The 45,820-nt window shown below is 46.6% G+C and carries 37 protein-coding genes and 2 tRNA genes (1 of these 39 only partly in view); 22 read left to right on the top strand and 17 right to left on the bottom strand.

The window, feature by feature from the left end:
- The 3 genes from GC130_RS16855 to GC130_RS16865 form a co-directional block, all read left to right on the top strand.
- A protein-coding gene (locus GC130_RS16855; RefSeq protein ID WP_151999511.1) for an ankyrin repeat domain-containing protein crosses the window boundary here: on the top strand, positions 1–51 show its 3' end. It extends 537 nt beyond the left edge of the window; the window shows 51 of its 588 coding nt (coding positions 538–588); its start codon lies off the left edge, out of view; it ends in the stop codon at positions 49–51.
- A 25-nt stretch (positions 52–76) separates the two neighbouring features.
- A complete protein-coding gene (locus GC130_RS16860; RefSeq protein ID WP_151999512.1) occupies positions 77–1,132 on the top strand; it encodes an acyltransferase family protein in 1,056 nt (351 codons plus the stop codon).
- 188 nt (positions 1,133–1,320) lie between these two features.
- The gene (locus tag GC130_RS16865) at positions 1,321–2,916 is read left to right on the top strand and encodes an ABC-F family ATP-binding cassette domain-containing protein (RefSeq protein ID WP_151999513.1); all 1,596 of its coding nucleotides are present in this window, start codon (positions 1,321–1,323) and stop codon (positions 2,914–2,916) included.
- 29 nt (positions 2,917–2,945) lie between these two features.
- Here GC130_RS16865 and GC130_RS16870 read toward each other — a convergent pair whose 3' ends face one another.
- The 4 genes from GC130_RS16870 to GC130_RS16885 all read right to left on the bottom strand — a co-directional run bounded on the left by GC130_RS16870 (position 2,946) and on the right by GC130_RS16885 (position 7,082).
- Positions 2,946–5,078 carry a ComEC/Rec2 family competence protein gene (locus tag GC130_RS16870; protein ID WP_151999514.1) on the bottom strand — a complete coding sequence of 711 codons (2,133 nt, stop codon included), beginning with the start codon at positions 5,076–5,078 and terminating at the stop codon, positions 2,946–2,948.
- 82 nt (positions 5,079–5,160) lie between these two features.
- Complete coding sequence (locus GC130_RS16875; protein WP_151999515.1) at positions 5,161–5,628, bottom strand: hypothetical protein; 468 nt, start codon at positions 5,626–5,628, stop codon at positions 5,161–5,163.
- An 18-nt stretch (positions 5,629–5,646) separates the two neighbouring features.
- Positions 5,647–6,126: a GNAT family N-acetyltransferase gene (locus GC130_RS16880; protein ID WP_151999516.1), complete on the bottom strand. Its 480-nt coding sequence runs from the start codon at positions 6,124–6,126 to the stop codon at positions 5,647–5,649.
- Positions 6,123–7,082, bottom strand: a complete 960-nt coding sequence (locus GC130_RS16885) for a PhoH family protein (protein ID WP_151999517.1) — start codon at positions 7,080–7,082, stop codon at positions 6,123–6,125. Before GC130_RS16885 ends, GC130_RS16880 begins: the two co-directional genes overlap by 4 nt.
- 97 nt (positions 7,083–7,179) lie before the next feature.
- On the opposite strand from GC130_RS16885, the gene GC130_RS16890 reads away from it, so the two are divergent.
- From GC130_RS16890 to GC130_RS16910, 5 genes are all read left to right on the top strand, one after another.
- Positions 7,180–7,965, top strand: a complete 786-nt coding sequence (locus GC130_RS16890) for an S-adenosyl-l-methionine hydroxide adenosyltransferase family protein (protein WP_151999518.1) — start codon at positions 7,180–7,182, stop codon at positions 7,963–7,965.
- Between the two features lie 2 nt (positions 7,966–7,967).
- Positions 7,968–8,264, top strand: coding sequence for a putative quinol monooxygenase (locus GC130_RS16895; RefSeq protein WP_151999519.1), 297 nt, complete (start codon positions 7,968–7,970; stop codon positions 8,262–8,264).
- Positions 8,265–8,344: 80 nt separating this feature from the next.
- Positions 8,345–8,428 (top strand) — tRNA-Leu (locus GC130_RS16900).
- Between the two features lie 89 nt (positions 8,429–8,517).
- Positions 8,518–8,775 carry a GIY-YIG nuclease family protein gene (locus GC130_RS16905; protein WP_151999520.1) on the top strand — a complete coding sequence of 86 codons (258 nt, stop codon included), beginning with the start codon at positions 8,518–8,520 and terminating at the stop codon, positions 8,773–8,775.
- Positions 8,776–8,836: 61 nt separating this feature from the next.
- Positions 8,837–8,963, top strand: a tRNA-Leu gene (locus tag GC130_RS16910).
- Positions 8,964–9,071: 108 nt separating this feature from the next.
- Here the strand turns inward: GC130_RS16910 and GC130_RS16915 are convergent.
- On the bottom strand, positions 9,072–9,347 hold the full coding sequence (locus GC130_RS16915; protein WP_151999521.1) for a hypothetical protein: 276 nt from the start codon (positions 9,345–9,347) through the stop codon (positions 9,072–9,074).
- 24 nt (positions 9,348–9,371) lie between these two features.
- Between GC130_RS16915 and GC130_RS16920 the strand changes: the two genes are divergently transcribed.
- The 3 genes from GC130_RS16920 to GC130_RS16930 all read left to right on the top strand — a co-directional run bounded on the left by GC130_RS16920 (position 9,372) and on the right by GC130_RS16930 (position 12,406).
- Positions 9,372–9,728 (top strand): hypothetical protein, encoded by a 357-nt coding sequence (locus GC130_RS16920; RefSeq protein ID WP_151999522.1) that lies wholly within the window; start codon positions 9,372–9,374, stop codon positions 9,726–9,728.
- A gap of 360 nt (positions 9,729–10,088) precedes the next feature.
- Positions 10,089–11,147 (top strand): opacity family porin, encoded by a 1,059-nt coding sequence (locus GC130_RS16925; RefSeq protein ID WP_151999523.1) that lies wholly within the window; start codon positions 10,089–10,091, stop codon positions 11,145–11,147.
- Between the two features lie 167 nt (positions 11,148–11,314).
- Complete coding sequence (locus GC130_RS16930) at positions 11,315–12,406, top strand: hypothetical protein (protein WP_151999524.1); 1,092 nt, start codon at positions 11,315–11,317, stop codon at positions 12,404–12,406.
- A gap of 30 nt (positions 12,407–12,436) precedes the next feature.
- On the opposite strand, the gene GC130_RS16935 is transcribed toward GC130_RS16930, so the two are convergent.
- The 3 genes from GC130_RS16935 to GC130_RS16945 all read right to left on the bottom strand — a co-directional run bounded on the left by GC130_RS16935 (position 12,437) and on the right by GC130_RS16945 (position 14,900).
- Entirely contained in the window at positions 12,437–12,856 is a 420-nt protein-coding gene (locus GC130_RS16935; protein WP_151999525.1) for a PIN domain-containing protein, read from the bottom strand.
- Positions 12,853–13,098 carry a DUF6364 family protein gene (locus tag GC130_RS16940; RefSeq protein ID WP_151999526.1) on the bottom strand — a complete coding sequence of 82 codons (246 nt, stop codon included), beginning with the start codon at positions 13,096–13,098 and terminating at the stop codon, positions 12,853–12,855. The genes GC130_RS16935 and GC130_RS16940 overlap by 4 nt, the downstream gene beginning before the upstream one ends.
- A 128-nt stretch (positions 13,099–13,226) precedes the next feature.
- A complete protein-coding gene (locus tag GC130_RS16945; RefSeq protein ID WP_151999527.1) occupies positions 13,227–14,900 on the bottom strand; it encodes a hypothetical protein in 1,674 nt (557 codons plus the stop codon).
- 570 nt (positions 14,901–15,470) lie between these two features.
- Here GC130_RS16945 and GC130_RS16950 point away from each other — a divergent pair.
- The 5 genes from GC130_RS16950 (at position 15,471) to GC130_RS16970 (ending at position 22,392) form a co-directional block, all read left to right on the top strand.
- On the top strand, positions 15,471–16,691 hold the full coding sequence (locus tag GC130_RS16950) for an aspartate aminotransferase family protein (RefSeq protein ID WP_151999528.1): 1,221 nt from the start codon (positions 15,471–15,473) through the stop codon (positions 16,689–16,691).
- Entirely contained in the window at positions 16,684–17,718 is a 1,035-nt protein-coding gene (argC, locus tag GC130_RS16955; RefSeq protein WP_151999529.1) for an N-acetyl-gamma-glutamyl-phosphate reductase, read from the top strand. The genes GC130_RS16950 and argC overlap by 8 nt, the downstream gene beginning before the upstream one ends.
- A gap of 2 nt (positions 17,719–17,720) precedes the next feature.
- On the top strand, positions 17,721–18,932 hold the full coding sequence (gene argJ, locus GC130_RS16960) for a bifunctional glutamate N-acetyltransferase/amino-acid acetyltransferase ArgJ (protein ID WP_151999530.1): 1,212 nt from the start codon (positions 17,721–17,723) through the stop codon (positions 18,930–18,932).
- A gap of 193 nt (positions 18,933–19,125) precedes the next feature.
- The gene (locus GC130_RS16965) at positions 19,126–19,776 is read left to right on the top strand and encodes an SGNH/GDSL hydrolase family protein (protein WP_151999531.1); all 651 of its coding nucleotides are present in this window, start codon (positions 19,126–19,128) and stop codon (positions 19,774–19,776) included.
- Between the two features lie 183 nt (positions 19,777–19,959).
- Positions 19,960–22,392 carry an ABC transporter permease gene (locus tag GC130_RS16970; RefSeq protein WP_151999532.1) on the top strand — a complete coding sequence of 811 codons (2,433 nt, stop codon included), beginning with the start codon at positions 19,960–19,962 and terminating at the stop codon, positions 22,390–22,392.
- Positions 22,393–22,482: 90 nt separating this feature from the next.
- Here the strand turns inward: GC130_RS16970 and GC130_RS16975 are convergent, their stop codons facing one another.
- From GC130_RS16975 to GC130_RS16985, 3 genes are all read right to left on the bottom strand, one after another.
- Complete coding sequence (locus tag GC130_RS16975; protein ID WP_151999533.1) at positions 22,483–23,538, bottom strand: sugar phosphate isomerase/epimerase; 1,056 nt, start codon at positions 23,536–23,538, stop codon at positions 22,483–22,485.
- Between the two features lie 277 nt (positions 23,539–23,815).
- Positions 23,816–25,672 carry a sialidase family protein gene (locus tag GC130_RS16980; protein ID WP_151999534.1) on the bottom strand — a complete coding sequence of 619 codons (1,857 nt, stop codon included), beginning with the start codon at positions 25,670–25,672 and terminating at the stop codon, positions 23,816–23,818.
- 177 nt (positions 25,673–25,849) lie between these two features.
- On the bottom strand, positions 25,850–28,297 hold the full coding sequence (locus GC130_RS16985; protein ID WP_151999535.1) for an FtsX-like permease family protein: 2,448 nt from the start codon (positions 28,295–28,297) through the stop codon (positions 25,850–25,852).
- A gap of 346 nt (positions 28,298–28,643) precedes the next feature.
- On the opposite strand from GC130_RS16985, the gene GC130_RS16990 reads away from it, so the two are divergent.
- Positions 28,644–33,116 carry a PAS domain S-box protein gene (locus GC130_RS16990; RefSeq protein WP_151999536.1) on the top strand — a complete coding sequence of 1,491 codons (4,473 nt, stop codon included), beginning with the start codon at positions 28,644–28,646 and terminating at the stop codon, positions 33,114–33,116.
- The gene (locus GC130_RS16995; RefSeq protein ID WP_193217888.1) at positions 33,106–33,474 is read left to right on the top strand and encodes a two-component system response regulator; all 369 of its coding nucleotides are present in this window, start codon (positions 33,106–33,108) and stop codon (positions 33,472–33,474) included. Before GC130_RS16990 ends, GC130_RS16995 begins: the two co-directional genes overlap by 11 nt.
- Positions 33,475–33,496: 22 nt before the next feature.
- Here the strand turns inward: GC130_RS16995 and GC130_RS17000 are convergent, their stop codons facing one another.
- The 3 genes from GC130_RS17000 to galK form a co-directional block, all read right to left on the bottom strand.
- Positions 33,497–36,166 carry an ABC transporter permease gene (locus tag GC130_RS17000; RefSeq protein WP_151999538.1) on the bottom strand — a complete coding sequence of 890 codons (2,670 nt, stop codon included), beginning with the start codon at positions 36,164–36,166 and terminating at the stop codon, positions 33,497–33,499.
- Positions 36,163–36,489, bottom strand: coding sequence for a PadR family transcriptional regulator (locus GC130_RS17005; RefSeq protein WP_151999539.1), 327 nt, complete (start codon positions 36,487–36,489; stop codon positions 36,163–36,165). The genes GC130_RS17000 and GC130_RS17005 overlap by 4 nt, the downstream gene beginning before the upstream one ends.
- Before the next feature lie 111 nt (positions 36,490–36,600).
- The gene (gene galK, locus GC130_RS17010; protein WP_151999540.1) at positions 36,601–37,776 is read right to left on the bottom strand and encodes a galactokinase; all 1,176 of its coding nucleotides are present in this window, start codon (positions 37,774–37,776) and stop codon (positions 36,601–36,603) included.
- A 362-nt stretch (positions 37,777–38,138) separates the two neighbouring features.
- On the opposite strand from galK, the gene GC130_RS17015 reads away from it, so the two are divergent.
- The gene (locus tag GC130_RS17015) at positions 38,139–39,458 is read left to right on the top strand and encodes a DEAD/DEAH box helicase (RefSeq protein ID WP_151999541.1); all 1,320 of its coding nucleotides are present in this window, start codon (positions 38,139–38,141) and stop codon (positions 39,456–39,458) included.
- Positions 39,459–39,653: 195 nt separating this feature from the next.
- Here GC130_RS17015 and GC130_RS17020 read toward each other — a convergent pair whose 3' ends face one another.
- The 3 genes from GC130_RS17020 to GC130_RS17030 all read right to left on the bottom strand — a co-directional run bounded on the left by GC130_RS17020 (position 39,654) and on the right by GC130_RS17030 (position 42,420).
- Positions 39,654–40,256, bottom strand: coding sequence for a hypothetical protein (locus GC130_RS17020; protein WP_151999542.1), 603 nt, complete (start codon positions 40,254–40,256; stop codon positions 39,654–39,656).
- Between the two features lie 398 nt (positions 40,257–40,654).
- Positions 40,655–41,530 (bottom strand): RluA family pseudouridine synthase, encoded by an 876-nt coding sequence (locus GC130_RS17025; protein WP_151999543.1) that lies wholly within the window; start codon positions 41,528–41,530, stop codon positions 40,655–40,657.
- A gap of 2 nt (positions 41,531–41,532) precedes the next feature.
- Positions 41,533–42,420 (bottom strand): class I SAM-dependent methyltransferase, encoded by an 888-nt coding sequence (locus GC130_RS17030; RefSeq protein WP_151999544.1) that lies wholly within the window; start codon positions 42,418–42,420, stop codon positions 41,533–41,535.
- Positions 42,421–42,531: 111 nt separating this feature from the next.
- On the opposite strand from GC130_RS17030, the gene GC130_RS17035 reads away from it, so the two are divergent.
- The 3 genes from GC130_RS17035 to GC130_RS17045 all read left to right on the top strand — a co-directional run bounded on the left by GC130_RS17035 (position 42,532) and on the right by GC130_RS17045 (position 45,623).
- Positions 42,532–43,362: an RNA methyltransferase gene (locus GC130_RS17035; protein ID WP_226940529.1), complete on the top strand. Its 831-nt coding sequence runs from the start codon at positions 42,532–42,534 to the stop codon at positions 43,360–43,362.
- A 182-nt stretch (positions 43,363–43,544) separates the two neighbouring features.
- Entirely contained in the window at positions 43,545–44,177 is a 633-nt protein-coding gene (locus GC130_RS17040; RefSeq protein ID WP_151999545.1) for a hypothetical protein, read from the top strand.
- 27 nt (positions 44,178–44,204) lie between these two features.
- Positions 44,205–45,623 (top strand): pyridoxal-dependent decarboxylase, encoded by a 1,419-nt coding sequence (locus GC130_RS17045; RefSeq protein ID WP_151999546.1) that lies wholly within the window; start codon positions 44,205–44,207, stop codon positions 45,621–45,623.
- Positions 45,624–45,820 lie beyond the last annotated feature (197 nt).

A 45,820-nucleotide genomic window follows, 5' to 3' on the forward strand; every position in this document is an offset into this window, starting at 1 on the left:
TATGCTTACATAGAAAAGACAAGACCTGAGGTGGCTGCAATGCTGAACTAATTCCCAATATCAAAGACTAATCAAAATGGCAACAACTATTAGAAGATACGATATTGACTGGCTGAGGGTGATAGCCATCGGCTTGCTGCTGATTTACCACGTGGCCATCGGCTTCCAAACCTGGGGAGTGATGGTCGGGTTCATCACCTCTGAAAAGACATGGGAATCACTTTGGATTCCCATGTCGATGCTGAACGTGTGGAGAATTCCCCTGCTGTTTTTTGTCTCTGGTATGGGTGTCTACTTTGCGCTGAGGCGCAGGAACTGGAAAGAGCTGATGCTGGAGCGCTCAGGCCGTATCCTGGTTCCTTTTCTTTTCGGCATGTTCGCCATCGTGCCTATCCACATCTACCTTTGGAAGTCGCATTACAAGATGACAGCCGGCTATGAATACAACCCGGGCCACCTTTGGTTCCTGGGCAACATCTTCATCTACGTGCTTGCGCTCTCCCCCATCTTCTTCTATCTGAAGCATCATGAAGAAGGGGAAGTAGCCAAAGGGATCAAATGGCTGTTTGGTAACCCGCTTGGACTCCTGGCCACTTTGCTCGCCTTCGCCGCAGAAGCCTGGCTGGTGAGCCCTGGTATTTATTCGCTATATGCTACCACATGGCACGGTTTCGTCCTTGGGTTGCTGGCGTTTTTCTTTGGGTTCTGTTTTGTACTTAGTGGACAGCCCTTTCTGGAAATGATCCTGAAGTGGAAGTGGATATTCGTTGCTATGGCCAGTGCGCTGTTTGTTGTTCGCATGGTCGTATTTAATCAGGCCGCCCCTAATTACCTGCAATCTATCGAGTCGAATTTTTGGATCTTTGCAGTTTTTGCTTTTGGATACAAATACCTCAACCAGGGTGGCAAAGCACTTACTTATCTGAGTCAGGCTGCCTATCCGGTGTATATCCTGCACATGGTGTTTCTTTATCTGGGGTCGAAATTCATTTTCCAGCTCAATGTCGCCGCACCTGTCCAGTTCCTGATGGTGTTGATGTTCACGACTCTTGGTTGCTTCGCTACTTATGAAGTGATCAGAAGAGTGAAATTCCTGAGGCCGTTGTTCGGTTTAAAATGGAAATCATCCTAATTTTGTCCTATGATTGGTTGCAATGGTTCGTTGAAATCCGAGCCATTGCAACAAAATCTCCCTTACTTCCGTAACACAAAAAGTCTAAGCAGTAACACTCCATGTGAAATCCGATTTCTTTCAAATAAAGTAGGCAGCCTCCCTTCACTCCGCTGCATTTTGTTCACTTCTACAGAAAGAAATTCGTCATGCTTATTCTTCAAGACATTACCTATACCCATCCCAATAAGGATGTGCTGTTCAGCCATCTCAACCTCACCATCAACCGACACGACAAGGTAGCCCTCATCGGCAACAATGGCGAAGGCAAAAGTGTGCTCATGAAAATCATGGCGGGCGAACTTGAACCGACCTCCGGAGCAGTGCAGTCCGGCTCAAAGCCTTATTACGTTCCGCAATTGTTTGGGCAATTCAACCACCTGACTATTGCACAGGCCTTAAAAGTTGACAGTAAAATCCAGGCCTTGCACGAAATTCTGGAAGGCAACGTTACGGAGGACAATATGGCCCTACTTGACGACGACTGGACGATAGACGAAAGGTGCAGCGAAGCTTTGTCAAATTGGGGCCTTAGCAACCTGCCGCTGACCAGCAATATGAGCACGCTGAGTGGCGGGCAAAAAACACGGGCGTTTCTTGCTGGCATTGCTATTCACCAGCCCGACCTTGTGCTGTTCGACGAGCCCAGCAATCACCTCGACACAGCCGGCCGGGAGCTGCTGTACCAGCTGGTGCGGTCAAATACCCTGACATCAGTTGTCGTCAGTCACGACAGGCAACTTTTGAACTTGCTCGACAATGTTTATGAGCTCAGCCGCGGCAAAGTAACCACGTACGGAGGCAACTATGAGTTTTACGTAGAGCAGAAGGAAATAGAAAGCCAGGCGCTGCAACACGATGTAAGAAGCAAAGAGAAGGCGTTGCGAAAGGCAAAAGAAGTGGAACGGGAGGCTGCCGAAAGAAAGCAAAAGCAGGATGCCCGGGGAAAGAAAAAGCAGCAGAAAGCCGGCATGCCGACCATCATGATGAACCTCATGAAGGACAAGGCCGAAAAAAGCACATCACGGCTCAAAGGCGTTCACGCAGAAAAGATAGGCGAGATCTCCCAGGAGCTCAGCTCACTCAGAAAAGAGCTGCCGGACCAGGATAAAATGAAGTTTGGCTTTGATAATTCCAATCTCCACCGGGGCAAATTGCTGGTGGAGGGAAAAAATGTGAACTACAACTACAACCAAACCCCGCTGTGGTGGCAGCCGCTCAGCTTTAGTATTAACAGTGGCGACAGATTGGCCATCAAAGGGGACAATGGGGCCGGCAAAACGACCTTACTCCGGCTGATCCTCGGCGATGCGACGCCGCAGGCGGGCACTGTCTACCGGGCGGGCAGTTCTTCCGTTTACATCGACCAGGACTACTCCCTGATCGACAGCAAGCTCACTGTGTATGAACAAGCCCAGCTATTCAACACCTCCAAGCCACCATTGCTGGAACACGAGGTCAAAATAAGGCTGGCCAGGTTTCTGTTTTCCAAAGAAGAATGGGGCAAGCCATGCAGTGCGCTAAGCGGAGGTGAAAAAATGCGGCTGATGCTCTGCTGCCTCACCATCAGCCACCAGTCACCCGACATCATCGTGTTGGACGAGCCTACCAACAACCTCGACATCCAGAACATAGAGATTTTGACCGGGGCTATCAACGAATATGAGGGCACGCTGCTGGTGGTGTCACACGATGGCTATTTTCTGGATCAGGTAAATGTGGATAGGGAAATTCTTTTGCGGTAAAAAAATGCAAGTCAGCGAGAGCCACGCTACTACTCTCGCTGTCTCAAATCTCTTACATAGGCACCTTCCCATGGAATGATGTAGACTTTTACCCCCGTTCCCTGCAACGCCTTCGAAGCTCCGCTCAGGTAGTTGAACCTGCTAGTTCCGTCAAAAACGATCTCCTGCGGAGCAAAGTACTTTCCAAGGTCAGTCGACCAAAAGCTCTGGTTGGAGACAATCAAAAGATCAGCCGCCAGGGGCTCGGAAAAAGCCTTACGCTTCGGCAGCGGGTTCTGCAGATGAAGTACTTTCAAGCTGCCGACCTTTATTGCAACGAGGGTGTCTTCTATCAACACTGTTTGAGGGAGCCAGTTGTCGGCATGGGAAACAAAAGGGATCATTGTGCCCTGCTGGATCAGGTGAGGTCTCACATTGAGATTGAATAGTCGCTCCTCCTGCTTAAAGGCTTCATCAAAATAGTGAAACACCTTCCCTCCTTCCTGATAATCCATGGCAGTGTAGCCGGTCATTTCGTAGATCACCAGCTCCCTTTTCTGATGTTTGTCTGCTACAAAAAGTCCTTTCGACAGAACAAACAGCAGCAGGCAGGCAGCCATATACTGAAACCACCGATAGTTACGGCTTTGCCACCAGAACAGCATTAACAGAAGGGCACCGTACAACAGCCAGGTTTGTGCGGACGAAAAGGAAATAGGGAAGATTTGGCTGGCCGGTAGTTGCTCAATAAACTCCACAAACCAGTTGAGGCCAAACACCATCCATTTCAGCATAAAGGCGATCACTCCGGCCAAAAATGATGACACATAATGAACAGCAAATAAAGCCACTCCGGTGCTTAGGATCAGAAATGCCGCCGGGATGACGAGCAAATTGGATAACAAAAACCAACTGGGAAACTGATTGAAATAGTAGATACTCAATGGCCCTGTGGCTAGCTGAGCAGCCAGGGAAACGCAGGTGATGGCCCAGATTTTATCGAGCAGCCAATGAGGCGCCGCCCATTGGCGGTACAGAAAGGGTTGAAGATAAACAATACCCAGCACCGCCAGAAACGAAAGCTGGTAGCCCACGTGAAAGAGAAAGTTGGGGTCGTAAAGGAGAAGCACAAATGCAGCCAGCGCCAGTGAATTGTAGATATTAGTCTTTCGACCCAGGCCCTCCGCTACCATCACAATAGAAAACATGGTGACAGCCCTCAGCACCGAAGCCGACATGCCGGTGATCAGCGCAAAGCCCCAAAGGCTGGCAAATAAAATGATAAATCGCACCAGCTTGCCGTATTTACGCTTCTCCAATGGCGTTAGCAAGAATGCCAGAATCATGTAGATGATACCCACATGCAGGCCCGACACAGCCAGAATATGCATGGCACCAGCTGCCGCATAGGCTCGGCGTTGTTCGATGTCGATTTCATCTTTCTGGCCGAGTATCAGCGCCTCCGCTATGCCCCGCTCCCGCACATCGGGCAGGTATTCCCTCAGCACGTGTAGCAGCTCTCTCCTCCAGCCCATGGAAAGGCTCACTAACCTGTTAGGAGGGTCTGAGCCTGCCAGGAGAACATCGTCAAAGGTAACATAGTCCTGAAAATGAATGCCTTTCCTGGCCATGTACAGCTTAAAGTCAAATCCGCCAGGGTTACGCAGCGGTCTGATTTCTTCCGGGCTTCCGTGGATCCAAAGTACCGTGCCGTACTTCAGGGCACTAAGGTTGGCCGTGGTAGCGGAGTCCTTTTTCAGGTAAACCTGCACCAATCCGGTCTTTCGCAGCAATGAATCACCCGACCTAATGGCTGCCACCTGGATATCAAACGCCCACGTATTTGTCTTTTCTATTGGGTCATCTACCAGAATTCCTTTATAAAAATCTATCGACGACTTGCTTGTATATAAATGATTTTCCTGAAATATGGCCTCAGTTGACTGCCTTCTGAGGATGCCCACAAGGCCTATGGAAAGCATAAACACGATACCGAAAAGGTAGCGCAGACTTCGGGCAGCGTTTTTTCTGGAATAAAACCACAGGAGCAATACCACAAGCCAAACAAGCCCTATGTACGAAGGGGAAAACCAGCTTTCTCTCAGAAACAACTCATGGCAGGCGATGCCAGCAGCACAGGCTATGAAAATTCTAACAAAAGGTATGGCACTCCAGCGGATCAATTGGCTACTATTTTTCTAAAAATAGTGATTCTGTCGCTCTAATTGGAAAAGTTCTTGGTAAAGATAATAATGAAAAACCTTCTTATAGATGCTTCAACAGCAACCCTGCCTTCTGGATGTCCTTGGGTCGGCCGAAAAAACGATAAATCCGATGCTGCTCCTTGATAGTGGGTATTTTCACTTGCATGCCCGCCACGGTCACGTTCATAAATTGCCTGACAAGCAATGGCACCCATTGTTGTCCCGCATTCACTTCAAGGTTTCCCATCACCTCTGCGTCAACTCCTTTGAAGCGAAACCTGCCCGAGTTAGACCTGAAAATTCTGTCATAGGCATAGACATGGTCCTTTACCTGCCTGTCTTTCCATTGTTCCTTGAGGAAGTTAGCGTCTGCACTGGAGGTCAGCAGGTTGATGTCTCCTATCTTGTACATTTCGCACCCTGCCAGCACCATGGCGGCGCTACCAATAACAAAATAATCGTGCTTAAGAAGGTGAAGATCCCCGCCTGCCAACTCAAAAAAATGAGTTATTCTTTCCAATGCTGTCAATTCTCTATCGTTTAAGCTTTAACTGGTCTCAATTTCCAAGCTGATTTTCTCAAAGTCAGCTATTGTATCGTACTCCATTTCAATATGAAGAATGTTACACTCTTCGAACTCCTCTCCCACGGTCACGAACCCATGCGATTGATACAAAGGCACCACGTCCACTTGTGCATGAAGAAAGACTCTGGTTCCCAACGGAACGGTCGCAAGTACATCTCCCATTACCTTTTTCAACAGCTCTTTACCAACTCCCTTTCCCCTAAAACTAACAAGTACGGCAAACCGTTCGAGCTTTACGTTATTTTCTACATATCTCCACCTGGCGGTGCCAGCAGGCTGACTTCCATAAAAAGCCAGAAAATGGGTTGAAGATTCATCCAAACCGTCATATTCGTCCGCCTCACTCACCTTTTGCTCCTCCATAAACACCCTGCGGCGGATGTAAAAGGCATGCTCCAGGTCTTCGTTCGAGGCGATTTTCCTAACGGCTATATCACTCATTTGCGGTCTTCTTCTCCTTCGTCAAACTGATCATAAGCCTTGATAATTTCTCTTACCAGCTTATGTCTTACCACATCCTTGCCATCCAGTTCCACAAAGCCAATCCCTTTCACGTCCTTCAGCACGTTCAATGCTTCAATAAGACCTGACTTTTGCTTTTTGGGCAGATCAACCTGCGACTTGTCGCCCGTAATGATCACTTTCGAGGTGGGGCCCATCCTGGTCAGAAACATCTTGATTTGCATGGCCGAGGTATTCTGCGCTTCGTCCAGCAAAATAAAGGCGTGGTTGAGTGTACGGCCCCGCATGTAGGCAAGCGGCGCTATTTCTATCACCCTATTCTCCTGATAGAACTTCAGTTTTTCAGGTGGTACCATGTCGTCCAGTGCATCGTAGATCGGACGAAGATACGGGTCGATTTTTTCTTTCAGGTCACCAGGCAAAAACCCAAGGTTTTCTCCAGCTTCTACCGCCGGACGGGTGATGATAATTTTTTTCACCTCTCTGTTCTTGAGTGCCTTTACTGCCAGTGCCACGGAAATATAGGTCTTGCCGGTACCTGCCGGCCCGATGGCAAAAACCAGGTCGTTCTTCCGGGACGCTGTTACAAGTGCTTTTTGATTGGGCGTTTTCGGGACGATCTTAAACCCCTTGGTGCCATAAATAAGCACATCATCTTTGTCCTCATCCAGCACAGTCTCGTCTTCCTGGGTCAGGTAGTTGGTAACGTTCTCTTCGGTTACCATACCGAACTTATTGTAGTGCTGAATCAGCGAATTAAGGATATCGTTGATCCTGATGATTTCGGGTGTGCTGCCTTGTATCCTTATCTCATTTCCTCTGGAGATGATCTTGCTTTGAGGAAACGCCTGGGCAATTTGCTTAATATTTTGGTTCTCAATCCCAAGAAAATCGAGAAGGGAGATATTCTCCAGTGTGATGACCTTTTCTATCAAATGATGATCTATTTTAGATTCTGTTAGTAATCAGCTAAGTGCTTTATTTTTATTTACTTTGCCCCTGTAAAACTAACTATTATTTGCGTCTTCCTACATGGCTCTCATCACTTTTCTGTCAGATTTCGGTACGTCAGACCATTACGTGGCAGCAGTGAAGGCAGCAATAATGAGCGTCAACCCTGGATTACAAATAGTTGACATTACCCATGGAGTGGCATCGTGCAACCTTGCAGAGGCTTCCTACCTTCTGGAATCGGTCTTTCGTGATTTTCCTAAGGGTACGGTGCATATGGTGGCCGTGAACTCGACCGGAAAAAGAGAGGACAAGCCAGTGGCAGTGAAGCTGGAGGATCACTTCTTCGTAGGGCCCGACAATGGCATCTTCAGCCTGATTTCCACGCAAAAGCCAACAGCCATTGTAACCCTCGACCTGATCAATAAAAAGAAAACTACTTTTCCAGCCAGAAACATGTATGCGCAAGCCGCTTCTTACCTGGCCAGTGGCAAGTCTATTCATGACCTGGGACAAATGGTGCCTGAGCTCAATACACTCATCAAGAAAAAGGGCAAAACGACCAAAAAGCAAATCACCGGCCATGTGATTCATATCGACCATTACGGCAATTTGATCACCAACATTGCGAAAGATGACTTTGATACCATCATGGAGCTTAACCAGCAAAAAGGCTTCGAAATATCTTTTGGAAGGGAGCGCTCTACCGAAATTCACGAGTCCTATTTCTCCGTAGAAGGTGGCGAATGCTTTTTCATCTTCAACCAATCGGGCTTGCTGGAAATTGGCATCAACAACGGCCATGGGTCTGACCTGCTGGGACTCCACTACGACTCCCCCGTTTTTATCAACTTCGTAACTGAATAGCTATGATTATCAGGATTGTGCGCATGACCTTTCATCCCGATAAAGTCAGCGAGTTCCTGACGATCTTCAACAATTCCAAAAGCAAAATCCGGCATTTCGAGGGTTGCCAGCATTTGGAGCTATGGCAAAGCACGGAGATGCCAAACGCCTTCACCACCTACAGCCACTGGCAAACTGCGACCGATCTGGAAAACTATCGGCATTCAGAGCTATTCAAAACCACCTGGGCGAAGACAAGGGTGCTTTTTGCGGAAAAGCCGATTGCCTTTTCCAATGAAGTTCTAATGGATGTAAATTAGCTTTGGATTTAATACATTCTTTAAATATGTTTGCATCCCGTTTCGGAATTGAGACCACAAACGGAGTTCCTTCACATCATGCCTGGGTGGCGAAATTGGTAGACGCAAAGGTCTCAAACACCTTCGGGGGCAACCCCATGCCGGTTCGAGTCCGGCCCCAGGTACTAGCTTAAATGCTATCGGTTAACTCCATCGGCCAGGCTGTGCACATAATAAATGGGCATTTACCAACAGTTCAAACCTGCTGCTTTTCATGTTTCACGTTTACGCCATAAGCAGTTTGTCAAGAAACTATATTCACGTTGGATTGACCGACAATTGGGATCGACGATTCCGGCAGCATAATTCAGGGCAGAACAAGACAACCAAACCATACGCTCCCTTTATCCTTGTTTATAAGGAAATTCACCCAACAAGAGTAGAAGCGAGAGTGAGGGAAAAATATTTCAAGTCGGGCATTGGCAAAGAATTCTTAAAAGCCTTAAGGGATGCTCTTCCTGATACGGATTGATTACACAATTTATTGAAATCAGATCGATCCCCCAGCACCAAACGGAGTTCCTTCACATGATGCCTGGGTAGCGAAACCTGCCTGCGGTCAGGCAGGTTGGTAGACGCAAAGGTCTCAAACACCTTCGGGGGCAACCCCATGCCGGCCTGCCTGCCGTCAGGCAGGTTCGAGTCCGGCCCCAGGTACCAAAACTGCTAGGTCTGCAATTCTATTTGCTGGCTTCCACGTCTCTGCGAAGGTGTATTTTTTGTCAATAGACGATCCCGCCTTCATGATCCTTTGCGCTTATTGTGCCGTCAGTGAGCTTCTTCCTTTTTGAATTCTTCAACTACTTCAAGTGCTGCCCAATGGATTTGTGTGTCATAAAGTTCGCCTTTAAAAAATCGGATGACCCTTCGCTCCGTACAGTCGGCAAGTGTAGCGACTTTGCTGGTGTAACCCTTTGGCAACTGAGCCTTTAATTCTTTGAGATTGAAGTATGGCATTTTTCTAACTTTTTCTTTCAAAGTAAAAATACAGTAATTATGCTGTAAATTCAGTATAAATACAATTATTATGTCTTTTTTTTTCATAAATGATCAGCGGACATTTGCATTATGCAGCACAGAGGCGAAATTCTCAAGAAGGTCGTTTACGATTACAAGGAAAAAACAGGTGTGACTATTCAGGCCATTGCCACTAAGGCTGGTTATGACCAGTCAACCCCCTACAGGCATTTTGAGGTTGAGGAATTATCTTATCATATCATTCGAAAGTATGGTACAGCAATCGGTCACGACTTTCGGGAGGACTTTCCAGATATGGGTGATGAATTTATGATAGTGAGTGAGCCAAAGCAAAGCTACGGCATGAGCCTTGACCAATGCATGGAGCAAAAGGAACTATGGCAAAGGAAGTACATAGAACTTCTGGAGAAACATAATGCTTTGCTATCTGAGCGATTGAATGGCTAATGCCTATAGGTTTTTGCATATCAAGATTGCATAAAGGAGAGTGTTGAGGCCAGGGTCCCAGGTTTCAGGGACGTTTTTCCCTCTTTCATGACTAGTTCAAACTAAGAAACCTGGTGTGAAACATCACACAAAAAACGTCCGCTTCGCTTTTCTGTTTTATTGCCCTGGCTGACCACGTCGTTTATATCAGCAAATTACAACTAGATTTCAGCCATTTCCCATTTACGAACCTATTCAATAGGTTCGTTTTTTAACGTATGCTACCTTGTAAACCAAAATATTACTGACACATAATCATTTCCAATACCCATAATTCATATATTCCGTCTCCAAAAGGGCTTCAAATGTCACTCAGTTAATATGAAAAACCAGCGATTACTCTGCCTCTTGTTTATTGCTTTGTCGTCAGGCTCATCGTTTGCTCAAAAAACCTACGTCGTAAAGCTGAAGCCTGACAATATCAACATCCCCAACAGAAGCTTCTACATTGACAAAGTGACGGACAACCGAAACACCGATAAAGAGTGGATTGGAATTGTTCAAACCGGAAAATTCAATGACCCTCACGAAGCAAAATTTGAGTATGGACTGGAAAATGCACTGATAACCTATCTCAGAATTTCGCTATCAAAAACCGACACCCGGCAGGTACCTGTCACAATGGTGATTAACCGACTTGAAATCACCGAAAAGATGACAAGAGCCAACGAGATGGGCTACGCTGACATTTCCGTGGACTTCTTCAAGGATGGCATAAAAATGTTTGGTACCGAACAGTATACCGGAGTGAGTGGCCTTGACGTAACTGAGCTGCACGAAGCAAATATCAGAAAGGCAATTAACCTAAGTCTTGTTGCATTTGAAGAATTTAATAGTGCAGCTGCCATAGGTAGCCAAAGTGAAAATTCCCGACTCTCTGAAAACTCGGTTCCGGGCTCAGATATAGATTTGTATTCACTCACGCAATCTGTGGAGCGTACCGAGGACGATGCAAGTATCACTAATGAATACAAGAAGGGTGTGAAAGAAAACAGAAACATTACCGCTCTGGGTTATCAGATTGGCGGTAACACACTGGTTGGCTTTGACTATGAAATCAGGGTGAGCAACTATTTCGGTGTTCATTTGGGAGCAGGAATAAAAGGCTTCACGGCCGGAATGAAAGTTCATACCAGCCCAAAGAAGAACAGCCCTTTTTTCAACTTGAGCTATAAAGATGCTGGGTTAGGTTTGATGAGCTCCCTGGGCTTTGAGCTTGGAGGGCGATTAATCCTCAGCAAATCCAGTGACTTTGGTCTTTTGGGTCAGATTGGAATTCAGAAAATCCTTTCCATCGACGAAGAATTTGAAAACAGATTATTTAAAAGAAGAGATACCCCATCAGCTGTGTTGGCGGTCGGCATCGGCCTGAGCTGGTAGATTAAAATTACTCCAGCGCATACCCTTTCACAGACGTATTAAATTTGACACGATTACACCGGCTTCTCAACAGAGAAAATATTAATTTTCGGATATTGAATATTATATTGAATATTATATTCAATATTTCCCAGCAAAGACTGGGGAAAAAATACCAACCTATCACCATGAAAAACCAGCTATTACTCTGCCTCTTGTTTACTGCTTTGTCATCAGGCACCTCGTTCGCACAAAAAACCTATGTCGTAAAGCTGAACCCCGACTACATCAACATTCCCAACAGAAGTTTTTATATAGATGAGATAATTGACAACCGAACCGACAAAAGCCGGATCGGTATTGTTCAAAACGGTTCCCTGCGCCTTGCTCAGCTTGAGTATGGGCTGGAGAATTCCCTGGAAAGCTATCTAAAATCTGCTTTTCCAAAGACCGATCAGGAAATTCCTATTATTATGGTGGTCAACCGGCTGGAGATTTCCGAAAAACCGGCAAGTGTCGGTGAGGTTGGGTACGCTGACATTTCCGTTGATTTCTTCACAGGCGAAATCAAGCTTTTCAGCACCGATCAGCATGTGGAGGTCACCGCTACCGACGTGACCAAGCTGCACGAGGCCAACATACGGGAGGCCGTGGCAAAAAGCCTTTTTGCGTTTGACGACTCCAACTGGGTGTCGGTAATGCATGGAAAAACGGAAAAGCCCCAACCCTCCAGAAATACTGTACCTGGTTCGGATACTGCATTGTTCTCGGCCACGCAGCCTGTAAGCGGAGACAACCCTAACTACAAAGCCTCAGAGAGCAAGAATAATTCGACGGCACAAGCTCCTGCGGAATCACCGGAGGAAGCAACAACTGACACCTATACGGAGAATAGAAATATCACGGCGGTGGGTTATCAGATTGGCGGTCTAACACTGATAGGTGTCGACTATGAAATCAGAGCCAGCGACTATTTTGGTGTACACATGGGAGGTGGTTTGGCTGGATTCACAATAGGATTGAAAATTCATACCAACCCGGAAAAGAACAGCTCGTTCTTCAACCTAAGCTTTAAAGACGGTGGCTTCGGAAAAATCACAACCCTGGGATTGGAATTTGGAGGTCGATTAGTATTCAGTAAATCCAGCGACCTTGGACTTGTGACACAAATAGGTATTCAAAAAATTCTGTCTATCGACGAAGAATTTGAGAAACAAGTATTCAAAGGAAACGGTGCACCTCGGGTTATGATGGCCTTTGGAATTGGGCTTAGTTGGTAGACTGGTTTATCGCCTAAGTAGGGAAGACAATTATGTACTGGTTGAACTCAGGTATTCCGAAGCTGTCATTACTGGGATTTCTGAGGTTTTAAAATCCTTAAGGTCTCTGGTGATAATTGTATCGAGGTTGTTTTCTACAGCAGTATAATATTGTAGTCCGTCTTCAAAATCTTTGAATGCTATGTCATTCAAAGCAAGGCTAATCGTCCTTTCCGACAGGGATAATACTTTCGTCAGCATCAGAAACCGTCTAATGATCTCTCGGGCTTCATCTGCTCCTTTGAACTTGGCGAGCACATAATTTGTATTGGCAATAGTAAGAGCGCTAACAAAAAGTTTCAGCTTTCCTTTGTCGCCAAGCGAAATAATATGAGCTGCACTTTCATAAAATGGCTCTCTTCGGGCTAGTAAATCAAGGACTATGTTAGTGTCTAGCAGTAGCTTTTTCACTTATACTTCTCAAGCAAGTAGTCAGTATACCCCTCTTTATAGTCAAAATCACTATCAATTTTAATGACTCCACTTAAGCTTTTTACAAGAGGTGTTATCTCAGCACCCTTTGAGCTTTTACTGGTCAAAGAAGATAAATAGCTTTCTATTAACTTAGACAGACTGACCTTGTGGGCCTTAGCATATGCCTTGGCCTGCTCTATGATTTCCTTATCAACGTTCAAAGTTAATTTAGTATCCATGGGCTTTATGTTACGTGCAAATTTAGCAAATTGTTACGTAACATTCAAGAGATTCGATGGGCCTTTCATCGAAATGCTGACCTGTCCAGTACCCTCTCCAGTCGGCCAAGGCATAGAAAATTACCAGCTTACTCCCTGATCACCTTCAAATGATCATCATTACCCGTCATTTGCCAGTGCCCCAACGATATTGGGATGCATCCTATGGCATTGAGTTGGTCAAAGAAGTCCTTTACCTTGAAAGGTTCATTGTTAGCCTCCTTCATTCTGGCAAACTCCGCCATGGCATTTTCCAGTAGATACTTGCCAGTGATGTAGCTGCTGCCATAACCCGGCTGGCGCAGGTATAAATGCTGTTCGAAGAGAAGCAGTTCCTTTTCAGTTTTCATCCAGCCTCTTGGCGTGTATTCAGAGTGAATGCTTCCGGCCTCCACGCTGTTCATTTCGTTAGCCTGGGCGTAAAGTGACCCCAGTCCCCTGGCGGCCCTTTGCGCAATCATGATATAGACAATTTCCCTTACTCTTGGGTCGTCATCATAAAAGCCTGCCTGCATAAACATCTCCTCCACGGCTGTAGCAGTGCCTTCATTGCGGGAATCGAAGATATTGTACAACAAAGGGCCTTTGCGAATTTCACTTTCATGTGGTTCGTTGTCCATGCGGGCGAGTTCAAACCAGTGATAGAAATGTGAATACAGCGGCCGTGGGTCATAGTGCATGCCTATCAAAAAGAAGTTGCGCCTTTCCTTCGGCACATAGCTTCCCAAGTGCTCCCTCAGCGCTGGCTCGAAGTAGGGCTTCACCGTTACAATTTCGTCTTGCTCCAGAAACGTCATCATACTAACCGCTGCCTTTTCTGCCATTTCCTTAAACGCCTCCGGAGAGTCAGCAGCGGTGAGCTCAGGCAGGTTGCGGTTGCGGTGTTCTTCCAGTTTCAGAGAAGCCCAGGCACGGGACAGCTCCCGTTTCAGCAGCATCACCTCATCGTCCCACGTGAGGGGTACCAGATGAACATTTTGCAGGTACCAGGTGTAGTTTTCTTTCCCAACACCTGATGGCCCGGTTTTAGTCTCCGCCTTTTCTTCCAACCATTCAACCAATTCCTCAGTAGACGTAATGCCATCATTGATGACTTGCACCAGACCAGCGTCTTCCTTTACACCAGGCAGCATCAGCAGTCCCTTCAAGTCTTCGCTTTGCGTGCGAATATCCCTGATGCCCGCTACCCACAGGTCTTTGGCATTGCCAGTTAAGTTGATTTTTGCCTGTTCGTTAAAAGCTGGAATGACTGACAGCTCTTCCAGGAACTGTATTTTGTCTTCTGTGTTAAGTGGAAAGCTGTACTTCCAAACATCTAAAGCGGCATGGTTTGTCGGTCCTTCATGTGCAGGCACGTCGCTGCGATCCATCCACAGCACTTTGTAGAAAGCCGGATCTCTTTCCCATGGTTTCAATATGTGATGATTAAAGTCGTAGCCGTTCATTTCAGCCCAAACAACCATCCAGTCAACCTTTTCTTCGACTGGCCATTCTGTAGTGTCCACGGCCATCAGTCGGCCCTGTAGTTGCTCAAATTCCGTCCAGCGCTTCTCGAAAGTACTTGCAGTGTAGTTAGGTGCTCCATCCTTCAAAGGCGGGGTTTCGAAGCTCCTCCACTCTTTGAACAGGGCCACCAGGTCATCGTATCGCTTGGTAGTGGGCGCAGCGGCAGTGACGATCTCTTGCTGAGGCTGTTCTGGCTGGCAACCGGTAATGAGAATTAACAAAGCAGCAAGCTGAAAAAGGGAGGAACATCTCTTCATTGAAACGATTGGTTATGATAAGGGTCGAATATAGGGAATTTCCAAAACCCATCAGCGAGGGATTATTGGGACGGTGCAGAAAGTGTTACGTAACAACGGAGATACATCGGACTTTCATCATTGAAAGTGGCTGTTGTAATTCAAATCCTATTTTCACCACTCCTACCCAATTTTTCTCCTTCCATCATTTGAATTCTTCCTGAAAAAGAAATAAGCGGCCGTATGAATAGGTTAGCGGCGGTATAAATGCATGGTCGGTTAATAAATGAGCTCCTTCCTCCTCAAACAACAGCAAAAACCTCTTTTAAATGATTTAAATGGAACATTTCCGGCCTGAAGTGTGTACCTTTACGTGAGTAGAATAAAAGTATTCGAAGGAATCTCCCTCAAATACCCAAAAAACAATGAATTATCAGAATACCCCAAGTGCCGCTTTTTTTCCGTGCCCCTCGCCTTTGTTTTATTACCCGAGGCCAAAGAGGTGATTCCTTGTTTTTATAAGCATTAACCAACTCACTTTATTAACATTATCTGACATGCCGGAGGGCATGTCGCAGCTATTTATTACCCATGAGTATATACAACAATCAGCAGCTTCACGACATTGACAAACAACACTACCTCCCCACCTTCGGCAGGTTTCCCATTACTTTCGAGCGGGGAAAAGGCGCCAAGCTCTGGGATACCGATGGCAAAGAGTATGTGGATATGCTGGCTGGTATCGCTGTTTGCAATGTAGGCCATTGTCACCCCACGGTGGTAAAAGCGCTACGGGAGCAGGCAGGCAAGCTGATGCACATCTCTAATTTTTTCCTCAGCGAGCCCCAGGCGCTGCTTGCTAAGAAGCTCAGCGAAATCTCTGGTATGGATAGGGTGTTTTTCAGCAACAGTGGAGCTGAGTCGGCCGAAGGTGCCATAAAAATTGCCCGAAAGTATGGCCATAGCAAAGGAAAAGGTGGTACCGTCATCTCTATGAAAAATTGCTTTCATGGCAGAACGCTGGCCACGATAGCCACTGGTAAAAAAACGATGCAAGATGGCTTCGAACCCATCCCACAGGGCTTTATGCAGGTGCCCTTCAACGACATAGACGCACTGAAGAAAGCTTTGCAGGACAATAATCCGAAAGGCGGCACCCACCAAATATCCGCCATCATCGTAGAGCCGATTCAGGGGGAAGGCGGTATCAATGTAGCTGACCTTGAATTCCTCAAGGCGCTCCGTCAATTGTGCGACGAAGAAGAAATTGTGTTGATTTTTGACGAAATTCAATCTGGAATCGGCCGCACGGGCAAGTGGTTCGCCAAGGATCATTTCGGTGTGCAGCCCGACATCATGACCCTCGCCAAAGGCCTGGGCGGGGGCATCCCCATCGGTGCCATCCTGTGCAGCGAGAAAATGGCCTCGGTGATGAAGCCCGGCGACCATGGCACTACTTTCGGAGGCAATCCGCTTGTTTGCGCTACGTCGCTGGCTGTGCTGGAAGTGATTGAAGAAGAGAACTTACTGACTGCGGCCAAAGAAAAAGGTGTCTGGCTCAAAAAGGCCCTGATGGACATGAACGAACCTTCCCTCAAGGAAGTCAGGGGAAAGGGGCTTATGCTGGGCGCCGAGTTTGATTTTGAAACTAAACCTCTTGTGGTGGAAATGCTCAAAAATGGTGTGGTTGCAAACGCTACGGCAGGCAACGTGCTTCGTTTTGTGCCAGCGCTTACCATCGGTTATGACGAGATGGAGCAGGCCATTGCTGTATTAAAGGAATCACTAATAAACATAAAGGCCCATGCCTAAGAAAAAGATAGGCGTTGTTGGCGCCACTGGTTATACAGGCTCTGAGCTTGTGCGCATCCTGGTCAGCCACCCGGAAGTAGAAATTTCCGTCATTACGTCCGAAAGTCGGGCGGGTGAGAAATTTTCAGACGTCCACCCGTTTTTCAAAGGGATCGTTGACCAACCCTTGCACAAAGCCGACAAGGTAAGCGAGCTCGACCTTGACCTGGTTTTCCTCGCACTGCCGCACGGCGTCTCCATGGAGTACGTGAAGCAGTTTGCAGGCAAAGGCTTCAAAATCGTTGACTTTTCAGGTGACTTCCGTCTCGACTCTCCGAAGACTTACGAGGAATGGTACAAAAAGCCACACACTTTCGTCAAAGGCTTCGACACAGCGGTGTATGGTCTGCCAGAGCTTTTCTACGACAAAATCAAAGGTGCTGAGTTGGTAGCTAATCCTGGCTGCTACCCCACCAGTGCTATTTTGCCCCTGGCCCCACTGCTTCAGAATAAGCTCATAGAGCCAAAAGGTATCATCATCGATGCCAAGTCAGGCATTACCGGCGCCGGAATTAAAGCAAGCGCCACCACACACTTCTCAAATGTGAATGATAACTTTAAAGCTTATGGTTTAAAGAACCATCGCCACACCATTGAGATCCAAGGTGTGCTGGACGGGCTAGCGACTGGAGTAACGCTCCAGTTCACCCCTCACCTGCTGCCGGTAGATCGTGGCATCCTTTCAACGACTTATGCAAGACCTACAGGCCCAACAACGGGCGCTAAGTTGAAAGCACTTTATCAGGACTTTTACAGAGACAAGCCCTTCGTAAGAATCTGCGACACACCACCTGCGATCAAAGACGTGCGGGCCAGCAACTATTGCAATATATTTGTTGACTTCGACGAAAGAACGGGCAATATTATCATAGTAAGCACCATCGACAACCTGGTAAAAGGTGCCGCCGGGCAGGCTGTTCAGAATATGAACATCATGCTGGGCTTCGAAGAAACTTTAGGTCTAAACCACATCCCTGTCAATCCATAATCATGATCAAGAACATCACCAACGTACGAGGCATAAAATGCTGGGGTGCTCACTCCGGCGTGAAATCACTTAGAAGAGACCTCGCAATGATCTACTCTGAAGTGCCAGCCAGCGGTGCAGCTGTCTTCACCCAAAACAAGGTGGTTGCCGAGCCTGTTAAACTATCAAGAGAAAACATCAAAGGGGGCGTAGTTCAGGCCATTGTCATCAATGCAGGCAACGCCAATGCCTGTACAGGCCAGCAGGGTGCGGATGGCGCTCAGGCCATGCTGAAAACTGCCGCCGAGGCACTAGATATCGATCAAAAAACGATCATTATAGCCTCGACGGGTATTATTGGCGAGCCATTCCCTACCGAAGACGTGGTAAAAGGCATCATCGAGTCGGCACCTAAGTTAAGTAGCAAATCCAATGCAGGCTCATTCGCTGCCAACGCCATACTCACTACAGACACCTTCCCTAAAGAAGGCTTTCTGGAGTTTGAACTCGATGGCCATGAAATTAACATGGGGGGCATTGCCAAGGGATCGGGGATGATCCATCCCAATATGGCCACCATGCTTGCATTTATTGCCACCGACGTAGCCATAGAACCGAAGCTGTTGCAGAAAACCCTGAAAGAGGTGGTTGACCGCACCTTTAATATGATCACTGTAGATGGCGACACTTCCACGAACGACATGGTGGTAGTAATGGCCAACGGCAAGGCTGAAAATGACATGCTGACATCGGAGAAAAGCAAAGGCTACGACGTGTTTAAAGAAAAGCTGGAAGAGATGATGAAGCACCTTTGCACATTGATTGTGTCTGATGGTGAAGGTTCTTCGAAGTTTCTAGAGTATACTGTAAAAAACGCCACCGATGAGGTAACCGCCAGAAAAATATGCCGGGCTGTGTCCAGCTCCACGCTGGTAAAAACCGCCATGTTTGGTCGTGACCCCAACTGGGGTCGCATTGTATGTGCTGCAGGCAACGCCGATGTGCCTTTCAACTTCGAAAAAGCCGACCTGTATCTGGGTGACGACAAAGAGATGATACAAGTACTTGAAAAAGGCAGGCCGCTCGACTACGACCGCAACTATATGAAGCGAGTGCTTCGGGAGTCCCATATCTATATCAACCTCGATTTGAACGAAGGCAAGGCAGAAGCCACCGGCTGGGGTACTGATTTGACAACGGATTACGTACTATTTAACTCAGTGTATACTACTTAAGGAAGAAGAGGAAGGAAGACCGGAGACCAAAGCAGGCGTCGGTACGGCAAGCAGGCCGGTTGCGCTGGGCCCGTCAGACGTTATCCTCGACGCCTCACATACTCAATTCCTTTTCCCAACCGTTGAAAAGAAATCAGGTAATGGTTTTGTTTGGGTTTAATTATCTTGAAGCTCATTCCAAAAAGATACCTACATGTACAAAAGACTTTTACTCATCAGTGCACTTTTCCTCGGTGGCTTCGCCCTACTTGCTCAAAACCCCCAGCGTTTTCAGGGAGAAATTGATAAGTACGCTCAGGAAGCGGCGGCTGTCAATAACAAGAAGCTTGCGTTATTTACAGGCAGCTCATCCATCAGAATTTGGGATGATATGGCAGAAAGGTTCCCGAAAAAGAATGTAGTCAATCGGGGCTTCGGTGGCTCGTCTATGTCAGATCTGCTTTACTATACTGATGACTTAATTTTCAAATACTCGCCGTCAAAAATCTTTATCTACGAGGGCGACAACGACATTGCCTCAGGAAAGACACCCGACCAAATCCTGGCAGACGCCAAAACTATACTCACCCAGATAAGAGAAAAACTACCCAAAAAGGTGAAGGTATACTTCATCTCCGCCAAACCCAGCGTTTCCCGCTGGAATCTTAAAGACAAGTATGTCGACTTCAACAAACAATTGGAGGCCTGGACCAAAACCGAAGCCAATGTCGATTACATAGATGTGTGGACACCCATGCTGCAACCAAGCGGCGAGGTAATGGATGATATCTTCAGAGAAGATAACCTCCACATGACGTCGAAAGGCTACGACATTTGGGAGAAGGTTATCAAAAAATATTTGTAGGGCCAACTATCTTCATCAAGCGTAAGAAAGGGGTGCGGGAGCGCTTTTGGTCTCCCAAAGCCTGCTGCTTACCAACTACTGTTTACTTCTTACCCTTCACTTCCTTCCCTGTCCATTTTTTACTATCCCATTTCTGAATATTTGAGGATTTTGCATCTTTAATAAAGGTTCCAAAACTCAACCATGTTTAAAAGTGCTCTCCTTATCGGAATCAGAAGCTTGCTGAAGAACAAGCTGCATTCCACCATCAACCTGTCTGGCTTTGCGATAGGTATTACCTGTTCGTTGCTTATCCTTGCCTTCGTGTGGGACGAGCTCCACTACGACCGCTTCCACCCCAACGACGACAGGTTCTACCGCCTGGCCCTTCACCGCAGCTTTCCGGGCCGTGATGTGTCATTCGCCACTACGCCTTTCCCGGCAGGGCCGACCCTGCTACAAGACATCCCCGAGATAGATAGCTATTGCCGTCTTTTCACACCCTTCTCCAGTCCGCCGAGGGTACGAATAGGCGATATTGAATTTTACGAAACCAACAGGCTCGCTGCCGACTCCACTTTCTTCAGGCTGTTCGGCGTTCAGCTAAAAGAAGGGGATCCCCGCAATGCCCTGAAAGACCCCAATAGTGTGGTGCTAACGGAAAGCACCAGCAAAAAATACTTTGGAGATCAGGTGGCCGTTGGTAAAATGATCAAGGTGGGTGACTCCACCCTTTACCGGGTAACCGGCATCGCTGAGGATGTGCCACACAGAAGTCACCTTGAGTTTGACCTGCTCTTCTCACTACGTTCCTTCCCCGGCGCCCACGATGGCACCTTTTGGGGGTCTTACCAATGCCTCAACTACTTCCTGCTGAAACCCGGCGTGACCCCGGAGCAGGTGAAAGCAAAAATCCCGTCGGTTGTCAAACAGTATATGGGACCGCAGGTGGAGTCCCTCCTCAACATCACTTTCGACGAGTATGAAGCAGCAGGCAACCGGCACAACTATGTCTTCCAGCCTATTCAAAGCATCCACCTCGAAAGCAACTTCCAGAATGAAATCAAGCCTAACGGTGATAAAAACTATGTCTACCTTTTTATGGTCGTTTCAGTGCTCATCCTGTGTACGGCATGCTTCAATTTTGTGAATCTGTCAACCGCCAACTCTGTCAAGCGGGGCAAAGAAGTAGCCGTCAGAAAGGTGGTGGGTTCTAGCAAACTTCAGCTTATCATCCAGTTTATTACTGAGTCCATTGTCATCACACTCATAGCTGTCGTCATTTCTTGTTTGCTATTTATCTGGCTCCTTCCCTATTTCAATCAGCTGGCAGAAAAGCAAATTGCTCTAACGGATTTTAGCCTGCCAAATGTTGCAGGACTGCTGTTGGTCTTCACCGTGCTGTTGGGCACACTGTCGGGGCTTTATCCTGCTTTTTTCATCTCGTCCTTTCCCACACTCAAAATTTTCAAGGGAGAACTGAAGCTAAGCCATAAAAAATGGGGGTTCAGGAACATTCTGGTGGTAGCGCAGTTCATGGTGTCTATTTTTTTGATGGCAGCCACGCTGTTCATTTACCGCCAAATGAACTTCATGATGGATAAAAAGCTGGGCTTTGACAAAGATCAGGTGCTCGTCATTGAACGCAGCAACCAGCTGGGTGGCAGCCTCAGGGCTTTTATGGACGAATTACAGCAGGTCAACGGTGTGGAAAAAGCGTCAGCCTCTTTTCATGTACCCGGCCGACAAATGAGCGGTGGCAGCTTTCATGCCCAGGGAGTATCCGCCACAGAAAGGTATCTTTTTACTGCTATCTACGCCGACTATGATTTTGCTGACACATATGGCATCAAAGTAAGGGAAGGCCGCTTCTTTTCGAAGGAAATGGCCTCCGACACGGCAGCCGTTCTTGTGAACCAGGCCACAGTAGACATGGTGGGGTGGGACAATCCGCTGGAGCAAAAAATATTACCAACCGCCGGCACCCTCCAGCGCATCATTGGCGTGGTAGACGACTTTCATTTTGCTTCGCTACACGAGAAGGTCGGGCCGCTGGTCGTCTTTGGCATATCTCCCCAGCAGTTGGCTACACTCAGTCCTAATCTGGTATCCGTTCGAATCGGCTCTGGGGCATCCACAAAGGCAACCGTGCAAAGCATAGAGGCCACCTGGAGCAAATGGATGCAGGGCAGCCCCATTCAATACAGCTTCCTCGATCAGGAATTCAATGCGCTTTACCAGAATGAAGAACGTATTAGCAGGGTGTTTTCTACTTTCTCCATACTGGCCATTTGCATCGCCCTTATTGGCGTAGTTGGCCTTTCCACCTACATCGCCAATCAGAGAACAAGAGAAATCGGCATCCGCAAGGTGCTGGGTTCGTCAGCGTCGGGCATCCTTGTGCTGCTCTCAAAAGATTTTGTTCAATTGCTGATTGCCGCAAACATACTGGCACTTCCGCTGGCGTGGCTGGCGTTGAGCAAATGGCTGGAGCAGTATCCTTACCAGACTTCGCTTACCATCTGGCTCTTCCCTGCCATTGGCATAGTCTTCTCCTTTTTCATAGTGCTCACAACTTGTCTTGTTACCTACAGGAAAGCACAGATGAACCCTTCTAAGGCAATTAGATATGAATAGCAAATTGGGAAAGTGAGAAGTAGGAAAGTAAAAAAAGCCCTTGTTGTTTTTTCAGACAACAAGGGCTAACAATTCGTCTAGCAAATGAATTTAGGCCAGTGCCTTTCTGCAATATTCAACGCATTTTTGTACCTCTTTTACGGCATCAGAACCTTCAGGAATCTCGTATTCAAGCTCTATTGTGCCAGGGAATTTGTATTTCTGCTCACTCATGAGTTGAAGCACTTCTGTCAGTGGTGTATCGCCGGTTCCCCACACCAGGTTCTTTTTCCCATGCTCAGGGTTCTGGCGATCCTTCATGTGCATGCTAAGGATCCGATCAGCCTTTGCTTTCACCATGCCTAGTGGATCAGTATTTCCTGCGGCTACAAAATGTCCTAAGTCAAGATTCAATCCATTGTACTTCGACTGCTTCAAAGCGGTGTCCCACAAAGTAGGTGTTTGCTGCTCGTGCCCATGGTAGCCAATTGACACCTTGTGCTTAGCCGCCAGGGTACCCAACCTGAGTGTCTGCTCATCGTCGCTCGGGTGCTCCAGGGTAACGTGGCTGGCTCCAAGCGCTTTCGCTGCCTTAAGGCCGTATATCACTTCTGCATCGGTATTGTCTTTGCCAAAGGCATTGGGTTTAAAGGCGTAAATCTGCACACCGGCGTCGTTGTACATTTTCTTTACCTGTGCAAACTTATCCATGGAGGCCGTTGCTCTCCAGGCGGCCACTTCCTTGTTGTAGGCAGTCGACTGCGCCTGCATATCAGCCATTTGCTTCTTCTCGTCGTCGGTGAGCTCCTCCCCTCTTCTTTGCTTACCATACAGGCCAAACATTGCCCTGCGGTCAATAGTGCTCTCAGGCTTGCCTGCAAAACTTTCAGCCGGATCGCCCATCAGCTCCACGGCGCTGATACCACAATCCACGATGTATTTCAGGGTAGCCTCAGCACTTTGATCAGGCAGGCTGCGGAAGGAGTAGGTGATGACACCCAACTGCACGCCGTTGATCATGGAATCGGGCTTACCGTAGCTCCTGATAATGTTGGGAAAGCCGGTAGCTCGCAAAAGAGACGGAGCTACTAAAATACCAGCCGCTGCTGCCGCTGATTTACCTATGAAATTCCGGCGTGAGGCCAGGTGTTGCTCATTGTTTTTCATCGAAGTAGGTAGTTAAAATGAGAAGACGTAAAAGGTCAAAAGAATTAGTTATTCCAGATTTGCTCAAACTAGTAGTCAGCAAACATCCGGGAAGAACTAAGATACATGAAATTTAACAGTGTAAAGACCAATCAGCAAGCTTTTGGGGGTATTATAGACAATACGTCGTTTTTACACGATGGTCGGCGAAATTTATCTGACGACAATGAATCCACAATCGACAAGAAAAGCCGACTTACAAGGTCGGCTCCCACTGTTTCCACGAAAAAGGAAAGGTTTAATACGTTTTCAATGATTTAAAAGCCTCCGCAGAAGTAGAAAAGTAAAGGCGCTTGTCTTTCAATTGGTGAACCCTTTTGATGGTATACAATTGACCTGACTGTTCAATTTCGCTGGGAAGCTCCAGCCATTCTTCTCCATTCCACTTGTAGATAAATCTTTGACCTGTAAGGCCTTCGACAGCGCCAACACCTTTCACACTGAACAGCGACCCGTTATTGCCAACGAGATCAGGAACTTTTCCTTCTATATCGTTCCATGTTTGCCCGCCATCGTCGCTTCTGATGCCCTGATTGAACTGCTGATAGTTGCCGTTTACATCCACCCTCACACCGAACAGGATACCCTCCTTGTCGATACAAGTAACATATTGTGATCCTCCTTCAAAAAGGATGGAAGAAGCTGACCAACTAATTCCGTCAGTAGACTTGCTCACATATGCGCTGAACTTCGGCACGCTGAAGCCAGTTCCGCCCAGGTAGTAGTCGTAATTATACCCAGCAATGGCGATAAGGCTTCCGTCACTGAGTTGCTGCACGGAGTGGCCACTATAACTTGGGAAGCCAATAGAAGCTTCCTTCCAGGTGGTGCCGCCGTCGCTGCTTCGGTACACGTTGTTACCGAATGCGTAAAGGTTTCCCTCCAGGTCCTCATAAAGCGTGGAAAGGGTGGTGGATTGCCCCAAGTCAACAGGAACAATTAGTTGGTCGGCCAGCATTTCATAAAGCCCCCCATTGAGGATCACAAAAGTTTTCCCGTTCGATGCTTCAATCGCATCATACAAGGTGGCCTCCTGACTGACTAGTGCCTGACCAACCACCTTTTTCTCTTCGGCATCCAGGTCATGCTCAACCAGGCCGTAAGCCAGCCCTCCCTCTGCTGCACCTGCATAATAGATAGCTTCACCGGCCATTGCTATAGAAAAAATGCCTCCGCTAATGTTGTTGTGGTATCCGGCTTTGCCCACCGACTCCCATGCTCCACCAGTGTATTCGTAGATGCCATTTGGTGCAGCCAGCAAAACAAACACTCTTCCCGACGTTGACACTCTCAACTCCAGTGGATTCTGGTAGTTGGTCATTTCTCCCTTAAAGGCCATTTGTGTTATCGATCCGCCGGGAGTTACTTTAGTGACTCCGGTTGAATTAGTAAAGTAAAAATTGCCATCCGCTCCTGCGGCTTGCTTTTTATTAGGCAAGCCCTGAGCTATTCCCTGGATCACTGTCCATTGATTGGTGGTGGGATGATACTTCGACATATCGCCGGACTGAGAGTTAATAAAATAGATGCCACCTCCGGCTGCCACATCAAAATAAGCGCTATTGGCGGGAATTTCCACTGCCTCAAACGCTGACGCACCTTTCTTCTTCACTGAAAGCTTGTTAAGGCTGGAAACACTACAGTTGCAGCCAATGAAATAGTAGAGATTGCCTGCCTCATCCAGATAAGCTGAATCGTAATACCCACCTTCAGGGTGCTGCACCGTGCCTAATGAAGTGCCGTCGAACAGATAGAAATTTTTGTCGTATTTAAGCAGCACCTGGCCATCATTGCTTACCTGATAAGGAACGCTCCGTGTGAAATTATTGGCAGTGCTTGTGAACTCATTCCAGGTGGCACCGGCATCTTCACTGTAATAAAAGCTTACTGCTGTGTTGGTCACTGAAGCCACCTTAACAGCCATATATTGCTGGTTGGGGCTTACAGCAATGGATTGTATAGGAAACTGACCGAACTGAGCCACGGCAAGGTTGAAAGCGCCGATGGATGATGCAAGATCTCCTTCCGGGTCGTCGTCTTTTCCACAGCCCGCTAATACCAATAATGTGAGCAGCATCAAACTAAGGTTCTTCATGTCTTTTTTTTGATGCCAAAGTTAGACTTGGTGAAGCCTGTGAGACATCCGTGCCGGAGGGTATTTTAGAGGGGTGGGAAGGTGGTATCCCTGTCCCAGTCTGTAGGTATTAAACCCAATAAAACAAAAAAGAGGGCTTATAGCCCTCTTTTTTGTTTATTATTTCAAATCCAATAATTATTCATCTTTGAGCACATCCACCATATTGAGTCGGGCGGCAGTGTAGGAACGGTAGCCCATAGTAACCACAGTGACAAGCAAGGTGACCCCGAGGGAAATAGCCACAATTTCCCAGCCAATGGTAATGTGATAGGCATAGCTTTCGAGCCACTTCTGCATGCCCAGGAAGGTGCCCGTTGCCGATACTACAAAGGCAACAGACAAGATAACAAGAATCTCTTTGGTGAAAATATTCAGAATCTGACCTACGGAAGCCCCTACTACCTTACGAATGCCTATTTCCTTGCGCTTGGCATTTGCCATATAATCTGTAAGACCATACAGCCCTATGGCGCAAATCACCATGGCCATCAAGGCAAAAAACCTCATCACTTTGCCCATAACGTCTTCCATTCGGTACTGATTGGCTACCTTCTGGTCAAGAAAATTGTACTCAACAAGCAACTCAGGAAACACCTTCTCCCATTCTTCACTGATAATTGCCACAGCTGCTTGCCCCGCTTCTGGATCGGTAGAAGCAAGTGCAATAGACAGCTCATAAAAACCATTGGGCCCGTAGTTCAACATCACTGGCACAGCCTCTTGCCGAAGCGAATTGGCGTTAAACTCCTCCACCACTCCCACTATCTGGAATTTACCTCCCCAGGTTGCCTGAAATAGCTTTCCAAGTGCCTCCTGTGGGTTAAAAATCCCCATTTTCCGAATAAGTGTTTCAGTAACAACAACTCTTTGATTGATAATCGATTCACCCTCCGGCGATCTTTGATAAGCATCAGTCGAGTTTACATTCCTTCCAGCCACCAATTTAATATCGAACAGATTCAGGTATTTTTCATCTACCTCCTTCACGTTTACAGTAAATACCTCTTCCTCCCCTTTTTCAGGGCTGAAATACTGGCCGGTGTTGTTGGTGCTTGCAAGCGGACCTCCCAGGTTCAGGCTTGCCTGCGCAATTTCCGGGTGCTTCAGGAGCTCAGTCTTCAGCACTTCTGATCGCTTTAAATCCGGCTCGGGAAACTCGATGGTTATTACACCATCTTTCCTGAACCCCATGTCCTGGCTCCGGAAATAGTCGAGCTGGAAAATCACTATGATAGTACCCATGATAAGCCCGATGGAAACCGCAAACTGAGAGCCTACAAGCACTTTGCGAAGCGGGAACTTACTTTGCCTGTCAATGTTGGAGATTTTCGTCTTAATAGCTGTAAGCGGTGAAAAGCCTGAAAGCACAAATGCAGGGTACAAACCAGACAATAAGGAGACCGCTGTGATCGAAATGGCACAGAAGATGATCCAGTTAGTCAACGGAACATCCTTAATAGTCATCGGGTAATCAATAAGATCACCAGCCGCTCCAAGCATGACGTCGGCTATAAGAAAGCTAATACCATGAGCCAGTGCCACAATAATGAAAGATTCCAACAGGAACTGAAAAATGAGCGCCGGGCGGTGTCCGCCAAGCACTTTTCTGATGCCCACTTCTTTGGCTCTTTTGACAGCCCTGGCCGTAGAAATATTGATGAAATTGATGCTGGAAATCACTATAAGCAATACAGCCAGAGCGACGATAATCTTGATGGTGGCTGCATCAAGAGACATCCCGCTGTAGGTGCCGTAGTCCGTGGTATGAACCTGGCTTAATGGTTGAAGGAAGACACTATAGCCATCCAGCGTATTGTTCTTTTCTACGACACCCTTTATGCCCGACTCCACACCACTTGATTCGCTTTGGTTATTCAGCTTGACCAGAGCCTGTGTATTACCATTGAGCCTGTTCCAGTCTGTTCCTCTACCAAAATAGGCATTCACCCCTTCCTGGGCCTCATAGTAAGCTAACATGTTAAAGGGGAAGTCGGTCGATTTCGGGAAATCCTTATAAACAGCTTTCACCACCAAATCATGCTTGTTGCCAAGGTTAATAATCCGGCCCAGTGCCCTGTCGTACTGATTGTTGATGTCAAAGAACTTTCGGGCAGTTGAAGCTGAAATAATGACGGAGTTAATATCCGACAAAGCATTGGCAGAGGAGCCTGCCACCCACTCGAAGTTCAGGATGTCAAACACATCCTCATAAGCAAAGCCAATATTTTCTTCTTTAAGTTTCTTCAACGATCCTCCCTCCTGGGGTATGTTGACCTGAGCTGAAAGCGAATACAGATTGGTGGCAGCTTCAATGCCTGGGATTTCACTTTTTAACGCACCTGACAATGGGTGCGGCACAGTAGCAAACTTCACATCATCATCACCACTTTTCCAATGGCTCACCACTCTATATACCTGCTCCAGGTGGCTCTGGTGCTTATCATAGCTCAGCTGTAGGGTAAGAAAGGAGTAAATGGCAATGACACAGGAAGCACCGAGGGTCAGCCCCGTAAGGCTCAGTACCGTATAGGTCTTGTTCCTGAAAAAATTGCGTAAGGCCGTAAGAAAGTAGTTTCGTAGCATAGTAGTAGAGATTAGCTTCCCATATGGGGAGCAAATAATTGTGCCAATTCAGTATGAATCTGGTTTTCAAACACTTACATTAATATCAACAAATTTACTGACCGTATATGGACACCTTATTTATAAAAGTGTACACTTTTTCGCTAACAATATATTTTCATGAAGAGTAATTATTCATAAATTTAATTAGCATAAATCTAAACTTTTCTAAGAGAAATTTGTCTTAATTGGCGAATTCAAAGATCAGCTATCTTTTTTTCTATCTCCATCATTTCGCTTTTGTTATATCTGTTCTCATAATCAAGTAAATCCAGATTACCCTGTTGTTTTTTTGTTTTCAAAAACTATGGCTGAAAAGCTCGATGACTACTTAAAAAAAGAAGCCTTTCAACTGATCAGGTCGGACGAAAAGCTGTTCGAACTCATGCAAGAAGAGGGATCGGATGGCTTTTGGTACTGGGACACGGAAACGCAGCGCATATGGGCTAATAAAAAGTTAGGTGAGACCTTTGGGTTGACCGACTTTGGAAAACAGGGAGCCGAGATTCGGCTTACTGACCTTTTTTCGGAAGCGGAAGTCAATGCCGTTCAAGAATGTATTCGAGTGGCACTTAACGAAAAAAAAGACGCCTTCAAAACGAATTGCGCTTACACGACCCCTGGCGGGGTACGGCAGCGAAGCGATTTATACGCCCACATAATTAAAAATGAAAGCGGCAATCCCATAAGAATCCTTGGCATCAACATAAAAAAAACTTCAAATCCAGAGACTGCCCTTCAGAAAGACTATTTCCCGGAACGCCTTGCCGCTCACCTCAACAATTTGCCTCTGGGCATGGTGGAGTACACGCCTGATTTAACCATTTCGCTGTGGTCAAAAAAGTGTGAGGAAATTTTTGGGTGGACGATGACCGAAGTCCTTGGCAACAAGCTGTCGGCATTTAATCTTATTTATGCCGAAGACTTAGAAAGGGTAGGTATCACAGCTGAAGAGTTGATGACCGGCAAGGTGGACGGAAACATCTCCCTCAACAGAAATTACACCAAGAGTGGAAAAATCATCCATTGTGTTTGGTACAACTCGGTAACCAGGGACAACAAAGGGGAGGTAATTTCAGTCATGTCGCTGGTCCAGGAAGTAACTAAGGAAAAGAAAATTGAAGAAACACTAAGGGTCAATAAAGAGCGCCTGAAAGAAGCCCAAAGAGTAGCCCGGATGGGGGACTTCACCTGGGATCTTGCTTCGAATAAGTTTGTCTTTTCAAAAGGGCTGACCACGATTATCGGATATGAAGAAACAGATGAATTTTTCTACGATTACATCAATGACAATATTCACCATCCTGATGACCTGCCACGGGTCAGTCAGTGGCTGGCCGATTGCCTGGCATCAGGCGCAGAAAAACTCACCCCCAAGGAATACCGGCTGATTCGTAAGGATGGAGAGGTTATCTGGATTCACGCTGAAGGAAACATCGTATATGACCGTGGCAAGCCGGCCTCTGTTTTCGGCACGGCTCAGGACATCACCGAACGGCGGCTGGCCGAAGAAAAATTAAAGGCATCGGAAAAGCGTTTTAAGTCCGTTGTTGAAAATGGGAAAGACGGTTTGACCATTCTTTCGGGAAATGGAGAGGTCAAGTACCAATCACCTTCAGTAGTAAAAATGCTGGGATATTCGGTTGAAGAACTGACAAAACTAGAACAAACAGCACTTATTCATCCTGCCGATGTCCACATACTCACGTCTGCTTTCTCGGCATCACTTCAACACCCCAGAAAAGTTATAACTGTTTCACCGTATCGAGTCAGAGACAAACTGGGAATTTGGCACTGGATGGAAGCCAACATGGCTAACTACCTCGACTACCCGGACATTGAAGGTATTGTTAACAACTTTTCTGACGTGACGGAAAGAGTTGAATCTTCGAAGCTTCTCACCAAGCTTAACGGCCAGTTAAAAACGGCACAAAAAATAGCCAACTTGGGCTATTTTGAATGGAACTGGAGAGAGGGTACAGTTTTTTGGTCAGAGGTATTGTACAGCATTTGTGGTGTTACAAAGATCCCCTCAGAACAAGCATTAGCAGATAAAATTCATCCCGACGATCAGGCAGCCTTCATTGACTATCGCAAACAGCTCAATTTTTCACGGGAGCCCGCCAAAATCGAATTTAGATTTCTGCGCAACGATGAGGTACGAAACCTGGTGGGAAGGACGATACCGTTACTTGACGAAAATGAATCCATAATCGGGATTGAGGGAACTGTACAGGACATCACCGAAAGAAAGAAATACGAAAACGAAATTCTTAGGCTTTCTACTTTTCCTTCGGAAAACCCCAACCCTGTCTTGCGAGTTGCCAAAAACAAATCACTTACTTATTTCAACAAAGCCAGCGAGCCCCTTTTTACCGCCAGGTCGGGCGACGAAAAAAGAACCTTACCTGTAGCACTTTGGCAACTTATCAGTCAAACTTTTGAAGCAAAAAAGATTCTTCGCAAAGAACTTACCATTCGGGATACTACTTACTCTTTTACTTCCACTCCAGGGCCTGCCGACGACTACGTAAATGTGTATGGGCTTGATATTTCTGAGCAAAAGAAAGTTGAACAGGCGCTTAAGGAAAGTGGACACTTTCTCAATGAAGTAGGAAGAATTGCTAAAGTGGGAGGATGGGAATTGCATCCGGAAACCGATGTTGAAATATGGACAAAGGAGTTGGCCGAGATACACGAGGTGCCCGTGAACGAAGACGGGCGGTACAAATTTGGCGTAGATTTTTATACAAGTAAGTCACGGAAAATTATCAACAAAGCAGTTCAGGACGCACTCGAAAAAGGCAAGCCCTACGACCTCGAACTCGAAATTGTCACTGCCAGAGGGAATCATAAATGGATTCGTACCATTGGGCAGCCCATAAAATCAGCCGATGGAAAAATTAAGTTAAGAGGATCCTTCCAGGACATCACGCAAATCAAAAACGCTGAAGAAGAAATATTGCTGGAGAAAAATCTCTCCGACCAAATCATCAACAGCCTTCCGGGGGTCTTTTATTTATTCACCAAGCAGGGCAAATTTTTGAAGTGGAACAAGGATTGTGAGAGAATCAGTGGTTATTCAGCAAAAGAAATTAGTGAGATGAATCCTCTTCAGTTTTTTAGTGAAGAAGACCGACCGATCATTATCCAAAGAATTTTCAACGTGCTAAACAACGGTGAAGATCGGATGGACAGCAACTTTGTTCTGAAAGACAAGACTAAAATCGCCTATCACATAACTGGCAAAAAGATTATCTATAGGGGCGAAGAGTGCATCATGGGCGTCGCAATTGACATCACCGAAAGGAATAAAGCCGCTGAAGCACTGAAACAGAGTGAAGAGCAATACAGATCTCTTTTTGAAAATATGTCGGAAGGCTTCCTACACTGCGAAAGCATTCTGAATGACGCTGATGAGGTTATCGATTTTGCTATCATTCAGTCTAATCCGGCTTTTGAAGCCATGACTCATCTGCAAAATCCAGTCGGTAAAACTGCTTCTCAGCTATTCCCTGATCTGACCGTAGCCAACTCAGCTACCCTTCAGGCTTTTGTGCGGGTGATGGGCAGCGGAACCCCAGAGACGATTGAACGGTTTGCGGAGAAGCTTGACAAGTGGTTCTCAATATCCCTCTATCAACATAGAAAAAACCACATTGTTGCCATGTTTCAGGACATCACCGAACGAAAAAAAGCATCCCTCGGCCTTCTTTCAAGCGAGCTAAAATTCCGGGCATTGGTGGAGCAGTCACTTACTGGCATTTACATTTTTGATAAAGAGCGGTTTATATATGTCAACGACCAGTTTGCCTCTATGTTTGGCTATACAGTTGATGAGGTGCTCGCCAACCTGCGCCCTACCGACGTTGTAGACGAAGAAGACAATGACCGGGCCCAGGATTACATAGGGCAGCGGTTTTCTGGCGAAGTCAAATATGTACACTACAGTGCCAGGGGTATAAAAAAGGACAAAACCAAAATATGGATTGAGATCCATGGTACCCATATCGAACTGGAAGGAAAGCCTGTGATAACGGGAACAGTGCTGGACATAACAGAAAGGGTAAAAACCGAAGAATCCATCAACAAGCTGCTACAGAAAACAACTGAACAAAACATAAGGCTGAAAGACTTCTCGTTCATAACCTCCCACAATATCCGCTCATCGGTATCGAACCTGCTGGGGCTTACCGATTTACTTATGATACAGCCCGGCAGCATTGAATACATCAAAATGTTGCGTACAAGCACTTTGAAACTCGATGCCACCATCAAAAGTATTAATGAGCTCATACATTTTGAAGACAATTTGGATAAAATGCCAATGTCGGACTGTAACATATTAACTGCTGTTAACAACGTTTTGGCCCTGAACAATCAGACAATCAGGGATAAAAACATCATCGTCGAAAAGAATATTTCACCTGAGTTAATTTTCAAATGTGTTCCTGCTTATATCGATAGCATTCTCCAAAACCTGCTTACAAATGCCATTAAGTACGGAACCACTGAGGATCAAAAAACTATTAAAATTGAATCTTATCAGGAGGCAAGTAATATTGTAATTTCCATTCAGGACTTTGGAACGGGCATAGATCTCGACCGTTACCAGGAAAAACTCTTCAAGCTGGGAGCCAGGTTTCATTCCTCCAACGAGGGGCAGGGACTTGGGCTTTATATGTCGAAGCGTCAGATTGAGGCTATGGGCGGGAAAATAAATGTCGAGAGTAAGCCAAATGTTGGCTCAACCTTCAAAGTCATTTTCTATGTCAGGTAAGAAGATTTTTATTATCGACGACGATGACATCTTTTTGGTCATCGCTACTGCAAACTTGCGGCAAATTTGTGGTGATGTTGAAATTATTACAGCGAGCAATGGTGAAGAGGCTTTGAAAATTATTTCCGACACCCAACCAGGCGTTGTACTTCTTGACATCAACATGCCCGTAATGAATGGATGGGAGTTTCTTGAAGCACTGACACAATTGCAGCAAACAAATCCCTACCACATTTTCATCACAACATCTTCGGTAGATCCCAATGACAAAAAGAAAGCCAGCGACCATCCGCTGGTCAGGGGCTATCTTGAGAAGCCCCTGAATCCAGATAAGATAAAAGCCCTTCAAATCTGCTAGCTCATCCTTTCACCTGCCTGTCTTACTCTACTCTCAGGCTTTCAACGGGATTGATGCGTGAGGCCCGCAAAGTGTGATAGACAATGACCAACGCAGCCACTAAAAGTGCGGCCATTCCACTAACAACGAACAGCCCAACGCCAATTTCGGTGCGATAAGCAAAGTTTGCCAGCCACTTGCTCATCAGCCAAAGGGTAAGCGGCACCGACAACACAATAGCGACAAGCAGCTGAGAAATAAAGCTTTTGGAAAGCAATGCAAAAATTGTAATTGGAGTAGCTCCCATCACCTTCCGAATGCCAATTTCCTTGATGCGGCTGTTCACAACCAACACCATAAGACCAAGCAGGCCTAAAATTGCAATCACTATCGAGAGGATTGTTGCTACGGTAATCAGCTTGTTGAGCCTTGCTTCATTTTCATATTGCTGTTGTATTTTTTGATCAACGAAGCTGAAATCCAGAGCCTCATTTGGGAAAATTGCCTCCCACTCCTTGTCAAGGATGTTTTGCACCTCCGCCAGGTTCGATCCAGTGTAAGTAAACACCAACTTGGGAACCGGCGAATCTTCCACATTGAAGTCTGAAATTCCCTGCAAAATGGGCATGGCATTTTCCGTTATGACGAGCGGCTCCACCTGGGAATGAAGAGAGGTGAAGTTGAAATTTTCAGTCACTCCAATGATCCGGTGTTCGCCAAACTCTTTACCCGGCAGCTTGTCGTCGACCGGGTTTTCGAGTCCAAAGTAATCGGCCGCCGCCTGATTAATGATAATTGACTGGCGCTCGTCAAGGCCGTTTCCCTCTTCAAAATCCCTGCCCTCCTTTACTTTTATCCCAAATGACTTCAGGTAGTTAGCGTCAACATTCAGGAAGGCAAACCGCCTGAACACATTCTTGTCGTCGGTATAAGCAAGCTGCGTCCATCCATTCGAGCCAAAAACATGAGTAGCCATACCAATGTCGGTAACATCGGGGTGTTTTTGCAATGCCGCCTTCAGAAGCTTGCCATTTTCCATGCCCGAAGCTATCACCTGAGTGAGTCGCTGCGCAGCCGGATCCGGCTGAAGCGTAACGGAAACAACAGACTTATAATTGAACCCCAGGTCTTTCTCTTGCATGAAGCTTACCTGCTTTTTCATGATCAGTGTAGTACTGATGAGAAAAACAGTAACAAGAAATTGAAACACCAACATACCCTTCTGCGCCACGTGCCTTCCACCGCCCTGGCTTCCTCCTCTCAAAATAGACACGATACGAAAGCCAGACAGCACAAAGGCTGGGTAAATTCCCGCAGCGACGCCTATGGCCAGCCCAACACCCAGGTAAGCGAACAAATGCCACCACCTGAAGGTGAGAAATATTTGGGCTCCAGTTAACGTGTTGAACGTGGGAACAAGCAATACCGTGAGCACAGTACCGATCGTCATAGCTATAAGCGCTACTAAGAGGCTTTCGCTGAGGTATTGCACCACCAGCGTACTTTGTCCGGCACCCAGCACTTTTCGCATGCCCACCTCACGGGCCCTGCGTAAAGATTGCCCAATAGACAGCGTTGCATAGTTAATGCAGGCAATAATGAGCACCAGTAAACCGATAGCACCAAGTATGTACACATATTGAGGATTGCTCACCGGAGCAAAGCCAGCCGGCACATCGGGATTGAGGTGAATATCAGTGAGCGGCTGCAAACCAATATTGTACTGCCCTCTTTCTACTTCCTCGCTCAGATACCCCATCACCACATCCTGCATCTTGTCGTTTACGTTTTGCACCTCAGCGTTTTCTCTGATCAGCACATATGTTTCAGCAAGCACGCTGAACCAGGCATTCATGGCACCTTCTCCATAAAACCTTCTGCTGTTCTCCGCCGATACAGCAATATCGAACCGTATGCTGGAGGCATGCGGCATATCGGCTATTACGGCCGACACTTTAAAGTCCTCTATGTTTTCAGCGATTTGCAGGCTCAGCACCTTCCCCATCGGATCATCGTCGCCAAAATACTTTCTGGCATAAGACTCGGAGATGATCACACTTCTCAACTCCTGAAATGGCACCTCTCTGTTCCCCGCTATTACTTCAAAGTCGAAGACCTTGAAAAAATCAGGGCTGATGACGGCCACTTGCTCATCAATACGGTTCTCCCCTCTTCCCACCAGATGGTTCTCTTGAGTTATTCGCACAGCAGCTTCTACTTCCGGAAAGTTTTGCTCAAACAAATCTTCAAACCTGAGCGGCGTAACGCTGTTAAAAAATATCTTCCCCTCACCATAGTCTTCTTTGACCCAACTTCGGTAAATCCGATCCTTTTTTGAGTGAAAATGATCGAAGCTTATCTCTTGCTTCACGTAGAGCCCCATCAGCAGAAAGCAGGCAATGCCGATTGTCAGGCCCACCAGGTTGATAGCTGTGTTGATTTTGTCCCTTGCCAGCACCCTAAAAGCGATTTTGAAATTGTTGGCTGTCATCATAAATATTGAGTTTTTGAGTCTTTTCGATTTTCCTATGGCCGAAATTCTCAGCGATCGAATCACGAGCCATACGTATGTCAAATCAGCGGCTCGCTTTCCGCTCTCAAGCCGGCGCTTTTGATACACCTCATACAGATCACCCTGCAGGTCTTCCAGAAGGTCGGGGTGGCAATACCACTCCAGAAACCGATCGGCCCACCTTGGAGGATTGGAACTCATGAGCCCTGAATCGTTAGTAACTTTTTGTACAAGCCCATCCTTACCAGCATCGTTTCATCGATCACCTTGCGACCGGCCACCGTCAGCGTAAAAAAACGTTTCCTTCTTCCTCCCCTGTCGGCAGTAGCACCTCCCATCGAGGACGTGACAAATCCCTTGGCCTCCAACCGTCGGAGCACTGAGTGTATGGCAGTAACATCGGGTTTTCTACCAGCTTGCTCGGCAATCTCCTCAAGGATAGTTACTGCATAGGCCTGCCCTGCTAGTGAGCCCACCGTCAAAAGCACAAGCTCCTCCAGTTCGCCTAATGATTCTCTTTTCATAGTTGCACAAGATATTTATTGTACAAAGATACAAATAAACTATTTAATAATTTTTTGTACAACAAATTAACATTCGTTAACACCTGACAGACGATCTGGTCATCAACGGAGCTAGGAAATTACTGACGCTCCGTCTTGTATAGAAATGTCGTAGAAGTTGGGCGCTGTATGAAATTGCTTCGTAAATGAGAGGTCGACGTGACGCTTGAATTCCTCCTCAAACTCCTTTTTCACGATGTTAATGGTGCATCCACCAAATCCCCCTCCCATCATCCTTGCGCCCAGTATTTCGTCGGGAAACCTGGCCGCTTCAGCTGCAAGAAAGTCCAGTTCCCGGCAGCTTACCTCGTAGTCGGCCGACAGCCCACGGTGCGTATCATTCATTTTTTTTCCGAACGCCAGCAAATCGCCCTTTTTTAAATCACGGGCAGCGGCCTGTGTACGTTCTATTTCACCCGTCACAAACCTGCACCTCCGAAAGACATTCTCAGGAAGTTCATCCGCCAGCTCTTCCACTTCAAATGAATTAAAGTCTCTGAGGGAGTTTGCCTCCGGCTTGTGTTTTTTAAGAACTGTTACCCCTAGCTCACATTCAAGTCGTCTCGTATTGTATTCGGAGCTTGCCAGAGAGTGTTTCACCCGTGTGTCGATAAGCAGAAGGCTGTGATCCTGAAGCTGAAGCGGATAGTAGTCGAATGTAAGATCACGACAATCGAGCAACATGGCGTGGTCTTTCTTTCCCATTTTGCTGGCAAACATATCCATGATTCCACACTTGACCCCGACAAACTCATGCTCCGCCTTTTGAGCTATCTGAATAATGTCCCATGGCTCAACAGACAGCTCAAACAATTGCGTCAGTGCTGTTCCAAAACCAACCTCAAGCGCTGCTGACGATGACAAGCCGGCCCCATTTGGGATGTCGCCACCGAACACACAATTGACCGGAGGAATATCGAAACCACGCCGTTGCAAACCAGCCACAACGCCAGTAAAAAAGTTAGTCCACGCCGGATTGGACTTTGGCACCAACTTCTTGTGGTTGACCAGCGCTCCCTTATTGATATTCAAAGCGAAAAGAGAAGTATCGGGCCGGGTAGAAGGTGACATAGCAAAAATAATCTCCCTGTTAATAGCAGCAGGAAACACAAAGCCATTATTGTAGTCGGTGTGCTCGCCGATCAGGTTGATCCGGCCAGGTGCCCGCACAACAATGGCGGGACTTGAGCCGTAAAGCTCCGTAAATGTTCTTGATATTAGTGATTGGTAATCAAGTTCCTCAAACATCACTGTAGTTTAGGTTTAATCAACGGGAACAGCTTTCGCCAGGAAGGCTCCTCTCTCTCTTAAAAAAGTGCTCAAATATACGAGCAGTTTGCTATTTCGAATATAAGCCAGTTGAAATTGAAGTGTCTGAGAATACCGTTGGCACCCGTTATTAATTAATAAAGAGAGACCAGGAGCTATTGTCAACTATTTAACGTACCTTTGCGCCAGGTTCTCAGTTGACAGGCCAATTATTTCACATACTCAGCCTGCCGCACGCTTCAAGTCGATGTCTGCCATTCAACCAAGGATCTTTTAAGGACAGACTGCTGATTGTGACCCTTCCCGGCTCGTTATCAGCCATATTTAAACAAAAAACATTAATGACATTTGAAAATCTAGGGCTTATTGAGCCCATTCAGAAAGCCCTGAAGGCTGAAGGCTACACTACGCCTACGCCTATTCAGGCCCAAGCCATCCCACATCTTCTTGAAGGTAGAGACTTACTGGGTTGCGCACAAACAGGCACAGGAAAAACTGCTGCCTTTGCCATTCCCATTTTACAAAACATTTACACCGCCAGAACCGAACAAAGAGGTATCAAAGCCCTTATTCTTACCCCAACGAGGGAATTGGCGATACAAATTGACGAAAGCTTCGCTGCCTATGGTAAGTATACCAGAATCAGTCATACAGTAATATTTGGTGGCGTATCGCAAAATGCTCAAACCAATGCGCTCCGCAGGGGTGTTGACGTGCTTATTGCTACTCCAGGTCGCTTACTTGACCTGATGAACCAGGGTTTTGTTCGCCTCGACAGCATCCAGTTTTTCGTATTGGACGAAGCGGACCGCATGCTCGACATGGGATTTGTGCACGATGTAAAGAAAGTGATCGCCAAAATCCCTGCTAAAAGACAAACGCTTTTCTTCTCGGCCACTATGCCGCCCGAAATTGTAAAGCTGTCTGACAGTCTTCTTACAAATCCTGTGAAAGTAGAGGTGACACCTGTATCTTCAACAGCCGAAAAGATAGAGCAGTCGCTGTTCTATGTGGAGAAAAGAGACAAGAAGCATTTGCTTAACCATATCCTGGAAAATAAGGGCATTGAAACAGCACTGGTTTTCACCAGAACAAAACATGGTGCCGACAGAGTAGTGAAAGACCTTAACAAGGAGGGAATTACTGCCGAAGCTATCCATGGCAACAAATCGCAGAATGCACGTCAGCGTGCCCTTTCAAACTTCAAAACCCGTAAAACAAGGGTGTTGGTGGCTACCGACATTGCAGCCAGAGGTATCGATATCGATGAGCTGACCCATGTATTCAACTACGAGCTACCCAATATCCCTGAAACTTATGTTCACAGAATTGGGCGAACAGGACGTGCCGGAGCGGATGGAAAAGCAATTTCTTTTTGCGAAAGAGAGGAGAGACCTTATTTGAAGGATATCCAAAAGCTGATTGGCAAGACGATTCCTGTAATAGAGGAACACCCATACGTAAATGCTACACCAGTACCAACTTCCAGCGAAGTGTACTCGTCAAGACCTAAGTCTGGCTCCAGCGGCAACTCGGCATCGTTCAAAAAGAAGTGGAACAACAACGGAAGGCCAAACAACAACGGAAACAGATCCTCGGATCGGCCGCAGCGTGACTCTTCTCAATCAACTGCCATGCCTTCAAGGTTCTCGAGGTATTAAGAATTGATAGAATGTATTTTAAAAAAGGGCTTCGGCCCTTTTTTCATGTCTATACTTGTCGGGAATGGAGTCAATCAAACCGTTGTAAGTGAAAGAAAGTACAAAAAAAACTAGCCGCCCTTTGAAAGAGCGGCTAGCCAGATTGATAAGCGGATTAATGAATGTTTTCAGTATAATTTACAGTCTGCTTTGTGCTTAAAAATCGAATTTTTGGTCTTTAACTACAGTGTTATTGTATGATACAGTGAAACGAACACCCGCTCCTTTGATTTGGCTTAGATCGTACACTCTTGTGAAGAAATCAGCTGACTTCACGTCCTCGGTGAACAAAAGTTCATCCTGACCACCGTAGATAGCTACTGAAAGAGGTGAGTCTACTGAAGCACTTGATCTAAGTACCATTTTTTTTGTGCTGGCATTAGAGCTAAGAGCTACCTGCTCACCCAATTTGTCAACTTCAGAAACGTGGTGTACAGTTTGAGCTACTTTTTCACCTTTTGAAACTACTTCAAAAGTGTAGTAACCTGTTGGAACGTTTGAAAGGTCGAAGTTTTGCGCAAAACCATCAGCCACTCTAACGGATCCTTTGTGAACAGATACGCCTTTTTCATCTAAAACGTTAACTGTCACATTCTGCTTGCCTTCACTCTTATATATAAGTTTGTAAGAATCATTCTTGTTGAAAGAAATCACTCTTACATTAGATGATGATTTAAGTGTGTCTCCTCCGGCAAACGCAACACTAGAAGTACCCATAGCTACTAGGAGTACAGCAATAAAGTTCTTTGTCTTTTTCATAACTTTTCGTTTTTGAGCTTATCAATTATATATCAAAAGACGTAATAGTTATGATTTTGTTCAAATAATAGGCATTAATTTTAAATGAATATACGGTTAATATATAAAAATTTACGAATTCATTAAAATATCACTTTTTCGTAACCGTTTGCGCTGGCAGTTACGCCAATGCAAACGTCTGATTTTTATAATTTTTACATAAAATATTTTTCTTCATGTAGTTTATTCTGATTAATTTCAACTAATAGCCTATTAACAGAATATTATTCTGTACTAAGCATCTAGAAGCTGATTGCATAAATCCCGGAATCGCTTGCGGTGGGAATTTCGTTCTGACAAGGCGAAACCAAAAGATCGAAACAAAAGAAATAGAGGAAGGAATTGGCAGGACAGATTACCTATCTATAGTCCTCACTTTTCTCCTTTGGGTGAGTAAAAATCGTAGATGGCTCTATTTTGAAAGCCAAATCTTTGCCTGTTATCGGGTGTTTTATGTAAAGCTGGGTGGCCATTAATCGAATCTGCCTTTTGAAAGCATTGCTCGCCCCATATTTGTAGTCGCCTACTATAGGGCAGCCAATATGACCAAGGTGAACCCTAATCTGATTTTTCTTGCCCGTGGCCAGCTCTACTTCTACCATATGGTATCTCCCTATCCTCTCTTTATAGGTATAATAGGTGATAGCTTCCTTGGTATTGGGGCCTGGCGTGCTGGCTACAAACATCTTCAGGCCTCGTTCCTCCAGCAGCGTGCTAATGGTACCTTTTTTGGGATTGGGTTCCTTTTCTGTAATGGCAATGTACTTTTTAGAAAACTGATGCCAGTTAGCTTTCAATTTTTCCTGTATCTCTTCGCTTTTTGCAAAAACAACCAGGCCGCTTACTTCTTTGTCAAGCCTGTGCACTGGGAAGGCGCTCTGTGCACCTTTTGTAGCGTCCTTTACGTAGTCGTCCACCAGTTTGTGCATGGTGGGCCGCCGTGTGATGCCTTCGCCGGCCGTAATGAGGCCCACTGGCTTGTCGCAAACAATAATGTACTGATCCTGCCAAATAACACGAAACGGGGCCTTCACATTAAGAGAGGGCTTCTCCTGCTTTTCAATATTAACAAGCTGGCCGGTCTTGACAGGTGTATCGGCCATTCGAACCTGCTCTCCGTCGAGAGTCACGTTGGCAAACTTGAGCATTTTGCGCAGCTTGGTTGTGGAAGTGCCGGCGTAGGCGTCGCCCAATATTTCCAGGATGGTGCCGTCTCTTTTGGCTAAATGCTTCATAATTATCGTGTAAATCTTAAAAAAGTTCCCAAAGGCAGCCTTTGCCCCGACGTAGATGGCAGGTAAAACTCCCCGAACTGCATATTATCTGGCTGAAAGAATGACTCAACCAGGTTGGCTGAAACCAATGCCGAAAGCCCCATGCTGTACATATTAAGGACAAGAAAGGCCTGCCGGGGTGCCAGCAGTTGGCTGCATAGCTCCATCAGCTCCGTCAAACTCTCTTCAATCACCCACTTCTCACCATCAGGGCCTCTGCCATAGGCGGGTGGGTCAAGTATGATACCATTGTATTGCTTACCCCGCTTTACTTCCCTTTTTACAAACTTCAGGGCGTCTTCCACCACCCACCTGATGTCCTTCAAGCCACTCGCTTGCTGGTTATCATTGGACCAGGTGATCATGTTTTTCACGGCATCCACGTGTGTGACTTCGCTGCCCGCAGCCCTGGCTGCCAAAGAGGAGCCGCCAGTGTAGGCAAACAGGTTAAGCACCTTTCCAGGTTCAGGCCATGCTTTCACTGTATCGTATATAAAGTCCCAGTTCTCGGCCTGCTCCGGAAAAACGCCCACATGACCGAAGGAAGTGAACTGTAGCGACATGGTGAGTTGCATGTCTTTATACTGGTACTTTAAAGGCCAGCGATGATTGAGTTTTTGCGAATAAGTCCAGCCCTCATCTTCCCTGCTGCTTTTCCGGGCCTTCGCCGAGTCCCGCACAAATACCGCAGATGCCTGCTTTTTCCACTCGTCATCAGCCAACTTCTTTTTCCAAATAGCCTGAGGCTCGGGCCGGATGAGCGTATACTTTCCAAACCGCTCCAGCTTCTGAAAGTCGCCAGAATCGATCAGTTCGTAGTCTTGCCAATGTCGGGGAAAAAGAAGCTGCATAGGTAGCACCGGGAAGTAAGGTGCAAAAGTAACGGAATTGTTGGAATTGGGTGCTTTCTGGTTTCACATTACTCATTGCAGCGCACCAGGCGATTTAGTTGAGGTCGTGAGATGAACTTTGCACAATACCCTGTATTTTTGCCCTCCATGATCCTTGAAATATCAAGTCCGCAGAACCAACGCATTAAAAACCTGATTGCCCTTCAGAAGCCCAGGGAGCGCAAGGAGCAGCAGGCATTCGTTATTGAAGGTGTGCGTGAGATCTCCCTGGCTCAGCAAAGTGGCTATGAACTACAGGAAATTTACATCAACCCAAACCTGTACCAGGCAGACCCCCACTACCCTATCTCCTTCGAGCATTCTACTACCTACCACCTGAGCAACGTAGTTTTCTCAAAAGTTGCCTACAGAGAAAGTACAGGCGGGGTAATTGCCATTGCTGCTACCAGGTCGCTTAGCCTTGCTGATTTACCAAAAAAGGACAACCCCCTTTATCTGGTACTGGAAAATGTGGAAAAGCCTGGTAACATTGGAGCGATGCTTCGGACGGCGGATGCCGCCAGCCTTAGTGGGGTGATTGTGTGCGACCCCAACACCGATTTTTTCAACCCCAACGTAGTGAGGTCGAGCGTAGGTTGCCTTTTTACTGTGCCGGTCGCCTCCGCCAGCAATCAGGAAGCCAGGGATTGGTTTACCAACCAGGGCATCACCACCTATGCAGCGGCCCTCACCGACAAAGCCAGGCCCTATCACACCTTTGACTATAAGACGCCTTCTGCCCTAGTGCTGGGCACGGAAGCTACCGGCCTCTCCGATTTTTGGCTACAAGAGGCTAATCAGCAGGTGATTATTCCGATGAAAGGGAAAATTGACTCCATGAACGTGTCGAATGCCGCAGCCATTCTTATTTATGAAGCCCTCCGTCAGCGTGATTTTGGCTGAGCCCTTTTCGTAGCCCAGCCTTCAATCCAGTTTTTTGCAGCCACCTACTTCTGTGAATCCGTATGAAAACAGCGCCAGGTCAGCACCGAAAGTGGCAACCAAACCGAAATCTATCTATGAAATTAGCCATGCTTACAGTCGAATTCTATTACTTTGGGCTCTCATTGTGAAGTTCGCATGAAATGAAAAACAGAGCGCTTCTTTTCTGCATCTTTTCGCTAGGCTCCCAGGTATCCTGGTCTCAAAATGCAGAAAAGCTTAACGAAAAAATTGAGGATTGGTATTTTGGCACCATCGTGATGACATCGGGAGATGTGATCGAATGTGATTTTGCATATAACCCGCTTACAATAGAAGGCCTGCTACAATTCAGCTACGAGGGCGTTAACTACACGGCTGGCCCAAGCAAAATATCTTCCTTTGGCTTTTTTGATGAAGAGCGTGGCACCTACCGCAAGTTCCAGTCGTTTCCGGTATACAGCGAAGTGACTGAGATGACAAATGAGATCTTCATGGAGATACTTCACGAAACGCAATTCATTTCGCTGGTTGGGAGAAAAACTACCGGACTGAAGCCAGGCTACGGCTTCAATGCCAATGCTGTTATAACTCAGAAAAACGTTATCAAGGGCTATGAAAGATACTTCATTGATATGGCCACCGCCAGGTTACATGAAATGACTAAAAAGGAATTTTTCAAGCTTACGTCAGACAAAAAACCTGAGATAAAGTCGTTTATGAAAGAAGAGCATGTTCAGCTAAATGAATCAGCTGATTTCATAAAATTGATGGAATACTATGCTTCTTTAAAGTAGTATTATTAACGCCTCAGCGAGTTGAGTATGATGACACCAGAAACTTTTAGAACAGAAGCCCACCGCCTCGTTGACTGGATGGCAGATTTTCTCGAAAACATCGAAGAATACCCCGTAAAACCTGCCACAAAGCCCGGCGATATAATTAAACAGCTACCAACTTCCCCTCCTCTTCAAGGCGAAAGTTTTGACAGCCTATTCAAAGATTTTCAGAGCATCATCATGCCGGGCATTACGCATTGGCAGCATCCCCATTTTCATGCCTATTTCCCTGCCAATGGGAGCTATCCCTCTATTTTGGCAGAAATGCTTACCACCACACTGGGCGCTCAATGCATGATTTGGGAGACCTCACCAGCCGCCGCAGAGCTGGAGGAGATGGTGATGAACTGGCTCAAGGAAATGATGGCATTGCCCGCTCCATGGCACGGCGTCATTCAGGACACCGCTTCAACGGCCACCCTTGTGGCGCTCCTTACCGCCAGGGAAAAGCAGAGCGGCCTCCGTGTCAATGACGAAGGCTTCAATGGCACAGAAAAGTACAGGGTCTATTGTTCCAGTGAGACACACTCGTCTATTGAGAAAGGTGCAAAAGTAGCTGGCATCGGAAAGAAAAATGTCGTCAAAGTATCTGTAGACGACCTGTTGGCGATGAGGCCTGATCAACTGGAAGAGGCCATTAAACGAGATATTCAGGCAGGGTATACGCCATTAGCGGTGGTGGCTGCCATAGGCACCACCAGTACTGTGGCTGTCGACCCCTTGAAGGCAATTGGTGCTGTTTGCCGCAAATACAATGTGTGGCTACACGTCGATGCCGCTTATGCAGGCACAGCCCTGCTGCTGCCAGAGTGCCGCTGGATGATGGAAGGTCAGGAGTTGGCCGACAGCTTTGTGTTCAATCCGCACAAATGGATGTTTACACACTTCGACTGCACGGCTTACTTTGTGAAGGACAAGGAGGCTCTTATTCGTACTTTTGAGATACTGCCCGAGTACCTAAAAACCGCCACCCGTGGGCAGGTGAACGACTACAGGGATTGGGGTGTGCAACTGGGCCGCCGTTTCAGGGCTTTGAAACTGTGGTTTGTTATTCGCTCGTTTGGCATCGATGGCCTGCAAAAAACCTTAAGAGGACACATGTCCTGCGCAGAAGACTTCGAGGCTAAAGTGGTGAGCCACTCAGATTTTGAACTCGTCCTGCCACGATCATTGAATGTAGTAGTCTTCCGTTTTAAGCCAGCCAGTGAAACCAATTTGGAAAAGCTCAATCAGCTGAATGAGCAGCTGATAAAAACCCTGAATGCTTCCGGGAAAGTCTTTATCTCCCACACCAAGGTAAAGGGGATTTATTGCATCAGAATGGTGCTCGGCAACACCAGGCTGGCGCAAAGGCATGTCGACGAAGTGTGGGCATGGATAACTGATACCGCCAAGTCGCTTTAACCCGGAATTGTCATTAGGAATTAGGACGGAGCAAAAGGCCAGTTGAAATTTTGGGACTCTGTCCAGATTACTTCAATCCATTTTCTTCGTTTCATTGCCAGAGAAAGGTTGAGTATTTTCTGACTGCCGGATTTGGTTATATAGCCCCCAATAGCAAAGATTTTATACCTGAGTGTTTTGAGTTGATGGAGCTTGTC

This window comes from Imperialibacter sp. EC-SDR9, assembly GCF_902498805.1.
Lineage (GTDB): Bacteria > Bacteroidota > Bacteroidia > Cytophagales > Cyclobacteriaceae > Imperialibacter.

What these genes read in the sequence shown, in the direction of transcription:
- GC130_RS16860 (WP_151999512.1), top strand. Translation starts at nt 77, where the DNA reads ATGGCAACAACTATTAGAAGATACGATATTGACTGGCTGAGGGTGATA.
- GC130_RS16865 (WP_151999513.1), top strand. Translation starts at nt 1,321, where the DNA reads ATGCTTATTCTTCAAGACATTACCTATACCCATCCCAATAAGGATGTG.
- GC130_RS16880 (WP_151999516.1), bottom strand. Translation starts at nt 6,126, where the DNA reads ATGAGTGATATAGCCGTTAGGAAAATCGCCTCGAACGAAGACCTGGAG.
- GC130_RS16890 (WP_151999518.1), top strand. Translation starts at nt 7,180, where the DNA reads ATGGCTCTCATCACTTTTCTGTCAGATTTCGGTACGTCAGACCATTAC.
- GC130_RS16895 (WP_151999519.1), top strand. Translation starts at nt 7,968, where the DNA reads ATGATTATCAGGATTGTGCGCATGACCTTTCATCCCGATAAAGTCAGC.
- GC130_RS16905 (WP_151999520.1), top strand. Translation starts at nt 8,518, where the DNA reads ATGTTTCACGTTTACGCCATAAGCAGTTTGTCAAGAAACTATATTCAC.
- GC130_RS16915 (WP_151999521.1), bottom strand. Translation starts at nt 9,347, where the DNA reads ATGAAAAAAAAAGACATAATAATTGTATTTATACTGAATTTACAGCAT.
- GC130_RS16920 (WP_151999522.1), top strand. Translation starts at nt 9,372, where the DNA reads ATGCAGCACAGAGGCGAAATTCTCAAGAAGGTCGTTTACGATTACAAG.
- GC130_RS16925 (WP_151999523.1), top strand. Translation starts at nt 10,089, where the DNA reads ATGAAAAACCAGCGATTACTCTGCCTCTTGTTTATTGCTTTGTCGTCA.
- GC130_RS16930 (WP_151999524.1), top strand. Translation starts at nt 11,315, where the DNA reads ATGAAAAACCAGCTATTACTCTGCCTCTTGTTTACTGCTTTGTCATCA.
- GC130_RS16940 (WP_151999526.1), bottom strand. Translation starts at nt 13,098, where the DNA reads ATGGATACTAAATTAACTTTGAACGTTGATAAGGAAATCATAGAGCAG.
- GC130_RS16945 (WP_151999527.1), bottom strand. Translation starts at nt 14,900, where the DNA reads ATGAAGAGATGTTCCTCCCTTTTTCAGCTTGCTGCTTTGTTAATTCTC.
- GC130_RS16950 (WP_151999528.1), top strand. Translation starts at nt 15,471, where the DNA reads ATGAGTATATACAACAATCAGCAGCTTCACGACATTGACAAACAACAC.
- argC (WP_151999529.1), top strand. Translation starts at nt 16,684, where the DNA reads ATGCCTAAGAAAAAGATAGGCGTTGTTGGCGCCACTGGTTATACAGGC.
- argJ (WP_151999530.1), top strand. Translation starts at nt 17,721, where the DNA reads ATGATCAAGAACATCACCAACGTACGAGGCATAAAATGCTGGGGTGCT.
- GC130_RS16965 (WP_151999531.1), top strand. Translation starts at nt 19,126, where the DNA reads ATGTACAAAAGACTTTTACTCATCAGTGCACTTTTCCTCGGTGGCTTC.
- GC130_RS16970 (WP_151999532.1), top strand. Translation starts at nt 19,960, where the DNA reads ATGTTTAAAAGTGCTCTCCTTATCGGAATCAGAAGCTTGCTGAAGAAC.
- GC130_RS16975 (WP_151999533.1), bottom strand. Translation starts at nt 23,538, where the DNA reads ATGAAAAACAATGAGCAACACCTGGCCTCACGCCGGAATTTCATAGGT.
- GC130_RS16980 (WP_151999534.1), bottom strand. Translation starts at nt 25,672, where the DNA reads ATGAAGAACCTTAGTTTGATGCTGCTCACATTATTGGTATTAGCGGGC.
- GC130_RS16985 (WP_151999535.1), bottom strand. Translation starts at nt 28,297, where the DNA reads ATGCTACGAAACTACTTTCTTACGGCCTTACGCAATTTTTTCAGGAAC.
- GC130_RS16990 (WP_151999536.1), top strand. Translation starts at nt 28,644, where the DNA reads ATGGCTGAAAAGCTCGATGACTACTTAAAAAAAGAAGCCTTTCAACTG.
- GC130_RS16995 (WP_193217888.1), top strand. Translation starts at nt 33,106, where the DNA reads ATGTCAGGTAAGAAGATTTTTATTATCGACGACGATGACATCTTTTTG.
- GC130_RS17000 (WP_151999538.1), bottom strand. Translation starts at nt 36,166, where the DNA reads ATGAGTTCCAATCCTCCAAGGTGGGCCGATCGGTTTCTGGAGTGGTAT.
- GC130_RS17005 (WP_151999539.1), bottom strand. Translation starts at nt 36,489, where the DNA reads ATGAAAAGAGAATCATTAGGCGAACTGGAGGAGCTTGTGCTTTTGACG.
- galK (WP_151999540.1), bottom strand. Translation starts at nt 37,776, where the DNA reads ATGTTTGAGGAACTTGATTACCAATCACTAATATCAAGAACATTTACG.
- GC130_RS17015 (WP_151999541.1), top strand. Translation starts at nt 38,139, where the DNA reads ATGACATTTGAAAATCTAGGGCTTATTGAGCCCATTCAGAAAGCCCTG.
- GC130_RS17020 (WP_151999542.1), bottom strand. Translation starts at nt 40,256, where the DNA reads ATGAAAAAGACAAAGAACTTTATTGCTGTACTCCTAGTAGCTATGGGT.
- GC130_RS17025 (WP_151999543.1), bottom strand. Translation starts at nt 41,530, where the DNA reads ATGAAGCATTTAGCCAAAAGAGACGGCACCATCCTGGAAATATTGGGC.
- GC130_RS17030 (WP_151999544.1), bottom strand. Translation starts at nt 42,420, where the DNA reads ATGCAGCTTCTTTTTCCCCGACATTGGCAAGACTACGAACTGATCGAT.
- GC130_RS17035 (WP_226940529.1), top strand. Translation starts at nt 42,532, where the DNA reads ATGAACTTTGCACAATACCCTGTATTTTTGCCCTCCATGATCCTTGAA.
- GC130_RS17040 (WP_151999545.1), top strand. Translation starts at nt 43,545, where the DNA reads ATGAAAAACAGAGCGCTTCTTTTCTGCATCTTTTCGCTAGGCTCCCAG.
- GC130_RS17045 (WP_151999546.1), top strand. Translation starts at nt 44,205, where the DNA reads ATGATGACACCAGAAACTTTTAGAACAGAAGCCCACCGCCTCGTTGAC.